The organism is Xanthomonas sp. Leaf148, assembly GCF_001423585.1.
GTDB lineage: Bacteria > Pseudomonadota > Gammaproteobacteria > Xanthomonadales > Xanthomonadaceae > Xanthomonas.
This window is the reverse complement of record NZ_LMOP01000008.1, coordinates 804,217-861,887: the sequence shown is the minus strand read 5'-3', so window position 1 is coordinate 861,887 and position 57,671 is coordinate 804,217. Positions and strand designations below refer to the sequence as shown.

The following is a 57,671-nucleotide window of genomic DNA, read 5'->3' as shown; positions in this document are numbered from 1 at the left end:
GCGTCGCGTGATTGTCAGCAGCATACGCACGGTACGCCTGCGCAAGCGTGCTGCTGCGCGCGGATGCCGCCATAGAGCCTGCACACGTACTTGCGGCGTGTCCCGTGGAGGTGGGCGGGCAAGGAGCTATCGCTCAGCAACCGACGTGTCTACATAGTTCAATCCGCTCACGGCGATAGCGATAGCGATGTTGAGTCGTGGCGTCGTTTAGATGCCGCCAAGTCGGTCGAATGCGCGGTGCCCTCGCCGCTCACGGGACACGCCGCAAGTACGTCCTTGTAGGCTCGGTGGCGGCATCCATGCCACCACACGGTCCCGCAAGCGGCGAGGACACCGCACCAGAGAGTGAGTCGGTTGCTTTGCTTGAAACCAGACGCACCGACCATCTCGACTGGTCCTTGCCCGCCCACAGTCGCGGGACCTTACGCAGCATGGATGCCGCGTAAGAGCCTACAGGGACGTACTTGCGGCGTGTCCCGCGACGGTGGGCGGGCAAGGGCCCTGCAGCAAACTCACAGCGTCGAGAGTTCTGCAATGACACCGCATCAGACAGTTTGCTAACTGTTTTATCGAAAGCTATGCACACCGATCAACTCGACTAGCCCCTGCCCGGCTACCGTCGCGGGACCTTACGCGGCATGGATGCCGCGTAAGAGCCTCCAGGGATGGATTCACGGCGTGTCCCGCGATGGTGGGTGGGCAAGGGCCCTGCAGCAAACTCACAGCGTCGAGAGTGTGGCGATGACACCGCACCAGACAGTTTGCTAACTATTTTATCGAAAGCTATGCACACCGATCAACTCGACTAGTCCCTGCCCGCCCACAGTCGCGGGACCTTACGCAGCATGGATGCCGCAGAAGAGCTCACGTGGACGTACTTGCAGCGTGTACCGCGAGGGTAGGCGGGCAAGGGCACTGCGCAGCGAAGTGGCAGATCTTGGCGTCTTGGTCGCTCACTCTCCAACCCAACAAGGCGCACCGCCTTGTCTCTGATACGCGCCCCCACTGCCGGGGCCGTACGACCGCTGCATGCGTGATCGTTGACGCGTTGCACTCGACGTGGCAACGCCCTGCGCACATCGAACCGAACACTGCAGTGCACAAAAGCCACTGCGGCTGCGGCTGCGTGACGATGCTGCGTTGACGATTCGGACGATCAGGCAAGGATGCCGGATCACCAGGCTCACGCTGACTCACCGGCCGGCGGCACAGTACATCGCATGACGCACGACACCACTACCGGGAGATACAACGCATGAGTCAGACACTTTCTCTGGACCACTATCGCCTGCTCGGCCGCTCCGGGCTGCGCGTCTCGCCGCTATCGCTGGGCACCATGACCTTCGGCGAGGAGTGGGGATGGGGCGCGGATGCAGGCGAAGCCAAGCGCATCTTCGATGCCTACGCAGATCGCGGCGGCAACTTCATCGACACCGCGGTCAATTACACCAACGGCGGCTCCGAGCGCATCGTGGGCAGCCTGATCAAGCCGCGTCGCGAGCGCTTTGTGGTCGCGACCAAATTCACCATGGCGCGCGATGCAGACAACATCAATTCTGGCGGCAATCACCGTCTCAACCTGATCCGCTCGGTGGAGACCAGCCTGCGTCAACTCGACACCGATCGCATCGACCTGTTGTATCTGCACGCGTGGGACTTCACCACCTCGCCGGACGAAGTGATGCGCGGGCTGGAGCATCTGGTGCAGTCGGGCAAGGTGCTCTACATCGGCATCTGCAACACGCCGGCATGGCGCGTGGCGCAATTGCAGACGCTGGCCGATCTGCGCGGCTGGTCGCCCTTGGTCGCGCTGCAGATCGAATACAGCCTGGTCGAACGCACCGTCGAACATGAGTTGCTACCGATGGCGCGCGAGCTGGGACTTGGCGTATTGCCGTGGTCGCCACTGGGCGGCGGCATCCTGACCGGCAAGTACAGCCGCGCGGATCTGTCCGACGACAACGCAGCGGATGTGTCCACTAGCCGCAAGGGCGTGATCGCCTCGACCGGGCATCTCACTGCGCGCTCGCTGGAGATCGCCGATGTGGTTGGCACGGTGGCCGACGAGTTGGGCGCCTCGCGCTCGCAGGTGGCGCTTGCCTGGACCTTGCGTAATCCGGCGGTCGTTTCGCCGGTGATGGGCGCACGCACGCTGCAACAGGCCGAAGACAACTTCGGTGCGCTGGAGATCGTGTTCAGCGACGACCAGCTGGCGCAGCTGGATCAGGTCAGCGGCCTGGCGCCGATCTTCCCGGAGCGTTTCATCGGCCGGCCGATGGCGCAGCAGCTGATCTACGGCACGCACGCGCTGCAACTGCGCAGCTGACGCGAAGGAGCACAACATGACCAGACCATCCGCCATCGCGGCAACACTGTTCATCGCCGCCAGCGCGTTCACCGCAGCCGGGGCAATCGCTCCGGTGCCCACAGCCGCCGCCGACAGCTGCGCCGGCACATCGCAGCAGATATGCAATACGCAACGCGTCGATGCCGCATTCGCACGCTGGCAGGCAGGCGGCACCGGATTCTTCGAAGAACTGCTGTCGCCGGACGTGGTGTGGACCATCCACGGCTCCGGCCCGAGCGCCGGCACCTTGCGGGGCCGCGACACATTGATCGACACGGCCGTGCGCCCATTGACCCAGCGCCTGGCGTCGCCGCTGCGCCCACTGCAGCGGCAGCTCTGGGCCGATGGCGAACACGTCATCGTGCAATGGCAAGGCGCCGCCGACCTGCCCAACGGCGGTCGCTATCGCAATCATTACGTGTGGATCCTGCGCATGCGCGACGGCAAGGCCGTGCAGGTCGATGCGTACCTGGATCTGGCCGCCTACGACGCGGTGCTGCAGCGTGCACCCGCCCAACTGCAACGCAGGACAGACACATGACCGATACACGTATGAGCGCCGCTATTGCCGTTGCACTCGGCGCAGGTGCCGCCGTGCTCTGCAACGCCACACCGCTTGCTGCCACTGCACGCCATGTGGCGGCGACGCCGTCCCCACTCCACAGGGATACGCCCATGCAACAGCATTCCTACGTCGGCATGTGGGTCACCCGCGATGGGCAGATCCGCCAAGCCTTGTTGGCCAACGGCCGTTACGACGAAGCACGCCATACACGGCAAAGCGCCTACCAGGGCCGTTATGAAGTGACCGGCAACACCATCCATTACTGGGACGACAGCGGATTCACTGCCGACGGCCGCTTTGTCAGCACAGACGAGTTACACCACGGCGGCATGGTGTTCTATCGCCAGCGAGCGGACTGACATGCGTCATGGACGGCACCTCGCATTTCGAGATCGCGGTGCGCCCTGCCGCGTCGATCTTCAGTCCGCGGCCTGCCCTGCTCAACCAAGAACGGCCAACACAATGACTGCGCGGCCGGTGCTCTCTGCGGCAGGCACCACTCGCACACTTCGATGATGAGGACGCCGTCCACACCCGACTGACAACTATTCGCGACGTTGTTTGCCGCTCCAAGCCCGTCAGCGATGCAGCGCCCTCAGCCCTCGCCTTCCGGCTCCAGCGCCTTGACCAGTACCGCGGCCTGCGTACGGCTGTAGCAGTCGAGCTTTTTCAGGATGGCGGTGACGTGCACCTTGACGGTATTTTCGGCCAGGCCGAGTTCGTGGGCGATCTGCTTGTTGAGCAGGCCATCGGCCAGGCTCAGCAGCACGCGGAACTGTTGCGGGGTGAGCTGGGCGAGTTTGGAGGCCAGCTGCGCGTCGGCCTCCGAACGTTCGGCGGTCATGGGCGGAAACCAGGTGCCGCCATCCAACACGCTGGCCACGGCGGTGCCGATGGATTCGGCCGGCGTGGATTTGGGAATGAAGCCGGCCGCGCCAAACTGCTGCGCACGCCGGATCACCCGCGGATGATCGTTGGAGGAGATCACCACCACCGGGATATCCGGATGCTCGCCGCGCACATGCAACAGCGCCGAGAAGCCGCGCGCGCCCGGCATGGCTAGATCCAGCAGTACCAGCTCGGCCTGCGGGTGCGAACGCAGCATCGCGCTCAGCGTGGCGGCGCTGGAGGCTTCCACGACCTGCGCCTGCGGCAGGGTCTGCTGCAGCACGTGGATCACGGCGGCACGGAACAGCGGGTGGTCGTCGGCGACGAGAATGGTGAGATCGGCCATCTGCCAAGTCTGGCACATGGGCGCGTCGGTGTGCCGCACCTGCGCCTGGCTGGCTGCCCACGGCTGGTGGCTGAGGCCCGCTGACACTGTGCGGAGCAGGCGACCACTGTATCGGCATTGCGCGACCGCCGATGATGCTGGCCGGCAACGACCACACCAGCATGACGCTCTGCGTCACCGCGAATGCCATGCCCTACCGCGGCGGCTGCGTACTCGCACGCCACGCTTCCAGGAACTGGCGGCGTTTGAGCTTGTCCAGATACACCAGCAGGCCGGGGCCGAGCGGAATCGGCCGGAACGGCGGTTGCGCCGATCCGCCACGACCACCGGCGGCCGGCAGGATCGGCATCAGCCGCGCTTCGCGCGAGAGCACCTGCTGCCCGCGTGGCGACAGCAAATAGTCGAGAAACCTGCGCGCTTCCGGAGCGTGCGGTGCGGTCTTGGGAATCACCGCAGTGCGCAGCGCCACCAGCGTGTAGTCCTGCGGCTGCACGATGCCCAGCGGCGCACCGGCATCGATGCGCGCCTGCGCGTAGGAACCGAGCACGTTGTAGGCCAGCAGCAACTCGCCACGACTGACGCGGTCGAGCAAGGTGCCGGTACGCTCTTCCAGCTTGACCTGATTTGCGCCCAACGCGGCCAGCAGCGCGCCGGCAATGCTGCCCACCTGCCCGTCCTGGGTGGCGAACAGATAGCCCACCCCGCTGCGCGCCACATCGTAGGTGCCCACCTTGCCGCGCAACGGCGCATCCGGCGCACGCAACAAGGCCAACAGCTGGCGTCGCGTGCGCGGGACGCGTGATGGGTCGAGTTTGCGCGTGTTGTAGACGATGGCCACCGGCTCGTAGCTGATGCCGAATACCTCGTGCCGCCATTGCGCCCAGGCGGGCAGCGCTTCGGTCTGCGCGGAGCGGTGGGCCAGCGCGTGCCCATCGTTCACCAGCTTGGTCTGCAGATCCATGCTGGCGCTGATCAGCATGTCCGCCATCGGCGCACCGGCACCCGGATGCAGGTAGCGCGCATAGATGTCCCAGGCAATCACATCTTCGTAGATCACCTCGGTGCCCGGATGCAGGCGCTGGTAGTCCTGAATGACCGCGCCGAACACTTCCAGATCGGTGGACCCTTGCACGCGTAGCTGCGCATGCATCGGCCCCTGTGCGGGGAAGCGCCGCACATCGCCCGGCGCTGCCCAGGCCAAACCGTGCACCAGCAGCAACACCATCGCCCACAGCCTGCGCATCACGCGGTTCCTCCGGGGAAATGCAACGAGGCGATCAATCCGCCACCGATGCGATTGGCCAGATCGATACGCCCGCCATGCGCTTCGACCACGCGCTTGACGATGGCAAGCCCCAGGCCCGCGCCGCCCGCAGGGGCATCCGGACCGCGCACGAAACGCTCGAACACACGCTCGGCTTCGGCGGCCGGAATGCCCGGCCCGTGATCGGCGATGGTCAGCACGTGCTGATTGCCATCGCTGGTCAGCGCCACCTGCAGCGGCGCGCCCGCGCCGTATTTGCAGGCGTTGTCGATCAGGTTCTTGAGCGCTTCGCGCAGCAGCAACGCGTCGCCGCGCAGCAGCGCCGGTTGCGGGTCGATAGCCAATTGCACCCGTGGCGCGCCTTCGCTGCGCGGCAGCGCTTCATGCAATGCCTGGTGCAGCACCTCGGCCAAGTCCACCGTGGCAAAGCGCTGCAGGTTGGAGCGATGGATCACGCTGGCATCGCTGAGCAATTGATTGAGCAGGCGGCTCATGTGGCTGGCGTTGCGCTCGATCGCGGCCAGGCTGCGTTGCATGTCGCGCGGATCGTCGTCGTCCATGGCCAGCTGCGCCTGCGCACGCAACGCGGCCAAGGGCGTGCGCATCTGGTGCGCGGCCTCGGCCATGAACGCCCGCAAGGTCTCGTTGCTGGACGACAGCCGCGCCATGAAACGATTGAGTGCGGTCACCATCAACTGCATTTCCTGCGGCGCCGGCACGTTGAGCGGCTTCAGATCCGATGGCTCACGGCGCGACAGGTCGCGCTCGATGCGCTGCAACGGCCGCAAGGCGCGGTACACGCCCAGCCACACCAATCCCAACGCCAGCAGCGACAACACGCCGATTGCGACCAAGGCATTGAGCACCACATCGCGCGCCACCGCATCGCGCGCGCGCCGGGTCTGTCCCACCTGCACGCGCACCTCGCCCTGCCCCGAGGCCGAGGCAACGCGATGCATGACCACCGCAAAACGCACCGGCTCGCCGCTGTACTGCGCATCGAACAACAACGGGCGCTCATCGCTGGGGGCGCGCGCCGGCAACGGTAACGTGTCTTCGCCGGTGATGGTGCGGCCCTGCGCATCGAATACGCGGTAGAACACGCGATCTTCCGGCGCCATGCCAAGTAGATCCAGCGAGGCGTAAGGCAGATCCACCTGCCAGTCGCCACCGACCAGCGCCACGCTATCGATGATGGACAGCGCCGAGGACACCAACAGGTGATCGTAAGACCGGTTAGCCGCACGCTCGCCGTAATCGCGCGCCGCAAAAAACAGCACCACCGCGCCCAGCAGCGACAGGCTGCCCAGATACAGCAGCAAGGTGCGCCGGATCGACGGCACCACCGTCAGCGGCTCAGCCATCGCTACCCGGCTCCACCGGCGCATGCGGGTCGGCTTCTTCGAGTTTGTAACCGGCACCGCGCAAAGTGACGATGTGTAACGGCGCACTGGCCAGCTTGCGGCGCAGACGGCCCACATACAGTTCGATCGCATTGGGCCCGGCATCGTCGTCGAAGCCGAATAGCCCGTTGCCGATTTCGTCCTTGCCGACCACCTGACCCAGCCGCCCGATCAGGATTTCCAGCAGGCGGTATTCGCGATTGGGCAATTCGATCGGTGCACCGTCGAGCATCACGGTGTGCGCAGCGTTGTCGAACACGAATCCGCCGATCTGCACCACCTCGCTGGCCTGCCCGCGATTGCGGCGCAGCAACACACGGCAGCGCGCTTCGAATTCGCGAAAATCGAACGGCTTGCCCAGGTAATCGTCCGCGCCCACGTCCAGCGCCTGCACGCGGTCTTCGATGCCGTCGCGCGCGGTGAGCATCAGCACCGGCGTGGTATCGCCACGCTCGCGCATCCCGGCCAGCACGCGCAGCCCATCGAGCTTGGGCAGCCCGATATCCAGCACCACCAGATCGAAGCTCTGATAGCGCAGCACGCTGGCCGCCGCCAACCCATCGGCCTGCCAATCCACCGCATGCCCGCTACGGCGCATGCGCCGCACGATGGCATCGGCGAGATCGGCATTGTCTTCGACTAGCAGCAGGCGCATTGGGCGGGGAATCGTGAATAGGGAATGGGGAATGGGGAATCGGAACAGCATGTTGTTGCGGCCGGAAGGTAACAGGCTAGGCAGACAAAAGCTCTTCCGCTTTGGCGATTGCGCTGTTGCGATTCCCCATTCCCGATTCCCCATTCCCACGCCCTGACAGGTCCATGACAGCTTTGCGGGACTAGGCTGCAGCCAACGCGCCACGGCAGTCGTCGTGGTGCATCGCTGAACGTGATTCACACATGTACCTGGGAGGGTCTGTGATCAACGACACTTTGCGTCTGCGCGCCTTCACCGCCTACGCGGCGATCTGCCTGGCACCGGCGGCGCACGCGGCCGATGACGCGGGCCCGGTCACTGCCGAGGTAGGCGGGCGCGTGCACTGGGATTTCACCGTGTTCGACAACGACGAACGCGGCACGCCCGAGCGCAACGACACCCAGTTCCGCCGCGTGTGGCTGGATGTGGCAGGCAAGTTCTATGGCTTCAATTACAAGGCCGAGGCAGAATTTGCTGGCCTGCAGTACGAATCCGGCAGCCGCGGCATCCTGGCGCGCGATGTCTATATCGCCAAGAAGTTTTCTGCCGGCACGCTGACCGTGGGCCAGTTCAAGCAGTACTTTTCGCTGGACGACCGCACCGGGTCCAACTATGGCCCGTTTCTGGAACGCGGCTATGCCTCCACCACGCTGGCGCCGATCTATCGCAAGGCCATTTCCTGGCAAGCCAATCGCCCCGATGCCACTTGGTCCACGGCGCTCTACAGCCTGGAAAGCATCGACAACTCGTCCACCAAGGGCGGTGCGCTGGGGACACGTCTGACCTTTGCGCCGGAGATGGGCGAAGCGCGTCTGCGTCACCTCGGTATTTCATTGGCGCATGAGCGCTATTCGCATCCGGGTAGCGATGGAGCGGCATCCCTGTTGATCCGCCCGCGCCCTGAAAACGATCTGGCCAACAATAGCCGCATCACCTTGGCGCGGTTTGCCGATGGCCGCGATACCGACTTCGACAAGTGGTCGCTGGAATATGCCGAAGTGCTGGGCCCGTGGTCGTGGCAGAGCGAATTCAGCGGCGGCCTGCTCGACGATGGCAGCCAGCATGCCAAGGTGTTGGCAAGCTATGGTCTGGTCAGCTGGTTCGTTACCGGCGAATCGCGTGGCTACGATCGCAAGACCGGCCGCTTCAGCCGCATCAAGACGCCCAATCGCCCCAGCGGCGCGTTCGAGCTGGCATTGCGCTACGACTACATGCGCGGCGACCAAAATCTGGATGGCCAGCCAAACTTCATTGATGCCAGCACGCAGTCGTGGACGCTGGGCGGCAACTGGTATTTCAAGCCCAACCTGCGCGTGATGCTCAACGTGATCGACAGCCGCAACCGCGACCGCACGATGAATGCGGTGGTCGATCACACACTGGCGGTGACCGGCCGGTTTCAGTACGACTTTTGATGCGCTGCTGCGACGCGCCAGGTTTTCAAGGTGTTTTGGCGTGCGTCGCAGCGATGCAGCGCGAGCGCCTTACACGCGCAAAGGCGTTCACCTTTGCTGTTCTGGCAGCCGCGCAATGACTCGCGTTTCTAGGTTTTCGCATCACCACCGCAGCGCGCCCTGCGCAGCGGTGCGCTCCACCCTCTCCCTGCTGCACGCCCCAAAGGATTTGCCCGCATGCTGACCGCGCTCGGTTTCGGAATGGTGATCACCTTCATGTACCTGATCATGAGCAAGCGGCTGTCGCCGCTGGTGGCTCTGATCACGGTGCCGATTGTGTTCGCACTGCTGGGCGGCTTCGGCACCGGCATCAACGACATGATGCTCGAGGGCATCAAGAAGATCGCGCCCACCGGCGTGATGCTGATGTTCGCCATCCTCTACTTCGGGGTGATGATCGATGCCGGGCTGTTCGATCCACTGGTCGGGCGCATCCTGCGGCTGGTCAAGGGCGACCCGCTGAAGATCGTGATGGGCACCGCGATCCTGGCGATGCTGATCTCGCTCGATGGCGACGGCTCCACCACCTACATGATCACCGTGTCGGCGATGCTGCCGCTATACCAGCGCCTGGGCATGAATGCGCTCAATCTCACCTGCGTGACCATCTTGGCCAGCGGTGTGATGAATCTCACTCCGTGGGGCGGCCCGACCGCACGCGCCGCTACTGCCCTGCACGTGGATGCGGCCGATGTGTTTGTGCCGCTGGTGCCGGCGATGTTGCTGGCGATTGCCGGCATCATCGCGCTGGCCTGGTATCTGGGCATGCGTGAGCGCCGCCGCCTGGGCGTGGTGCGCCTGCCGGCCGATGGCAGTTGGCTGGACACCAGCATTCCCGAAGACAACGACGCCTTGCCGCGCGTGGAAGACACCGAGGACATGAAGCGTCCCAAGCTGCTGTGGGTCAATCTGATCCTGACCCTGGCGCTGATGGCCGCACTGGTGGTGGGCATCCTGCCGATGCCGGTGCTGTTCATGATCGGCTTCGCGCTGGCACTGATGATCAACTACCCCAATCTGGCCGAGCAACGCCGCCGGCTGGTCAATCACGCCGGCAATGTGTTGTCGGTGGTGTCGCTGATTTTTGCCGCCGGCATCTTCACCGGCATCCTGTCCAACACCGGCATGGTGGAGGCGATGTCGCGCAGTTTTCTGGCAGTGATCCCGGATAGCTGGGGACCGTATCTGGCGGTGATCACGGCGATCGTCAGCATGCCGTTTACGTTCTTCATGTCCAACGACGCGTTCTACTTCGGCGTGCTGCCGATCCTGTCCGAAGCGGCCGGCCACTACGGCATCACTCCGGTGGAAATGGCCCGCGCCTCGCTCGCCGGCCAACCGGTGCATCTGCTCAGCCCGTTGGTGCCATCGACCTATCTGCTGGTCGGCCTGGCCAAGGTCGACTTTGCCGACCATCAACGCTTCACGCTCAAGTGGGCGGTGCTGATTTCGATGCTGATGCTTGGCGGCGGGTTGTTGTTTGGTCTGTTTCCGTTGGCGCGCTGATCGCGCGCCGGGAATGGGAAATCGGGAATCGTAAGAGCGGCGCTGTGCCGTCGTGACGGTTCCTGACTTCCACATGGAGAACGCAGGCCGCAAAGGCGGCTCCTGCTCTACCGATTCCCCACTCCCGATTCCCGATTCTCCATTCCCAACTCCAAAGGAGTTACACCAATGACGCTTCGCATTGCATACGTCACCAGCGGCATGGGCAGTGTCGGCACCGCGATCTGCCAGAAGCTGGCGCGCAGCGGGCATACCGTGGTTGCCGGTTGCGGGCCCAATTCGCCGCGTAAATCGGCCTGGTTGCGCGAGCAGCGCGAGCAGGGCTTCGACTTCGTCGCTTCCGAAGGTAATGCCGCCGATTGGGATTCCACGGTTGCCGCCTTCGCCAAGGTCAAGGCCGAAGTCGGCGAAATCGATGTGCTGGTCAACAACGCCGGCGGTAGCCGCGACACCTTGTTCCGGCAGATGACGCGCGACGACTGGAATGCAGTGATCGCCAGCAATCTGCATTCGCTGTTCAACATCTCCAAGCAGGTGGTGGATGGCATGACGTCGCGTGGTTGGGGCCGCATCGTCAACATCGGCTCGGTCAGTGCGCACAAGGGGCAGATCGGGCAAATCAACTTCGCCACCGCCAAGGCCGCGATGCATGGCTTCAGCCGTGCGCTGGCGCAGGAAGTCGCCTCGCGCGGGGTCACCGTCAACACCATTTCGCCTGGCTATATCGCCAGTGCATCGATCAGCAGTTTTCCGCCGGACGTACTCGATCGCCTGGCCACCTCTGTGCCGATGCGTCGGCTGGGCAAGCCGGCTGAAGTCGCTGGCCTGTGCGCGTGGCTGGCGTCCGACGATGCCGCTTATGTGACCGGTGCCGACTACGCGGTCAACGGCGGCCTCTACATGGGCTGACACAAACCGTGGGCCGCAAGCGCTTGTCGGAGTGCACCCCGGCACACCAGCCGCGATCACGCAACGCGACCAACCAAACGACTTCGCGACCAGCAAAAAGGAGCGGCCGATGCTCGGCATCGGGAGGTATGAGGCGTCACACTCCAGTTGCTGTGCACCGCCCACACCTGTTTGGCAGCCGCTCGCTCCGTGTTGTTGGCGGTTCCTGGGCCCGCACGTGCGGATGCACAATGACGCGCTGCCCAGCCGCAGCACCCTGCGAGCACGCGACACCCAACCGCGATCACAAAGCTAGGACCCGTGTGCGCGATGGCGTTGCGCCGTTGCGCACAAGCGGCCGCCACTACGCGAACAACCCGCCTCTAGTGCGAACTGATTACACTCTGGCTTTTCCGCAGTGCGCTGCCATGGCCAAACCCTCAGAACGCACCCCGCAGAATGCACGCCCGCAGATGGCCGACATCGCCCGCATGGCGGGCGTGTCCGAGTCCACCGTGTCACGCGCCCTTGCCGGTAGCCCGGTGGTGGCAGAGCGCACCCGCGCCTACATCAAGCAGATTGCCGCCGATGCCGGGTATCAGGTCGACCCGGTCGCACGCAGCTTGCGCGCCAAACGCTCCAACACGGTGAGCGTTGCGGTGCCGATGATGCACGCACTGGATCAACCGCTGTCCGATCCGTTTCTGATGACCATGCTGGCGTTGCTGGCCGAAGAACTCACCGGGCGCGGCTACAGCATGCTGCTGTCCAAGCTGGACCGGCACCAGGATGGTTGGGTGGAACAGCTTGCGCGCGGTAGCCGCTCCGATGGCGTGATCGTGCTCGGGCAGAGTTCCGAACATGCCGCGCTGGACGAAGCCGCGCGCGATGGTCTGCCGATGGCCGTGTGGGGCAGCCGCATCGATGGGCAGGCCTACATCAGCGTGGGCAGCGACAATTTTCAGGGCGGCGCGCTCGCCACCGAACACCTGATCGCCAGCGGCCGCAAGCGCATCGCGTTTCTGGGCGACGACCAGTTACCCGAAGTGGCGCCGCGTTTTGCCGGTTACCGTCATGCATTGGAGCAGCACGGGCTGGAATTCGACACCCGCCTGCATGCGCGCAGCCATTTCGTCAGCGAAGACGCCTACCGCCTCACCCGCGCCATGCTCAAGAAGACCGACCCGCCGGATGGGCTATTTGCGGCCTCCGACGTGATCGCCGTGGGCGCCATCCGCGCCCTGGTCGAAGCCGGCCATCGCGTGCCGCAGGACATCTCGCTGGTGGGCTTCGACGATATTCCGCTGGCCGCCTACAGCCAGCCACCGCTGACCACCGTGCGGCAGGATCTCGGTCTGGCCGCGCGCTTGCTGGTGGACCGGCTGCTGGCGCTGATCGCGGGCGAGGCGGTGCAATCGGTTGAAATGCCGGTGAAACTGGTGGTGCGCGAGTCGGCGTGAGGCTGGGAATCGGGAATCGGGAATCGGGAATCGTAAGAGCGTGCGTCCTGAGCGCGCTGTGCGGCGGCGGCCGCGCACTCATACTCGCTACTGTGCCGGCATAACAACGCAAACGCAGCGGTTACGCCGCTACAGCCTTGGGCTTGCGAATACGCACGCATAGCATTGCTACCGCTGCGGCAAGCATCAACGCACCGGCCAGACGGATCACGTTGCGCGGGTCGCCGTGCAGCAACCGCTCGTAATACAGCGGCAGGGTGACGATCTGAATCAGCATCGGCAGCACGATAAACAGATTGAACAAGCCCATGTACACGCCGGTGCGCTCGGGCGGAATGCTGTCGGCGAGCATCAGATACGGATTCCCCATCATGCTGGCCCAGGCCAGCCCGATGCCGATCATCGGCAACAACAACAACCAGCGATTTTCGATGCCAGGCAACAGCCACATACCGACGCCGGCCGCCAGCAGACAGGCTGCGTGCGTGTACTTGGGGCCGAAGCGGCGCACCACCGGCACCATCGCAAAGGCCGCCAGAAACGCGATGAAATTGTAGAACCCACCGATCTGCCCATTGACCAGACCAGCCTCGCGAAACCCGTGCGAGGTGGCGTCGGTGGTGCCGAACAAGGTGGTCGACAGCGACAGCACGATGTACTGCCAGTAGCAGAAAATCCCGTACCACTGGAACAACATCACCGGCGCCAGCTGGCGCATGGTCGGCGGCATCGCGCGCAGGGCGCTGACGATTTCGCGCACGGTCGCGCCCAGGCGGCCGGCACCGGTCTGACGCATGCGCGCAATCTCGGCCGGCGCAATCGCAGGCTCGCGCACGCTGCGCGCGGTGATCAGGATGGACGCGGCCGAAAACCCCGCGCCGATCACGAACGCAGCAATGGTGATGTACGGAATATGGTGCGCGTTGGCGGCATCCTGATTCATACCGAACCACACCAGCAACGGTGGAGTGAGATAGGCCAGCGTCTGCGCCAGGCCGGTGAACGCGCTCTGCGTGAGATACCCGAGTGGCCGCTGCGGTGGCGCGAGTACGTCGCTGACCAACGCACGGTAGGGCTCCATCGCCACGTTGTTGGCCGCATCCAGCACCCACAGCAGGCACACCGCCATCCACAACGCGGTACTGAACGGCATCGCCAGCAGACACAGGCTGCACACCAGCGCACCCAGCACCATGTAAGGCATGCGGCGGCCCCAGCGCGTCACCGAGCGATCGCTCCACGCGCCGACGAACGGCTGCAGCACCAGCCCGGTGATCGGCCCGGCCAGCCACAGGTACGGCAGGCTGGCGTGGTCGGCGCCCAGGTAGTTGTAGATCGGGCTCATGTTGCTCTGCTGCAACCCGAAGCTGTACTGCACACCGAAGAAACCGGCGTTGAGCGCCAGGATGCGCGCGAAAGAAAGCGGAGGAGCGGTCGACGACATGCAAGGCCCTGGGCATCGGTGCGGCTCCCAGTGGCCGCAGCGCACTGTACCCTGCGGCTTATGCAATCGATTGTAACGCTGCGCCGCAACACGCAGTCTTTAAGGAAATTGAGACTCGTGAATCAGATTCAAATGCTGCAACGCAAGATTGCAATCGATTGTATTCGAGCGTATTACTGCGCTCGCACTGCAGGCCGCACGGCCATTCCCTGGGAGGGGACGATGCAGGCGTCGGCATACCACCACCTGTGAGAGAGAGAATCGCGATGTCCACCTTGCACACCCTGCGCCTGCATGCCCTGGCCTGCGCGGTCGTTTCCTGCCTGTGCGCGCCCGCCGCGCTGGCCCAGGACGCCGCCGCCGCGCCCGCCACTCCGCCGGCTGCCGACAGCGCCGCGGTCAATCTGGATTCGGTGTTCGTCACCGGCACCTCCACCGCCACCACCAAGTTGAAGTCCAGCGTGTCGGTCAGCACCGTCGGCGCCGAGGCGATCGAGCAATCGGCGCCGCGCAGCACCGCCGAAATCTTCCGCAACATCCCCGGCATCCGCTCCGAATCCAGCGGTGGCGAAGGCAACGCCAACATCGCCGTGCGCGGTCTGCCGGTGGCCTCCGGTGGCGCCAAGTTCCTGCAGCTGCAGGAAGACGGCTTGCCGGTGATGGAGTTCGGCGATATCGCTTTCGGCAACGCCGATATCTTCCTGCGCTCGGATTTCACGATGGATCGCATCGAAGCCATCCGCGGCGGCTCGGCGTCGACGTTCACCAGCAATGCGCCCGGCGGCATCATCAACTTCATCAGCAAGACCGGCGACACCGAAGGCGGCAGCGTCGGCGTCAGTCGCGGTCTGGACTACGACAACACCCGCATCGACTTCAATTACGGCGCGCCGTTCGCCGAGCATTGGCAGTTCAACATCGGCGGTTTCTTCCGCCAGGGCGACGGCGTGCGCGATGCCGGCTACACCACCGACAAGGGCGGCCAACTCAAGGCCAACCTCACCCGTCTGTTCGAGAACGGCTACGTGCGTGTGTACGGCAAATACCTCAACGACCGCGCCGCCGGCTACCTGCCGGTGCCTACCTCGGTGCGTGGCCGCGACGGCTCGCCGGACCTCGGCGGCTTCCCCGGTTTCGATCCAGGCAACGACACCTTGTACAGCCGTAATTTCCGCACCGATGTCGGCCTTGATGGCAATAATCAGCCGCGCCGCACCGACCTGGGCGACGGCATGCACCCGATCTCGCGCACCATCGGCGCCGAAGCCTGGTTCGACCTGGGCAATGGCTGGAACCTGAGCGACAAGTTCCGCATCGCCGACAACAGTGGCCGCTTCGTCAGCCCGTTCCCGGCCGAAGTCACCGATGCCACCTCGCTGGCATCGTCCATCGGTGGCGCCGGCGCGCAGCTGGTGGAGGCCGGTGGCCCGAATGCCGGCCAGGCCTACACCGGCAACGCCATCCGCACGCATCTGTTCAACGTCGCCATCAACGATCTGGGCAACGTCACCAACGACCTCAGCCTCTCGCGCGAGTTCGATGGAGACGGCCGCACGCTGAATCTGCGCATGGGCTATTACAGCTCGCGCCAGACCATCGACATGGACTGGACCTGGAACTCCTACGTGCAGAGCCTGGGTCGCGACTCGCGCCTGCTCAACGTGGTCGACGCGGCAGGCGTGTCGCGCTCGCAGAACGGCCTGTATGCCTATGGCACGCCGTTCTGGGGCGATTGCTGCATCACCCGCAGCTACGACGTGCGTTACGACGTCAATGCGCCGTATGTCGCGCTCACCTTCGACAGCGGCAAGTTCAGCATCGACGGCAGCCTGCGTTACGACATGGGCGATGCGCGCGGCAGCTACAGCGGCACTGCGATTGCGCAAAACCTGGACGTCAACGGCGACGGCGTGATCCAGCCAGTGGAACAGCGCGTAGCCACCGTGGACACTGCCAACGCACGCCCGGTGGACTACGACTGGAACTACCTGTCGTATTCGTTGGGCAGCAACTATCTGATCAGCGACGATCTAGGCGCGTTCGCCCGCATCAGCCGCGGTGCGCGCGCCAATGCCGATCGCCTGTTGTTCGGCGTGGTGCGCGACGACGGCTCGGTGTCGTCCGATGAAGGCGTTAACGTGGTGCGCCAGGCCGAAGCCGGCCTGAAGTGGCGCCGCGACGGGCTGAGCCTGTTCGCCACCGCCTTCTCTGCGCGCACCCAGGAACAGAACTTCGAAGTCACCAGCCAGCGCTTCTTCAACCGCAGCTACCAAGCGCACGGCGTGGAGCTGGAAGCCAGCTACCGCTACGAGGGCTTCACCGTCAACGGCGGCCTGACCTGGACCGATGCAGAAATTTCCCGCGACCAGATCACCCCGGAAAATACCGGCAATGTGCCGCGTCGCCAAGCCGACGTGATCTGGCAGCTCACCCCGAGCTATCGCGGCGACGGCTACCAGTTCGGCGTAAATCTGATCGGCACCACCGATGCCTATACGCAGGATTCCAACCAGCTGAAGATGCCCGGCTATACGCAGGTCAACCTGTTCGGCGACTACCGCGTGACCGATTCGCTCACCGTCGCGCTCAACGTCAACAACCTGTTCAACACCTTTGGTCTGACCGAAGCCGAAGAAGCCACGATTCCGGCCAACGGCATCATCCGCGCGCGCTCGATTGCCGGCCGCACCACCAGCATCAGCCTGCGTTACGACTTCTAAGGACCCCGCGCCGGGCCCACGCCCGGCGGCTTCCAATGAGCACCTCCCCCATCGATCCCACCGCATCACGCGCGGCCTTTGCCGCGCCGCTGGATGCACGGCGCGCCGAGCCGTTGTTGGCGCGTTTTGACGAACATGCACCGCGTCTGCTGGATGCACTGCAGTCGCTGTATGGGCAACGCCCCGATTACGCAGCGTGGTTGACGCAGTGGTTGGGCGCGCTCGGCAGCAGCGCGCAACACCGCCCGCAGGCATTGCAACAGCTCGATACCACCCGCAAGCCGGGCTGGTTCGGCGCACAGCACATGCTGGGCTACAGTGCCTACGTGGACCGCTTCGCCGGCACCTTGCAGGGCGTGGCCGAGCGCGTGCCGTACCTGCAGGAACTGGGCGTGCGCTATCTGCATCTGCTGCCGTTTCTGCGCGCACGCGCCGGCGACAACGACGGCGGCTTTGCGGTCAGCGACTACGGCCAGGTAGAGCCGAGCCTGGGCAGCAACGACGACCTGATTGCGCTCACCACGCGGCTGCGCGCATCGGGCATCAGCCTGTGTGCGGACTTCGTGCTCAACCATACCGCCGACGATCACGCCTGGGCACAAGCCGCAAGCGCTGGCGATGCACGCTATCTCGATTACTACCATCACTTCGCCGACCGCAGACTGCCCGATCAATACGAAACAACGCTGGCGCAGGTGTTTCCGCATACCGCGCCGGGTAACTTCACCTGGGTGGACGACACCGCACAATGGATGTGGACCACGTTCTATCCCTATCAATGGGATTTGAACTGGAGCAACCCGGCCGTGTTCGGCGACATGGCGCTGGCAATGCTGCAGCTGGCCAACCTCGGAGTGGAAGCGTTCCGCCTGGATTCCACCGCCTATCTGTGGAAGCGCACCGGCACCGACTGCATGAACCAGCCCGAGGCGCATACCTTGCTGGTGGCGCTGCGTGCGGTTGCCGACATCGTTGCGCCGTCGGTGGCGATGAAGGCCGAAGCCATCGTGCCGATGAGTCAACTGCCGCCCTACTTCGGCAGCGGCGCCGATCAAGGCCACGAATGCCACCTGGCCTACCACAGCACGCTGATGGCAGCCGGGTGGTCGGCACTGGCGCTGCAACGCGGCGACATCCTGCATCAGGTCATTGCGCACAGCCCACCGTTGCCCACCAACTGCGCGTGGCTGAGCTACGTGCGTTGCCACGACGACATCGGCTGGAATGTGCTGCAGCACGAAGCCGCGGGCAATGCCATGCAACCGGCGTTTTCGCTGCGCGATGTCGCGCGCTTCTACGCCAATGCGCTACCGGGCAGCTACGCGCGTGGCGAAAGCTTCCAGAGCAGCGGCGATGGTGTGCACGGCACCAACGGCATGGCGGCCGCACTCGCCGGCATCCAGGCGGCGCACGATACGGGCGATGCGTCGGCATTGGCGATGTCAGTGGACCGGCTGGTGCTGCTCTACGCGGTTGCCCTGGCGATGCCGGGCGTGCCGCTGATCTACATGGGCGACGAACTCGCATTGCCCAACGACATCAGCTACCGCGTGGATACGCAGCGCAAGCACGAAGGCCGCTGGTTGCATCGCCCGGCAATGGACTGGCAGCGCGCCGCGCAGCGCCACGACAACAGCAGCGTGAGCGGGCAGGTCTATCAGCGGTTGCACGCACTGATCCAGCAACGCACGGCACTACCGGCACTTGCTGCGGATCAACCGTTGGGCAGTGTGGCGCTGGATAACGTCCACCTGTTTGCGCTGACGCGTGGCGACAGCTTTGTCGCCGTCCACAACTTCAGCGATCAACCGCTCGACGTGGCGCTTGCAGGTAGGTTGAGTGGCCGTTGGCAGGTGTTGGCCGACAAGCACGATGCAGTTGCAGAACCGCTAGGCGATGATCTGCGTCTTGCGCTGCCTGGGTATGCGGTGCGCTGGTTGCAACGTATCGACTGATCGATGCGGGTGCGGGGTGCTGGTCGATGACCTGCGCTCTGCACTGCCTGCAATACGGGGCCTAGTTGAAACATGTTGCTTGAGTAAGGCACTTGCGGTTCTTGGTCGATGACCTGCGCCTTGCGCTGCCTGCAGTGCGGGCGCTGGTTGGTACGTTTTGCTTGAGCGATGCGGATACGGGGTCTTGGCGATGCGTCAACCGTACCCTCACCCCAACCCCTCTCCCGACGGGAGAGGGGCTAGCGTTACTGCATTGGTACCACGTGTGCTTACGTCATCGCGCGGGTGTGTCTTAAGCCACTGCGCTGGAATGGTTTGAGCCGCTGCGCTGAAGTGTCTTGCGCGGGAATGGCTAGGCCTCCCAGTACTCGGCAGCACCCATGCAGAGGTGCCGATTCGCTATCACGCATGCAATAGCGTTACTTGCTCAGCCGAGGCTGAGTTTGCGGCAGCGACACGCGTCCGCGAACGCTGCTGCACAAACCACACACACCACTAATACAGCGCTTCGACAACGCTTCGACGGCTAAGAGCAGACAACAAAGCTAGCGTGTAGCCGCCAGGCAAACGCGGACGGTACCCGGAATCAACATGCACCACTCGTACACGTCGGTTCCTACGCGCCGTCCACGCTTGACGACTAGTCGCTACGCTTCTTGGCCACTCTCACTCAACCCTTCAACAGCGTCAGCAGGGTTTCTGCAGTCTTTTCCGACGACGCCGGGTTCTGGCCGGTCACCAGAGTGCCGTCGGCAATTACATGTACTGCCCAATCGGCCTTCTTTTCGTACTTTCCACCGAGTTCGGTCAGCACGTCTTCCACCAGGAACGGCACGATCTTGGTCAGACCGACGGCCTCTTCTTCGCCATTGGTGAAACCGGTGACGCGGCGACCGTTGACCAGCGGCTTGCCATCGCTGCCCTTGACGTGACGCAGTGCGCCCGGCGCATGGCAGACCAGGCCGTGCGGCTTGTCGGCTGCGGCGAAGGCTTCGATCAGCGCGATCGACTGCTTGTCTTCGGCCAGATCCCACAGCGGGCCGTGGCCGCCCGGATAGAACAGCGCATCGAAATCGTCGGCTTTGACGTCGGCAAGACGGTGCGTTGTGGCCAGCACCTTCTGCGCATCACTATCCTGCTTGAAGCGCTTGGTGGCCTCGGTCTGCGCATCGGGCTCGTCGCTTTTCGGGTCCAGCGGCGGCTGTCCGCCTTTCGGCGAGACCACGGTGATGTCGGCGCCAGCGTCCTTGAAAACGTAGTACGGCGCGGCGAATTCTTCCAGCCAGAAGCCGGTCTTCTTGCCGGTATCGCCCAGCTGGTCGTGGGACGTGAGCACCATCAAGATTTTCATCGCATTGCCTCGTGTTATGGCCCAGAACGGGCGAGGCGTGCAGTGTGCAGTCCGGTTCGTTGCAACATCGTGTAGAACGCGCGGCCTTGCATGCGCAGGTTCACCGACGCGATCAACATGTGATCGCGCACGCGCATTTCATCGAACGCTGTGTGCCATCTCAGACATTCATCGCCGGCGGTTGCAACTGATCCATGCGGATGCGATTGGCGAACAACGAAAACGCCAGCATGCCGGCCAGCCCGCTGATCCGGCTCACCCACGGCGGCAGCCAGCGCGGCGCGACCAGCACCCCGCTGTCGAACAAGGGTGCAAACCGCGCCACATCGCCCAACGCCATCTTGCCGGCGAATAGATAACGGCATAGCTGCAGTTGGTCGCGCTGCAAGGCATGCCGGAAGAAGGTGTGCACCGCGACCAGGCCGCGCAGGTAGACGGTGTCCTTGGTAAACGCACCGCCGCCTTCCGTCGGCACACCGCGGAACACGCGTTGCGCCGAGGAAAAACTTTCGGTTGCGCTCTGCCCGCTCTCGGTGAAATAGCGGAACACCTCGATGAAGTCGGCGCCCGAGCGCGCCATCGCAATCGCTTCGATGCGCAGGCTGATGCGCTTCATGCGTTCGATATCGATGCTGCCGGTGATCTGCTCCGCAAACGTCGCCAGGCCTTCCTGAGTTGCGGTGGTGCGTGGCGATGAAATGCCCAGGCTGGGCAGATGCACCTGCGCGCGGCCATTGAGCGCAGTGAGCGAATGCACCAGCGCCTCGTGATGAAACAGCTGCGCACGGTCGTAATCGCTGAAGGTGGCGCCGGTGCGCAAACGGATCCGGTGCGCGCCTGCCGCGGCCTTGGCGAGCAGATCCGGATCGAGCGTGACAGTGATGACGCGTCCTTCGAAGAACGCATCCAGGTCGTTCTGCAGCTGCATGCGCAAGGCGGTGGCTGACACCGGCACCTGCTCTTCCGGTGCCAGCAGCTCACGATCGAGTTCCTGCGCGATCTGGATGAAATGCCGCGCCGCTTCGCGCGTGGTCGGGCCGTTGCCCGGCATCGGGTCGTCGGGCACGCCGAACAACTGCGCCGAATAGTCGCTGACCGCGCTGGTGCCCAGCGATTCCAGCAGACCGGCCGCCAGGCTCCAGCTATGCGTCGAATCGATCAGATACGCGCCGATCGGGTGATGCGGGTCGGCGGCTTTCGCAATCGCGGCCAGCTCGCGCCGGGTGTCGCCAAAATCCAGCGCCGGGTAGTCCACCTGCGGCAGCTCCGGCTGCCCGCGCGCCACACTCTGCAGAAACGGCTCCTGCAGCGAGCGCGGCCAGCTCGCCAGGGCGAGCAGGCGCACCCCGCGCACGGCCTTGACCAGGCGCGCATCCAGCGCCGCGTGATGGACGATGTCCGGCGGCCCCTTGCGCGATGGCATCAGCGCCGTCCGGGACGATCGACGCTGGCCGGGCGCTTGCCCGAGCCCTTGCCGCGGTTGTTCTGCGCAACGCGGGTGGCGAGCTTTTCGGCCGCGCTGGCCACTTCCTCGCGCAGCTTCATGTAATTGGCCACACGCTCCGGATCCAGCGTATCGGCCTCGATCGCCGCGCGCACCGCGCAACCGGGCTCGGCGATATGCGCGCAATCGTTGAAGCGGCACTGCGCCGCCAACGCTTCCACATCAGAGAAACCGCCTTCGGCCAGGTCTTCTTCACCGGTTGGCTTGAGCTCGCGCATGCCGGGCGTATCGATCAGGCAGGCGCCGGTTGGCAACGGGATCAACGCACGGTACGTGGTGGTATGCCGGCCACGCGAATCGTTTTCGCGCACCGTATTGGTCTTCATCTTCTGCGTGCCGAGCAAGGTATTGGTCAGCGTCGACTTGCCCGCACCGGACGAGCCCACCAGCACCGCCGTGCGCCCGTCGCCCAACCACGGCCGCAGCGCTGCCACGCTCTCTGGATCCTTGGCATTGACCGCACGCAGCGGGATGTTCTGCGCCTCCAGCTCTTCCAATACCGCCAACGCATCCTCGGCGTACTCGGTCTGATCGGCCTTGGTCAGCACCACCACCGGCTGCGCGCCGCCGCCGCCCACAAGCAGCAGATAGCGTTCGATGCGGCGCGGATTGAAGTCCGCATCGAGCCCGCACACGATGAACACCGTATCGATATTGGCTGCGATCACCTGCTGGTGGTAATGCTCACCAGCCGCCCCGCGCTTGATCGAGGTGCGCCGCGGCAGCAGCGCCACGATGCGCTTGCCCTCCATCAGCACCCAATCGCCCACCGCCGCCCGCTCATGGCTAGGGAAGCGCGGCCGCTGCCACTCCGGCAGCGACTCGGCCTTGAGACTGGCCTCCGGCGTATCGGCCACCACATAGCCGGTACGGTGCTGCTCCACCACCCGCGCCGGCAACGCCTGCGGATGCGCGGCAAACACCGCCTGCCAGGCAGCCTCCTCAGGAGGACCGGGCCATGGCCAGCCGATGGATTGGAGGGTGGGGTAGTTGGGGGATGTGTCGCTCATCGGGGGATTCTAGCTGGCTGGACGCAGGGGCTTGTGCAATCGACCTGCAGCCGGGCTTGAAGCCCCACTTGACATCGTTGCCGATGCAAGCATGTCCGCTTGTCATATTTCCGCTACCATGCCAAGCCTCACGCCTACAACCGGCCCGTCGCATGTCCACTACCCCGCAAAAGCCGCTCGCCATCCGCGAGCGTCTGTCCGAAGTCCGCTACGAGATCCGGGGCGAGCTGGCGCGACGAGCGCGGGAGTTGGAGGCGCAGGGCCGCAAGCTGATCAAGCTCAACATCGGCAACCCAGGTGCATTCGGGTTCCGCGCGCCGGAGCATCTGCAGCGCGCGATTGCCGACGACATGGGTCGCACCGATCCCTATACCCATCAGCAGGGCCTGCCGGAAGCGCGTGAGGCGATCGCCAAAGCGTATTCGCGTCGTCAGCACCCCGATGCCCACCCTGACCGTATTTTTGTCGGTAACGGGGTCAGCGAGCTGATCGACCTGTCATTGCGCGCCCTGCTCAACCCCGGCGACGAAGTACTGGTGCCTTCGCCTGACTACCCGCTGTGGTCGGCTGCCACCATCCTCAACGATGGCCGCCCGGTGTATTACCGCTGCGCGCCGGAGAACGGCTTCCAGCCGGACCCGGTGGAGATCGAGACGCTGGTGTCCTCACGCACCCGCGCCATCGTGCTGATCAACCCCAACAATCCCAGCGGCGCGAGTTATTCGCGCGAGTTGCTGGAGCGCATCGTGGCGATTGCGACCAAGCACAACCTGCTGCTGATGGTCGACGAAATCTACGACCAAGTGCTGTACGACGGCGCGGCTTTCGTGCCGGTGGCGCCGCTGGCCGGTGCGCACCCGTGCATCACCTTCGGCGGACTGAGCAAGGTGCACCGCGCCTGCGGCTGGCGGGTGGGCTGGGCGCTGCTGTCGGGCGAGCAATCGCGCATCAACGATCTGCGTAACGCGATGGACCTGCTCGGCGCCTTGCGCCTGTGCGCCAACGTGCCGGGCCAGTACGCCATCGATGCCGCAGTCAACGGGCCAGACACCATTTCCGCGTTGTGCGCACCCGGTGGCCGTCTGTACGAAACTCGTCGTGCGGTGATCGAGGCTTGCGCGGCCAGCGAGCATTTGCAGCTGGTGGCACCGGCCGGGGCGCTGTACGCATTTCCGGCGGTGGTCGGTGCGGCCGCACGCAATTTCGACGATCACGAGTTCGCGCTGGACCTGATGAACGAAGAAGGCGTGCTGGTCGTGCCCGGCTCCAGCTTCAACGTGCCGTACCGCCATCACTTCCGCGTGACCTTGATGCCGGAAGCCAGCGTCATGCGCGATGTATTTGCGCGCATCGACCGCGCACTGGCACGCCGTGCCGAGGCCGTGACCAAAGTGGTGCCACTCAAGTCGCGCAGCGTCGCTTGATGGCGGCGCCTGGTACGCCGCTGCGCTATCTGGCGCTGGGCGATTCGTACACCATCGGCGAAGGCGTCGAGCCTGCGCAGCGCTGGCCGATGCAGTTGGTCGATGGTCTGCGTGCCCACGGTTGGAACGTGGAGCCACCGCAGATCATCGCCACCACCGGCTGGACCACCGACGAATTGCAGGCCGGTATCGACGCGGCCGCACCGCAGGGTACGTTCGATCTGGTCAGTCTGCTGATCGGCGTCAACAACCAGTACCGCGGGCGCTCGCTGGACGAATACCGCAGCCAGTTCGATACGTTGTTGCAGCATGCGATCGGGTTTGCCGGTGGTCATGCCGCGCGCGTGGTAGTGCTGTCGATTCCGGATTGGGGGCTGACACCATTCGCGCATGCGCAAGGCGGCGATGCGGGGCTGATCGCGGCGCAGATCGACGCTTTCAACAGCGTGGCGGCAGAGCGTTGCGCAGCGCGCGCCGTGCGGTTTGTCGACATCACTGCCATCAGTCGCGACGGCGGCGATGCTGTCGACATGCTGGTCGACGATGGTCTGCATCCCTCTGGTGCGATGTATGCGCGTTGGGCAGCGATGGCGCTGCCTGCAGCGCGCGATGCGCTGGGCGCTGTCGGATCTGTGGACACGCCTGCCTAAAGCGCCACGACGCGCAGCCGCGCATCGCGAAACCGCCAACCGGGCCTACCGCAATCGGGGCGACTGGCTCTAAGCTAGCTGTGCAGCACGCCTGATTGCCAAGGAACGACATTGCACAGCACCGCCACCCAACCGATGAGCCGCGCCCAAGCGCTGGCGATCGCACGCGCTTTTTTGCCCAAGCATCCGCTCGGCAACCGCTACGATTACTACTACACGCAAGCCAAGCTGCGCACTGACCCGTTGTATCCCGGCGTGCTGGCCGAGCTGCGCAGCACCACTGCGCCGGTGCTGGATCTGGGCTGCGGGCTGGGCTTGCTGGCGCATGCATTGCGTGCCGATGGCCAAGCGCTGGCGTATCACGGCGTGGATGTGGATGCTTCCAAGATCCGCCGCGCGCAGCACATCGCGCAACGCTCGCATCTGGGCAATACCAAGTTCGAAGTGGTCGATCTGAGCATCGCGTGGCCGCAGCATCAGGGCAGCGTCACCATTCTGGACGTGCTGCAATATCTGCAATCGGACATGCAGGCCAGCCTGCTGCGCAGCGTGGCGCAGATGCTCACGCCCGGTGCAAAGCTGGTGATTCGCAGTGCATTGGGCGATGCCAGCGGCCGTGGACGCACCAGCCGCGTGACCGACGTGCTGGCGCATCTGAGCGGCTGGATGCAGCGCATGCCGCGCAGCTACCCCACCCGCGACAGCCTGCAGGCCCACCTGGATGCGGCCGGCCTGCGCGCGACCTTCGCGCCGCTGTACGGCAACACGCCCTTCAACAACTGGTTGATCGTGGCCGAGCCGCGCTGAGCACTGCCGTCTTGGCGACAATGGTGCAAGCAGATGCGCCCTCTGCATGCACCGTCTATCGCTGACGTGCGCACGCGACACACGCAACGTGGTGCCTGGAACTCCCTTGGCTCCGACTTCGTAGCGGTTGCCTTCCAGCAGGGCGAGATAGCAGCCACCACGGTCGCGGTTGTTCCGTGGTTTGAAGATGCGGGTGTAGCTGACCTACAGCGCATGGCGATCGTGCAGATCGAACATCAGACCGGCGTAAGGCGTGGTGCGGCCGCGGCACTCGGACGAATTTGCCGACACAAGCTGATGGGTGTTTTTCCCGTCGGTATCGCTGTCAATACGCAGGCGCATCGCCTACCCGCCTTCGCGCGCAGCCACCCCGTCGAAAACGGCCGCGCAGGCCGTGCCTGGTAAGCCGCGCGCGATGCAGCGCATTCGACCGGGATAGCCGTCGCGTGCAGCGGCGGAAACGGCCTTGGAGGACGATCGTCGCAGGATGTCGATTGCAGGATGTCGACTGCATGGTCAGCGATGCTGACGCAGCGCATCCGCTGCGCGGTTGACACGCGACTGCCGTCTGTCCGCCATCGCTACGCCTGCGCGAACAGCCGTGGCATGATCGCGCCCTCACACGCCGGCCGTCCTACGGCACGGGATGCCGGGACAACAAGGGGATGTCTCGTATCGGTGTGGATCGGACTTTTTGCCCACCATGGGGCGCTCGCGGAAGGGGCCGCAGGCGTAGGTGTGCCGAATGGACATTGGCTGCATTCGAGCGAGGATGGCGAGGATGTTCAGGATCTGGTTGTTCGGTTCGGTTTCCGTTGCCCAGGACGAAGGACGCGCAGTTGCGGTCTCCGGACGTTGCGGCAGTCTGCTGGCCTATCTGGCCATCGGCCAGCATCGGTATTTCAGTCGTAGCGAGCTCATTGCCAGCCTGTGGCCCGAACGCGATGCCGGCGCGACGGCGGGATCGTTCAATACCGCCCTGTGGCGCCTACGCCGCATCGTCGAATCCCCGCCACTGGATCACGGCGATCTGATCGTGTGCGACCGGCGCGGCGCGATCGGCCTGGATGGCCCGATGGACGTCTGGCTCGATGTCGCCGAATTCAGCAAGGACATCGCGCCAGGCCTGAGCAAGCCACCCGAGCAGATGACCGAGGCAGAAATCGCCGGACTGCAACGCGGCGTCGCGCTGTACCGCTCCGACATCCTGATGGATGTCTCCGACGATTGGGCGCTGCGCGAACGCGAAAAACATCGCCGCAGTTATCTCAACGCGCTCTGGCGCCTGGTTCAGATCGCCACGATCCGGCGCGACTACGGCGAAGGAATCCGGCATGCACAAGCGATTCTGGACAGCGACGCGCTGCGCGAAGATGTGCACCGCGCACTGATGCAATTGTTCGTGCTCAACGGACAGCGCGCACATGCCTTATGCCAGTTCGAGCGCTGCCGCGAGCTGTTGCGGCGCGAGCTGGCGATCCAACCGATGCGCGAGACGATGACGCTCTATCACCGCATTGCCGACGGTGCCATCGGGACGAGCGTAGAAGACACGGTGCCTGCACCTGCTGCACGCCCCTTCGCGTTTGCCGACAGCGCCGGCCAGCACGCACAGATGCTGATCGAAAACGCACGTCGTGGCCTGGCCGCGGCAGATGCGCAACTGCAATTGAGCCTGCAGTTTCTGGAACCCTGAGTTCTCCAACACTGGCGCACGCCGCGCTGCCCGATGCCGAGCGCGTAGGTATCTGCGTGTTCGTTGCGGCGCCGCGCTGCTGCAACCAGCTAGGTCCATCGCGCGTAGCGGCCTTGCTGCACCACCGGCGAGCCCGGCGCATGGCGTACGAAGTGCGGCCTGCCGCATAAGGCGAATGCCGCCGTCCCGGCGTGCGACCCGGCCGAGGTGCCGCTGCTGCGCGATGCGCGCGGCCGGCCCTCTCTGTAACCGGCGTTGCCCGACTGGGACACCGGCTGGAGCCACCGTGGCGACTAGCTGGTGACGCGCCACCACTTCCGCACGCTGTCCCTTTTCCAACCCGTACGCGCCCCGGCAACCAGGCGTGTGGACCGGCGCTGCCTGCGCTGCACGTCGCAATGCATCACTGCTGCATCACACGGGAAGACGGCGCGGTGATTCACCGGTGATCTGGCGGTGATGCATCGGTGATGCAGGCGGCCTAGCGTGAATCCACCTCACCCGGAGCGCGGGCATGGCACTGCTGGAGGACCGAACCGCCGCCTTCATCGTCCGGGTTTGGGGAGAGCGTGGCGACGGCGACGACACGGTACGGGAGTGGCGCGGCTCGATCGAGCACGTGCAATCCGGTGAACGCACGTTCTTCCGTCATCTCGAGCAGGCCATGAGTTTCATGCAACCCCATCTGGAGAGTATCGGCATCGACACCCAGCAACGCTTCTGGGAACACATCGCGACCGACATCGACAGCGCTCCGAACACCGCTGCAGCTCTGCCCGCTTCTCCCGTCTCCACGCCACCGCCGCACGCCGCTCTTCCACCCCGCAAGCGCCGCTAGGAGTTCCGTATGGCCCGCATCCGCGCCACCCGCGACAGCGTCAACGACCGCTTCAATGTGCTGAGCTTCAGCGTGCGCAGCGACACCCCGCTGTTCGAGATCGGGCTGGCCACCGACCCGGAGTTGCTCAAGCCGGAAAACCGCGCCCGCCGCACGTCGCGCACGTTCTTTTCCAGTCTTGTGCAGCCCGGCACCAAGGGGCGCGATGCGATGTATCTGGTACCGCCGAGTGTGGTTGCGCGCTTTGTCGGGCAGCCGCGGTTGTACTTCGGCTTGGCGACCTACAGCGAACGCGACCGCGCGCGGCCAATCGAGGTGCAGATGCCCGATCGCGGCAATATGTACGTCTCGCTGTCCGGGCTGACCGAACGCAGCCTGCGACGTACCGCGCGTAGCGATGGCAACAACGGCTACGGCGGCGACAGCGCGTCGCTGGCATGGGGCGCCGATGCGGTGGTCGGCGCGGCGCCCGCCGCGGCGGTTGCGCCGGCCACCGATCCGGGCCGCGGCGGCTACAGCGATGGGTACTCGGATGAGCTGTGGCAAACCCCTGCCTCCGCAACGCCGCCCGCGCAAACTACTCCGGCCGCCACCGTGTCACCAGAGGCATCAACGCCTGCCGCGTCCTCATCGCCCGATGCCGCAGCAGCAACCGCAGCCGCGCAGAGCTGGCGCCCCGCATCGCAGGCGGTGCCGACGCTGCGCTCGGCGCCAGTTGTGCGCGCACCTTCCTCGACGCAGACGCCGCGTCATGGCTCGGCCCCAGTCAACGCACTGCGCGTGATCGATCAATACGACAGCCCCACAACGTTGGGCGAAGCGCTGCTGGCGCAGCTGGCGTTCTTTGCCAGCAGTGCGCGCTGGGTGTTTGGCGTCGTCAATACCACCGTTGCGCCCTACAGCGCGATCTGCCAGGTGCGACGCCTTAATGACAGCGATGAAGGAGAACCGGCGGGCACCGCATTCTTCATCGCGCCGCGTCTGCTATTGACCGCCGCCCACGTAGTAGATGGCAAGCGTGCGCTGATCATCGTGCCCGGCAAACACGATGCAGGAACAACCAGCGAAAGCGAGCCGTTCGGGCGCTTTCAGGTCACTTCGGATGCATGGGTCATCCATCCCGCATACAACGCATCCCAACGCGATTTCGATATGGCGCTGATTCGCGTGCCGGAGGCCAACGCGGTTGCCTACCCGCAGTACTTCGACATTCTGGAACAGCTGACCCAATCGCGCGAAGAACAGATCGTCGTGAGCGGCTATGCAGCGCGTTCGCTCGATAGCAGCACTGCAGGCACCGTGGTCAATGCCGTCATCGACCCGGATCGCCAGCATATGCATGGTGGGCGCATCCGCCAGCTCCCGACAGACGACACGTTTGCCTACGATGTGCAGTCGTTGGGCGGCACCAGCGGCTCGCCGGTGTACTACATCGACACCACCGAGGCACCGCGTGCCCACGTGGTCGGCGTGCATGTGGCCCAACATGACGCCACGACCAACCTGGGTTGCCGCATGACTGACGCAAAGCTGGCCTGGATCCGCCAGCAAGCACTGGACTGGAGCCAGGCGGTCAGCTTCTCGCTGGGCGTACAGGACTCGCAGAACGGCGCCACGCCGCGTCGGTCGGCCTCCGCCATGCAGACCGGGCAGGCAATGTCCCCACCGCATGCGCGACCCGCACCACCACGCAGCACAACCAACGCCCGCGCACTGATCATCGGGCCGGACGATGTGGAACGCGCCCAGCGCTACGCGCCGCAGTGGGCCGATCTGTTCAATTGGCGCGCACCGGCCGCGGTGGAACAGGCCGTCAGCGCACGCGGGATGTCGGTTCAGCGCATCGCAGATGCACAGGGCGAACTCAGCCTGGACCGTTATGAAGTGCGTTGCGAGCGTCTACCCGATGGTTGGACCGGTCCTGAGGTTCTTGAACACCTGCGACTGCATCTCAACGATTTTGTCGATACCGCCTACAGCGAATTCATCCCGTACGACAGCGGTGTGGACGACATTCAATGGGAGTCGTCCACTCCCGTCGGCACCGTCTTCAAAGTCAATATCGGTGGTCCCGACAATGCGTCGGTTGTCGTAAGCCTGGTAGAGCCGACACGTTGGCGCTTCACCACTGTGCATACCGAATGGTCCGGTGATCATCCAGTAAGCGGTCACCGCGAATTCGGAATCCGCGATGACAACGGCACCACCGTGTTCTACACCCGTGGTGCCGACCGGTGGACCGGTGGGCCGGGCGCGTTTATCGGCTTTTTTGCTGCCGACCGGCTCTGGAAAAGTTTCCAGGACAAGCTCGTTAGCTGGCTGATGGCCGGCGATGGCGGCGGCAGCGCCAGCGCACCTGCTCCCTTCAGCGAACGCTTCCATCCGGAGGTGGTGCGCATCCTCTACCCGACCACTGCGCAGTCGTTGTCCACGCGTTCGCTGAGCGATGCGCCCGTCCACGAATACGACGTGCCCTTGATCGCGCAACCGGACAAGCGCACCTGCTGGGCGGCGGCGATGGCGATGCTGTTGTCGTATCGGCGCCACGCGTCGATCGACCCGGAAACGCTGGCCAACGAGGTCGGCACCACCCTGTCGACGTCCTATAGCTTCGAGTTACTGGACGCTGTCAGACAGCGCTACGGCTTTAACGCCATCGAACAACCTTCCAACACCAGCCTGTACCACACGCCGCAACAGTGGGCGGACTGGTTGAACCGGCATGGCCCGCTATGGGTGGTCATCGTGGGTGCGCCGCATGCGGTGGTGCTCAGCGGTATCTCTGGCGATCTAGCCGATCCGTCGAGCGCAATCGTCAACATCCTCAATCCCTGGGATACGCGGCAGACCTTCGACAACGATCCGGTCGTTTTCAATCCAACCAACCAAGGCTATGCCGACTGGTTGCCGTTCCAGGAATTTGCAAGCGCATTCGGTGAAATGGCTGCCGACGACTATGGCGACTGGCGTGTGCTGTACCTACCGGCAGCGAGCACGCACGCCGCATCGCTTGGCGGTGCTCAGTTGCGCCTGGCCAGGCCGCCAGCAGCGGTGCACGCGCAGGCATTGGAGACAACGTCTGCCACCGGCGAACAGCGCGAGCCAGTGACGCCCAGCCGGGTGGCCGGTACCCGCATGAGTGTGGTGCGCGGCAGTGCGGGCGCTTGTCGCTGGACCCTCGACCAGCTGGAAGGCCGCAAGTCTGCCGTGTCCACGCTGATCGATTCCGGCAACGCCGCCATCGATGTCCGTCTTGTGCTCGACGACTGGCCGGCGCTGGAGGGTGCAGCGACTCCGCTGCCGATCACGCTGGAGTTTGTTGCCGATCACGGCAGCGTCGGCGAGGTTCGCATCACTGCCGGCACCCCGCCCCTGCTGAGCCATGGCGTCGAGGTGACGGCGCGTATCGAAGATGCAGATGCGGTGAGCGGTGTTGCGGCGCTGGCCGTCATCGTGGACTACCGCTTCAGCGGGCTCGCACAGGGCAACCCGCAGGCGCGGATCGCCTTGCGTCTGCTCGGCGATGGGCGGCATGAGCGCAGCAATACCTGGGTGGCGCAACCGGCCGACGCCGTGGTCGCGGGCTGAGCGGGTCATGAGCGCTCCAGGCCACCGCAACCTGATCTTTCCGCAGCGCCCCACTGCGGCGGCAGCGCGTGCGCTGGCCGGACCGACCGCGGCAACGCCGTCGGCTGGCGAAGCAACGGCAACGGCCACGGTCAAGCCTCAGGCGACCGAGACCATCGCGCGACGTACCGGTGCGATGGTCAATGAGGTGGATTTTCCGGGCTTCGTCGCGCAACTGGTGCACGGCACGTTCGACGCCATCGTGGATGCCTCGATCCGCCAGATGGAAAGTTATTCCAGCATGGTGGCAGCGGTGTCCAAGACGGTGGATCAGTTCACCGAGGACAACGTCTCGCTCAATCAGGCGCGCGATTGGCTGGCCACGCACTATCCCGGCGATATCGTCTTGCTGCTCCCCGATGGCGGCGCGCGCACCGTGCCGGAGCTGGTGCCACGCACGACTGGCAGCCAACCCTTATGGCTGGCCGACTATGGGCTGGCCGACGAGGAACTCACCGCCGAATTGCTCGAACAGCGCGTGCTGCCGCAGGTGCGGTTGAAGGTCGGCAGCGAACGTCAGCAACTGCTGGCAACGATGGTGCTGCTGGGCATGAACCGGGTGGTGGTGCGCGATGGCAGCATCAGCAGCAAGGTGATGTTTCGCGCCGCTGCACAAGATGTGGCCAAGGTCGGCTATGCCACCGGCAGCGATCCCGCACAGGCAGACAATTGGGGCGAGCGCGGCTCCTCCAGTTATGCCGGGCAGACCTCGACCATGGTGTCGACATTGCAGGTCAATGCACAGAACGAATCGAACGTGCGCGCCGATCTGTTCGGCGAGGTCAAGCTCAATTTCGTCAGCGAGACATTGCCGCTGGAGCGCCTGGCAGATGCCGCCAAGGTGGCGCTGGTGCAACGCAACGCACCCGCCATGCGTGCAGCCGCCGGCAACCTCGTGCCCGCCGCGGCGGCACCGGCTGCATCATCGCCCGCTGAAGGAGCGGCGTGATGTTGCGCGAACTGTCCGGATTGCTGGAAGAACTGCACGCTGGCCTGGTGGCGATCGAAGACCGCGCCGGCATGCAGTTAACGCATGTGGAAATGCGGCTGCCGCTGGAGCTGCGCCCGATCCTGCGCGACGGTGGTTGCCGCCTGCTGGCCGATGTGCCACGCAGCCTCGCCGTCAATCACTGGAACGCTGCGCCGTCGCTGCTGCATGTGGTCTGGCAGCTGGGAGATCAGTCATGAGCGCGCAACTGCCCCCGTTGCTGCAAACCCTCGGCGTTCCACTGGACCTGTTCATCCAGGCATTGACCGAGCAATTGGACAAGGCGCAGGCGGCGATGACGATCAAGGCACGTGTTGGCAAATTGCCGCTGACCTTTGCGGTGAAAGACGTGACGCTGGATTTGCGCGTGTTCGTGCAGATGCTCGACGACGATGTCTATCTGCGCCCGGCCGGTCCCGGCGAAAGCGAAGCCAGTACCGTGCGGCTGGCGTTGACCACGATCACCAAACCGATGATCGAAGAAAACGCGGCAGATTTCCGCGCCGACGAATCCGAATTCAGTCTCAAGACCGCGCTTGGCGACCAGTTCTCCGATGAGGAACAACGCCAGCTCGAACGGATCGGCGTGCGCACCGTTACCCAGCTCAACGAGCTCAAGGAAACCGCGGGCGCCGATGTCATCGCACGGCTGTCGCGAATGCCGGTCAATCGCCTGCAACAGGCGCTGCTACGTGCCGCAGCACCGCGTGTGACGCGTGTGCAGGCGAGCGATGGCGATGGCAACAGCGGCACGCGTGTGCACCTGAGCGCACCGGGACTGCGCAGCAGCAGGCTGCCGCTGGTGCGTGCGGCGGGAATCGACATTCCCATCGTCTCGGCCGACGACGGACAGCTGGTGCTGGCACCGTTGGCCAGCCAACTCGGCTGCGATGCGCAGCTGGACTTCGAGGATGGGCGCAGCGCCTGCGTGCCATTGCGCGCAGGCAGTCTTGGTCAATGGAGTGCGCAGACATGACCGCCTCACATCACGCCGCCTTGCTGCCACGCCGCCTGCTGCTGACGCTGCGACTAGGCGAAGTGCCCGAGCATCTGCCGGGGCTGCGTGCGGTGCAAGGCTACGGCACACCGATGAGCGACGCGGTGGACCACGGGCCGATCGACCGGCTGTTGCGTCACCACGGCGATGCCTTCCGCGCGGTGCGTCTGCATAGCGCGCGCCTGGGCCGCCAGCAAAGCCGCCGCAGTGGCGCACAGCGCTTCGATGCTATCGAGCAACTGAGTGGTGTCGCGCGGGTCTTGCGGGTGGAATTACGCGATGGCGCCCGGCTACCTGCGCTGTTGCGGGCGTTGGCCGAAATCCCGGTCGTGGAGCGGGTCGGTGCCGATTATCTGAGCAGCACCCCACGCACGCTTGCGGGCCCGACAGCGCACCTGGCCGCACACGAGAGCTGGGCGCAACAGGCCATTCGTTTGCCGCAGGCCTTGCAACTGGAACCGGGCGATCCGGCGGTGCTGATCGGCCTTGCCGACACCGGCGTGGCGCTGCAGCACCCCGAACTGGCCGGACACTTGCGCGCAGGATTCGACAGCGTGGATCTGGACCCGGCAACGGTCGGCGGGTTGTCGCTGGTCGGCGACTATCGCCGTGCCGGCGAACGTCCGCAGGACGAAGTAGGCCATGGCACCGGCTGTGCCGGCATCCTGGTGGCCAGCGGCCGCCAGATCGCCCCCGGTGGCGCAGGCGCATGCGGACTCACCCCGGCGCGCGTGCTGGGCGCCGCGCTGGAGGCTGGCGATCGCCGCGTCGGCGTCGGTGCGCTGGACAACATCGATGCCGGCATGAAGCGTCTGATCGATCTGGGCGTGAAAGTCATCAACATGAGCTTCGGCACGCCGGAATCGGCATTGCTGCCGGATGCGCCCGCACCGCACGAAGAGACCGTGCGCTACGCGCTGGCACGTGGCGTGGTGCTGGTGGCCGCCAGCGGCAACTCCGGGCTGCATGAGCGGTTTTATCCCGCTGCACACGACGGCGTGATCGCCGTGGGCGGTATCGATGCGCACCTGGTGCCCGCCAGCTTCAGCACGCGCGGCGCGCACGTTGCCCTGTGCGCGCCGGGACGCGACATCCGCACCTGTGCCCTGGACGGCTACCAGAGCGCCTCGGGTACCAGCTTTGCCGCCCCCTTCGTTGCGGCGGCGTGCGGCTTGCTCGCAGCGCGCGCGCAACGCCGCGCCTGGCCACTGGATGGCGCAACCGCCCGTCAGTTGCTGTGCGATAGCGCGCGCCCGTTTGGCGGTGCCGGCGTCGCCGACTGTGGTGCCGGCGTGCTCGATGCGCATGCGGCGCTCCGCGCGCTCGATGCCTATCTGGACCTGCAACTGCGCGACGAAGACAGCGCAGCCGATTCCCCCACCGTCCCGGCGTCGTCCACGCCGGTGGCGGCCTGACCTCCCACCCGCTGCCGAGGAACGTTCGATGGCGACCCAGCGCACTACCAAGAAGTCCACCCCTAAGACGGTCGCCCCGGCAGCCAAACCACGCTCCAACGGTCGCAGCAAGGCGGCCGCGGCCAGCAGCACCGCCTCCAGCAAAGCTCCTTCACCCAAACCGTCCGATCCCGGAGTGAACACCATGAATCGCATCCTGCTGGTCGATCTCGGCGAGCGCGAAACCAAGAAGCGCCAGGAACTGCGTGCACGCCGCCAGGTGCTGCAGACCATCGACAAGACTGCCGACACCAGCGGCGGGCTCAGTCCGCGGCAACTCGACGAACTGGCGCAGATCAAGACCAAGCTGTCCAGCGACGTGGTGGTCGATCCGTTCTACCAGCTGGTGACTGCGACCCAGCAACAGAAGGACTGGAACAAACTTGCCTGTGCGACGGAAAACGTCCACAAATACGGCCTGATCGGCTCGCAACGCTCGCCCAAGGAATTACGCGGCCCGCTTGGCTGCGACGAGCGCGAAATCATCGGCATCTGCGGGCTGCTGCAGCTCGATGGTTACACCGACGCCAGCCTGCGCGGATTCGTGCAACGCGTCAGCGCCGCACAAGGCGAGTACCGCGAAAACCGCGCCTTGTTCGACGCCGCCTTCGAGCTGCTGGTGCCGCGTTACCAGGTCACCATCCAGTCGCAGATCGCCTCCGGGCTGATCGATGCGGATATCGTCGGTTGCGAGTGGCCCGACGACAATCCCGAAGACCGACGCGACCGCTACAGCACCGACACCGATTTCCGACCTTCCGCAAAAGACACCGTCTGCGCGTTGAGTTCGCGCAATCTTGCCGCCACCGTGCGCCGGCTTGCCAGCAACGGCATCGGTGCCGATAACGCCTGGCTGGCCAGTCACCTTCAGAACGGGTACGAGATGCAGACCGGCGTGGTGGCCGGCGCGCCCCCGTCGGCTATGGAAATCATCCTGCCCGATCTGGAAGATTCCACCGATGTGGAAATCGTGCGTGAGAATCTCAACGCCGTGCAGGCGATCTACTTCGCCTACATGCTGGAAGAGACGCGGATGCCGCAGGTGGTGGAACGCATCGTCGAATTGTTCCGCAGCGGCATGTTGCCGCTGGGACGCGGCAAAGCCGGCGATTATCTGTTCCGTTACTACAAGACGGCCGCCGAACGCATCACCGAAGGCGAGCGCCGCGACCTGTACATGCGCTGCTTCGGCGCACCTGGTGGCGACCCGAACGGAAACGAACCCAATCGCGAGTTCAACGAGCTGTGGTTGCGCTTCCTGTCGGCGGTGTCTTCGTTCGGACGCCAACTGAGTGTGGACCGCATGCTGCGCACCAACGTACCGGTGGCGGTCTCGCAGGAGCAGGTGCGCAAGGCCGCACGCGATCTGGGCGCCAGCCTGTCGCGCAGCGGCTACGGCATCGCCTACTTCGCTGCCACCGAGTTGCAGCAGATGATCCTGGAATACCGCGACCTGCTCAGCGACCCGGAAGTGCGTGGCGCGTTCGGCGCACGCGACATGTGGCAGGTGATCGACCAGGTCAACGCCAATTACCTGGGTGGCCCGCGCAATACCAGCCGCTTCCGGACCCAGGCCCGCGCCGGTGCGGTGATCATTCGCTGGATCGCCAATACGCGACAACGCCTGGAAGGCCGCTATGGCGAAGTCATTTCGATCAGCGCACTCACCAACCCGCAGCTGCGCGGCAGCGACCAACCCACTGTCGATCCCACCGATTGGGATCTGCTGCAGGCGTGCGAACAATGGCTTGCGGTGGGCGGCGTACAGGACAACAGCGTGGAGCAGTACGCACAACCAGCCGAATCGCCGGTGATCACCAGCCGTCCGATCGAGATGCCGCAGGCCGCGCGCGATCTGCTCAACCAGGCGGGCATCAGCCTGCCCGGTCTATAAGGAGCACGCGCATGCGCACTCATGACGATCGCCCGCAGGCGGTCAAACATCTGGTCCGTCAATCGCTGCGTTCGGCGGCCAAGGCGCTGGGCACCCGCGACCCGCTGCCCTACGTCGATGGCTTGATCGACCGCACCTTCTACCTGCCCGACGACGATGTGTCGTACGCACGCAACTCGCTCACACCCGGTGCGGTGCCCTACGAACCCTCGTTTTCCGAATCCGAACCCAACCTGTTGCGCTTCACCATCGAACCGTTGGGCCCGGAGGCCTCGCCGGTGGCACGGCGCGATGAAGCCACCCGCGAAGCACGCAGGTTGATCGCGCCGATCTTCGGCCAGGATGCCTTGCGCTGGTTCGACAGGCGCAGCGAAGCATGGCGCGGCTTCGGCGGCTTGAGCTGGATGAACTACGGCGCCTGGTTCGGTAGCGCGTTCGATCAGGATGGGCTCTACGCCACCAAGATCTACTACGAGCTGCTGCCCAATCAGATCGATGCCTTGGCGCCCGCGTTGTCGCGCTTGACCAAGCTGGCCTGCGACGAACTGCCCGGACTGGTGCCGATCTTCACCTCGATCGGCTGCAAGCGCGATACCGGTAGTCAGCGGGTGACGTTCTTGCATCGCGGCGCATTGGCGGTGAATGGACTAGGCCCGTTGATGAACCGGCTTGGCATCGGCCATCAATTGCCGGGGTTGATGCGCGTGGTTGGTGTCGCCCTGGGCGGGCGCTTCGAACTGCCGGCCGGTGGCGTGCTGATCGGCCTACGCGATGCGCCCGATGGTGCGGAGTTGAAACTGGAAGTCCTGCTCGCTGCCATTCCGGACCTGCCGGCGCGTTTTCTGGATCTGCTCAAACTCGGCCTTGCCGAGCGCCCCCGGCAACTGGCTGCGCTAGCGCGCTGGCTGGATGCCTTCGGCATGGACGATGCCGAGCAACAAGGGCATTTCTCTGTGCTCAGTATCCGGGTGACGCCGAATTCGCCGGCACGCATCAGCCTGTACGTACGACCGATCGAGTTTGAAATGCGCGAAGCCATCGAAGACGCGCGCGCCCTGCAGTGAGTCGCATCACCTATCGCCTTTCCATCGCCCCCCTGTCGTGCAGGAGTTGCCATGAGTGCCATTTTTCCCGCAGCCGGATCCAGCGCGCGCACGGCCACACCGCCTGGCAACCGCGAAACACACGACGCCGCACGCCTGGCCGTACGTCAGTTGCTGGAACGCAGCGACGCGTTTCATGAGCTGCCTGCCGACAAGCGCGCAGTGTTGGCGAAGGGGCTGGTGCAGATCGGCGCCTATCTCGCCGAACCTGATGGCGTGCGCCTGAAACAGCAGAGCGCGCCCGTGCGTGCGATGGCTGGCGAAGATTCCACGCCATTGAAACAGGAAGACCAGCCAGAGTTCGGACAGGCTCTGAAGACCGGCGTACAACAGGCCGGCGCATTGATGGCAGCGGTCAATTTCCCCACTTTCGTCTCGGGACTGATCAATGGCGTGTTCCACTCCATCGTCACCTCGTCGATCGAACAGATGGAGGCATATGCCAAGTTGGTCGCCGACGTGTCCAAAAGCCTGAATCAATTTCGCGACGACAACACCACCCAGAATCAGGGCCGCGATCATCTGGTGGAACAGTTTCCGGACATCTTTCAGCTGCAGATGGGAGACGATGCATTCGGCGATTTCGGTGGCAGCAGCGACACCGGTGCGCCACCGCAACCGCGCGTGGTGATGCGTCAGGATGTCGACGAACGCGCCGCCATCGCACGCGTCAATCAATCGCTGCCGCTGGACAAACCGGTCACCACGCTCAACGACGATCTGGTCGAAGCGGTATTGGTGCCCGCTGCACGTACCCAGATCGCCACCGGTCGCCAGCAGTTGCTGGCCACGCTGGTGATGCTGGGCATCAACCGCATCGTGGTCACCGATGGGCGCATCTCGGCCAAGGTGCTGTACGACTTCCAGGCACGCGACGACAGCCGCTATCGCTACAGTGCCAGCAAGATGGATAACCAGAAGGATATGTTCGGCAACGTGCAGAAAACGCGCGGTTACGAAGGCGATTACGACTACAAGAGCGATGGCGGCACCTCTAGCCAGAGTGCCGACGGCTCCAGCGACAAGCGCGATGGCAGCTACTACGCCAAGGGCAGCTACAAGTACAACGAACAGCCCATCATCAAGATGATGAGCACCTCGCAATTACAGAGCGATTCTTCGCTGCAAGCCAAGGCAAGCCTGGCAGGACAAGTCGAGGTGAACTTCAAGAGCGATTATCTGCCGCTGGAAAAACTGGCCAATCCCGAGTCGATTGCGGCGATCCAGATGAATGCGCAACCGGGCATGGTGAAATCGTTGGCCACCAACCGCCCTGGCAGTAACACCGCTGCTGCGCCCTCCGCTCCACCTGCGGCATGACCTGGGATCACCACTGCCATGCATGCACTTGCCACAGACAGTTTCAGTGCGACCTCCGGTCATCCCGCCTGGCTCGACGACGACACCCTGGCGGCCGTGCGGCCGCAGGTGCGACGCCTGCTGGAATCCTCGCCTGGCTTCCGCCAGTTGCCAGTGGCCGAGCAGCAGGAAATGGCACGCAATATGGTGCGCGTTGCGTCCTACATGTCCAACCCCGACGGACTGGCAAAACAGGAGCTATCCACCGATGGCGGCATCCTTGCGCGCGACACGCCGCCAAGCGCGCGCGCACTCGCCGACCCCGTCGGCCAGGCCAAGAACAAGGCATCCGACAAGATCGGTACGTTTGCCGGTAGCGACTTCACTGCCGCCTCGGTGGAACAAGGCGGCGACAACTTCAAGAAGTACATCGGCTCGGTGGATTTTCCTGCATTCGTCGGCGGGTTGATCCAGAACGTGTTCCAGGCCATCGTCGATGCCTCCATCCAGCAGATGAATGCCTACGGCGAATTGCTCAAATCGGTGGCGCAGACGGTGGATCAATTCGCTACCGACAACATCAGCATGAACAATGCGCGCGACTGGCTGGTGGAACGCTTTCCGGAGGCGCTGACCATCGAGACCGATGGCGATGCCGGCCCGCGCGTGGGCGTGCGCGACGAAGATCAGGCCGGCGCGGTGCTGACGCAGATGAAAGACGACATGCAGCTGGCCCAGCCCATCACCGACCTGTCCGACCCGGAGCAGGAAACACGCCTGGTGCAAGGCGCGCGGTTGCAGATGGCACGCAGCCGCCAACAGCTGCTCTCGTCGATGGTGATCCTGGGCATCAACCGCATCGTGGTGACCGATGGCGCGATCAATGCCAAGGTGGTGTTCGACTTCCGTGCCTCCGACTCTGCGCAGCGCACCGCGGGCGCTTCGTTGTACGACACGCAATCCAGCTACAACCGCCGCAAATCCGGCGCCGGCATCAACCTCGGCTGGGGGGCTGCAGGCACCGTCAACACTAATGTGCAGCGGCACATGACCACGGTGCAATCCTCGGTCAACGAAGAGTCGTCCTCGGATCAGGAGATGAAGGCAAAACTGACCGGCGAGGTGCGGGTGAACTTCAAATCCGATTACTTCCCGATGGAAAAACTGGCCTCGCCCGGCATGATCGCCAGCATCCAGGGCAATGCCACACCGTTCAACCCGAATCCGCCGCCGGCCGCTGGTCGTCCTGCCGCTGCACCGGCCGTCTGAGGAATCGCCGCATGCGCCCGCCTTCTGCACCCCGCATCGCTGCAGCCTGGCCGCATCCCTACGCGACCTTGCTGCAGGCGCTGGCCTTGGCACAGGCAAACGTGGCGGTGCACGACGCGGCGCTGGCCCGCACATTGGCCGAACTGGGCGAGATCGACCTGCCGCCCGGCGCACCGAATGCGCAGGATCGGCCGCGCCTGCTGGCAGTTGCACCACTGTATTTTGCCGCTGCGCTGGAACAGGCTGGCGTTTTGCCCGCCGCCGAGCAAATCGCCGCGCTGTTTGCCAGCGGCGCGATCACCCAACCGCTCGGGCCTGGCACGCAATCGCTGGCCACATTCTGGCGCAGCCGCCGCGAACGACTCAGCGCGGCCGAGCGCAATGCGATCTTCCAGCGCGTTTTCGAACAACCGCATTTCGATCGTCTGATGCAGGCGTTATGCACTGCGATCGTCGCCGAGGCAGATGGCCGCGACATGCGCGAAGACGTCGCCCTGGCCGCCACCGCGCAGGCGGTGGGCGAGTTTCTGTCGCAGCGTGCCGATGCGATGGCGGCGATGGCCGCGCGCGAGATCGTGGACAATCTCAACGCTGCGTTGGGCATGCTGCGCGACCGCCAACTGCAACTGGCCTTCGGCGTGCAGTCGCTGTGGATGTTGATCGGCGTGGCCAATCCCGGCACTGCGCACTCACAGGCCTTCGCCGAGCAGGGGCGCAACGGCCAGCAGGTGCTGGCATGGCTGGCCGCACAGGACCTTGCCATGCCGCTCGGTCTGGAGGCCGCACGCGCCGAAGATGGCGCAGTGATGGCGGCGGCGCAGCGCTGGTTGCTGTCGCTTCCGCAGCCGGCGGCCTAGGCCTGGAGGCCCCGTCATGCCTGCCGCCCACATCCTGCCGCCGATCTCGCTCACCGCATCGAGCATGCCGCCAGGGCATGCGCCGCAGCCCTGGGTTCGCGCAGCCGTGCGCGAGGTGCTCGAACGCGCGCCTCACTACCAGGCACTGACACCGCACGACCGTCAGGCGCTGGCACGCTCCATGGTGACCGTGTCGGCGTTGGCAGCCGATCTGCTTGCCGAGGAACACGCCGCCGATCAACAGATCGCTCGGACCGCGCCTACGGTATTGGCGCGCGCGCAAGAGCAGCAACCCGCATTCGGCGACGCTGCGCAGCGGATTGCCGACACCACGCGCGGCGTGCTCAACGCGGTGTCGTTTCCACGCTTTGTCACCGATCTGATCAACGGCGTGTTTCGCGCGATGCTCGACTCCAACGCCCAGCAAATGCAGCAATACGTCGAACTGCTGGGCGCCGTTTCGGCCTCGGCCAGCGGTTTCGAGCGCACCCAATTCGGTCTTGCGCAGGTTCGCCAGTGGGTGGCAGAGCATTTTCCCGAAGCGATCGAGTACGACGCACCGGATCCAGCCGACATGCCCGACCCGGACGAACAGGACCAACAGCGGCTCCGCCTGCGTTCCGGCGCCAGCATGCCGGTGGCCGACGACATCCGCGCAACGCTGGGTCTGGCCGACGACGAATCGGTGGACGCCTCCAACCCGGAGCAGCTGGTTCCACTGGCACGCCGTTACCTGGCCCGCCAGCGCCAGCAGATGCTGGCCACGATGGTGGCGATGGGCATGCAGCGCATCGTGGTGGACAGCGGCCGCATCAATGCCGCGATGCGTTTTCATATCGATACGCGCAGTGCCGCCAATGAAGACCGCGGCAGCCAGTTCAGCATGCAGAACCGCGTCAAGGCCTCGGGGAAATTCGGGATGGGGGCGTGGGGCGCGAGTGCGGAGATCGAGAACAACATCGGCTATGTCTCCACCCAGCGCTCGCAGCGCACCGAAGAAATGAATACCGATCTGGATCTGAGCTCTTCGGTGGAACTGAACTTCCACAGCGATTATCTGCCGCTCAACCAGATGGCCGCGCAAGCCCAGGCGGATCGCATTCGCAGCACCACCTTGAATCCCTCTGCGGACATCCCCGACCCCAGCGCGGCGCGTACGGCGCGCCTGCAGGCGCAACTCACCGGCGAGCGCGAACGGCGCAGCGGCATGGACACCGCGATCGCCGGCAGCACCGCGCCACGCCCGGCAAACCCGTCGCCGACCAATGCCACACCCGCGCCTGCGGCGGCACGCCCGCCACCTACCGCACCGACAGCTCCGTCTGCGGCCGCCGCACGCAGCCCTGCCGCGGCTGCGCCGAGTGCAGCCGCCACCACGGCAGGCGGCAGTCGTGCACCCACCGGAGCAAGCGCAGCGAGCAGCATGCCGGCCGGTCGCCAGTCGCCCACACCCGCGTCCAGCACAACCACGCCTCCCGCAGCGGCGACGCGCCCGGCTCCAGCAGCAGCGGCACCCAGCGCCTGATCCAGCGCCATGCAGATGAGGCTACGCCATGCTTGATCCGGTTCAACGCCATCGCATCAACAGCAGCGCCCCGCAGCACACCCGCACACAGCTTGCGCGAAGGCGGGCCATCGTCACCGCCACCGCCACCGCTGAATCTGAGGATGTCGCTCAGCTAGGAACTGTGAGAGTCGTTGGAACTGCTCGACGCCCTGGCCATCGGCACGATTCCCACCAGCCCACGTAGCCGCATCGCGTCCAGCACGCCACGCAGGATGGTCAGGTTATGGCCGTGCGCGGCGCCTTCGTGCAGCAGCACGATCGCGCCGGGGCGCAGGTCGCGCACGATCCGCGCCACAGTGGCGTCCGGTTCGCAGCGCACGCCGTCGAAGCCGCGCGCGCTCCAGGCCACGCGGGTCAGCCCGTGCGCACGCAGCGGCGAGGCGACGAAGGGGTTGGTCATGCCGACCACCGAGCGGTACAGCCGCGGCGCCTGCCCGGTAATACTGGCCAGGGTGCGCTGCGCCAGGCCGATTTCCTGCGCCATACGGCGCGGCCCCAACGCCCAGAACCAGGCCTGCGGATGGGTATGGCTGTGGTTGCCGATGCCGTGCCCGCGGCGCACGATCTCGCGCACCAGCTCCGGTCGCTGCTCGGCACGCGCACCGACCACAAAGAAGGTGGCCTTGGCATCGTAGGCATCGAGCAATTCGAGAATGGCCGGGGTGTCGTCGGACGGGCCATCGTCGATGGTCAACCAGACCTGCGGCGCGTGACCGGGCAGCCGCGCCACCACCGGCGCGTACAAGCGTGCGCGCGGCAGGAATACCGGCACCACGAATACCGCATGCGACAGCAGCAGCGCAGGCAGGCCCCAGGCCCAGCCCAGATGCCACCACAGCACCGCCACCGCCACCTGCGAGAGGGCAAACAAGCCCACCCAGCGGTAGGGGTGGGAGGGGATGCGATACAGCGTTTCCGGCGTGGTCATGCCGCATGATGCCACGCGGCGTAGAATGCCCAGTCTCCACGCTCTCACCGAAGTGCTGCCATGTCCCTCGACCCCGCCCTGCGTTCCCGTATCGATACGCTGCTGCAATCCAGCCGCGTGGTGCTCTTCATGAAAGGCCAGCCCAGCATGCCGCAGTGCGGTTTTTCGGCCAAGGCAATCGGCGTGCTGGACGGACTGGGCATCGACTATGCCCACGTCAACGTGCTGGCCGACCAGGAGATCCGCGAGGGCATCAAGGCGTACGGCGACTGGCCCACCATTCCGCAGCTGTACGTGGATGGCGAGTTGATCGGCGGCAGCGACATCATTTTGCAGATGGCCGACAGCGGAGAGCTGAGCACGATGCTCGGCCTGCAGGCGCCGGATCGCAGCCCGCCGAAGATCACCATCACCCCGGCCGCGGTGGACATGCTCAAGGGCGCGCTGGCCGATGCCCCGGATGCGTCGCTGACGCTGGCCATCGATGCGAATTTCCAGCCGAACTTCCAGCTGGCGCCGACCAACCCGAACGCCATCGCGGCCGAATCCAACGGCCTGCGCGTGCAGTTCGACCTGGCCAGCGCGCGCCGCGCCGACGGCATCACCATCGACTGGGTGGACGACATCCGGGGCCGTGGCCTGGCCATCGACAATCCCAACGCGCCCAAGCCGGTGCAGGAGCTGTCGGTGCGCGATGCCGACGACCGCCTCAAGGCCGGCAGCCTGACCCTGGTGGATGTCCGTCCGGCCGACGAACGTGCACTGGCGACGGTCAATGCACCGTTCCGCACCCTGGATGCGCACGAGCGCCTGGCGATCGAGCAACTGCCCAAGGACACCCCGCTGGCGTTCCTGTGCCATCGCGGCGGGCGCAGCCTGCAGGCGGCCGAGCATTTCCGCGGCCTGGGCTTCAGCAACGTCTACAACGTCACCGGCGGCATCGACGCCTGGTCGGACGAGGTGGACAACGGCGTGGCGAAATACTGAGCGCGGCCAGGCACGCCACGCACCACTGCATACCGAAACGGGCGCTCCTTGGAGCGTCCGTTTTTTCATGGATCAACACCCACAAGGACCCCGCCGCAATGCAAACCTCTCTGATAACGCTCGCCCTGGCCGCCCTGTTGCCGCTGGCCGCGCAGGCCGCCGAACCCGCGCGCGCTGTGCTGCTGGTACAGACCTACGACAGCCAGCCGTCCGAGGATCCGCTGGAATACATTCCGGTGTGGCTGGGCAAGACCGTGGCCAAAGACTCCACCATGCCCAAGTCGCTGCTGAGTCAGCCGCTGCAGGCCTTCGATAACGGTGTCTCCACTGCCAACGTGCGGCTTGCTGCACTGACCGTGGACGACAACAGCATGTGCGGCGGCACCTCGAAACTGCGCTTGAAGGGCAACCCCGCCCTGTCGCACTCGCCGCTGTTGTCGACGGTGGATCTGAATCCGGGCAAGCGTTTTGCCGGCCGCGCCGCCACCGCTGCCGAACAGACCGAGTTGCTGCGTCAGGCCGGCGACACCGCGCAGTTGCGCAAGACCGTCAAGCCGGCGGAATTGTCCAAAGCGCTGGCGGCCTTCGCTGCGGACCGTGCGCAGGACACGGCGTCATTGCAGATCGTGACCGATGCACAGCAGCCGCAGCGGCGCGTGGCGGTGCTCACCTCCAACCACCCGACCAAGACCGGCAACCCGGACAACCCGACCGGCGTGCTCGTCGTGCTGGCGATCTTCGAACACGACGGCAACCGCTGGCAGTTCCGCCGCGGCAGCGCGGCCAGTGGCTGCGACGATTGCGAGGACCTGCCACTGCGCACGCACCTGCTGCAGTTCGGCGATATCGACGGCAATGGCACGCTCGACTTCGTACTGTCGGAAAGCGGCTACGAAAGCTACGGCTTCTATCTGCTGCTCGGCGAAGGCACCGGCTGGCGCTCGGAAGGATTGCCGGGCGGCTGCTGATCGGTTTTGCTGCCCCCCTGCGCGATGCCGGTTGCGGCATCGCGCAGGGGGCGCAGATTCGGTCTCAACGTACTTGGCGTGGACAGGCCACGCCGGTGCTCAACCGGCAAATCCACCGTCATCGAGAAATTGCTGTTCTTCGGCCGTGGTCTCGCGCCCCAGCACCGTATTGCGGTGCGGAAACCGCCCAAAGCGCTGGATGATCTGCTGATGCTCCGCCGCCCAGCGCGTGGCTTCCGCATCGTCCAGTGCAGCGGTCAGTTGCATGGCGCGCGCCTGCTCCTGCAGATCCTCTGCGTGCCCGAACGGCAGATAGAAAAACAGCCGTAATTGCGCCGAGACCTGTTGATCGAACCCCTGCTCGAGCGCCTGCTTGGCGTAACGCAACGCCAGCCCGTCGGTAGCGTAGGCGTGCGCACTGCCCCGGAACGCATTGCGCGGGAATTGATCCAGCAGAATCAACAGCGCCAGTGCGTCTTCGGCACGCGCCATCCAGTCCGCGTAGTCGCCGCGGGCGGCGGCAAAATGCTGCTCGCTGAAGTGCTGGCGAAAGTTGGCATCGAACGCATCGTTATGCGTGAACCAGCGCGCGGAGCCGGCCAGTTCCCAGAAGGCCAGCACCACATCGGCCTGTTTGTTGCGCTCTGTTTTGGCAATCATCGACGTTCCCCCTGACGAATACGGCACAGCATGCACGTGCGCATGTGATGAGGCCACCGCTCCCCGACGTCCAGCACTTGGCAAGTACGGCGCTGGCGGCTAGGTTTGCGGCCTACGCTTTCGTTTCACCGGGGAAATCCATGCGTTCCATTCTGTTCGCCGCCCTTGGCGCGGCGCTGCTGTGCGGGCCTGCGTCTGCGGCATCGCGGTTTGTGCAAGACCCCTACCCCAGCACCTACCACGCGCTCGCGTCCGGTCCGGTGCTGATCCAGCACGCCACGGTGCTGACCGGCACCGGGCAGCGGCTGGACGATGCCGACGTGCTGCTGCGCGACGGCAAGGTGGCCGCGGTGGGCCGCGCACTCGAAGCGCCCGCCGACGCGCGCCGCATCGATGGCACTGGCAAGTGGGTCACCCCCGGCATCATCGACGTGCACTCGCATCTGGGCGTGTATCCCAGCCCCGGCGTCAGCGCGCATAGCGATGGCAACGAGATGACCGCACCGGTCACCCCGAACGTGTGGGCCGAGCATTCGATCTGGCCGCAGGACCCGGGCTTCGGCACCGCGCTGGCTGGCGGCATCACCTCGCTGCAGATCCTGCCGGGCTCGGCCAATCTGATCGGCGGGCGCGGCGTCACGCTCAAGAACGTGGCTTCCACCACCTACCAGGGCATGAAGTTTCCCGGCGCGCCGTGGGGCCTGAAGATGGCCTGCGGCGAAAACCCCAAGCGCGTCTACGGCGAAAAGGGCGGCCCCGCCACGCGCATGGGCAATGTGGCCGGCTACCGCGCCGCGTTCATCGATGCGGCCGAGTATCTGCAGAAGAACGCGCCTGAAAAGACTACCAAGAAGCGCCACTGGTGGAGCAGCGGCGGCGACAACGACAGCAGCGGCGATGCCGGCGGCAAGCGCGACCTCAAACTCGACACGCTGGCCGGCGCCATCAACGGCGATATCCGCGTGCACATCCATTGCTACCGCGCCGACGAAATGGCGACCATGCTCGACCTGTCCAAGGAATTCGGCTTCCACATCGCCGCCTTCCACCACGGCGTGGAGGCCTACAAGCTGGCCGACCGGCTGGCGCAGGAAAACGTCTGCGGCGCGCTGTGGGCCGATTGGTGGGGCTTCAAGATGGAAGCCTTCGACGGCATCCAGGAAAACATCGCCATGGTCGACCGCCCGGCCAATAGCTGCGCCATCGTGCATTCGGATTCGGAAGAAGGCATCCAGCGCTTGAACCAGGAGGCCGCCAAGGTGATCGCCAACGCACGCCGCAGCGGCACCGAGATTGCGCCCGAGCGCGCCATCCGCTGGCTCACCAGCAACGCCGCCAAGGCGCTCGGCATCGAGCAACAGACCGGCGCGCTGGAGCCGGGCAAGATGGGCGATGTGGTGGTGTGGAACGGCAATCCCTTCAGCTCCTATGCGTTGGCCGAACAGGTGTATATCGACGGCGCGCAGGTCTACGACCGGCATAACCGCGCCCTGCAGCCGGTGTCGGACTTCATGCTGGGCCAGGAGGTGGCACGATGAGCCGCGCCTGGTTCGCCCGCCCGCGTCTGCGCGCGTTGACAGTGCTGGTCATGGCCGCGCTGGCACTGCCCGCCGTCGCACAGCAGGTGCTGATCCGCGATGCCACCGTGCACACCGCCACCGCACAGGGCACGCTGCAACACACCGACGTACTGGTGCAAAACGGCGTGATCCGCGCGATCGGCAGCAACCTCGCCGCGCCTGCCGATGGCCGCGTGGTCGATGCCAAGGGACGTCCGCTGACGCCGGCCTTGTTCGGCGGCATCACCGAGATCGGTATCGAAGAAGTGTCCGGCGAAGACAGCACCGTGGACAGCGGCCTCAAGCTGACCGAGCAACCGATGCGCCCCGAGTTCGACGTCACCCTGGCCTACAACCCCGACTCGGTGCTGGTGCCGGTGGCGCGTGTGGAAGGCATCGGCTTCACCGCGCTCGGCGCCACCACCAGCGGCGCCTTCATCGCCGGCCAGGGCGGCATCGTGCGACTGGACGGCAGCCCGGACCCGGTCGGCCCGCATGCGTTGTTCATCCGTATTGGCGCGGCAGCATCCGATCTCACCGGCAGCTCGCGTGCGGCGCAATGGATGCTGCTCGATCAGCTGGTGGCCGAAGCGCGCGGCCGCGTGCCGGCGGATTCGCCGCATGCCTTGCTGACCCCGATGGGCCGCAGCGTGCTGGCCAAGTATCTGGCCGGGCAAGGCCGCATTGTGGTGCAAGTGGAACGCGCCGCCGACATCCGGCAGTTGTTGCGCTGGGCGCAGCGCGAGAAGGTCCGCATCGCCATCGCCGGTGGCGCCGAAGCCTGGAAGCTGGCGCCGCAACTGGCGCAGGCCAAGGTGCCGGTGTTGGTGAACGCCTTGGCGGATCTGCCATCGACCTTCGATCAGATCGGCGCCACGCTGGAAAACGCCGCGCGTCTGCGCGCCGCCGGTGTGGAGGTCAGCTTCACCCAGAGCGGCGATGCCTCGCACAACGCGCGCAAGCTGCGCCAGCTGGCCGGCAATGCGGTGGCCAATGGCCTGCCGTGGGAATCCGGCCTGGCCGGGCTGACCCGCGTGCCCGCGGAGATCTTCGGCGTGGCCGATCGTATCGGCAGTATCGCAGTGGGCAAGCAGGCCGATCTGGTGCTGTGGGACGGCGACCCGCTGGATGTGGCGCATTACGCCGAGCAGGTGTGGCTGGGCGGGCGCGAGATGCCGATGCGCTCGCGTCAGACCGAACTGCGCGACCGCTACATGCAGCAGGCTGGACCGCTACCGCGTGCGTATTTGAAATAAGACCAGCGAACACACCAACTGGGCGGCCGCTAGGTGCGCGCGGCCGGTGCTCGGAATCGACATGGACGCCTCGTACACTGCGATTCTTCTGCGCCGGCCACGCTCAGCTGGGGATCGCTTGCTGCACATTTCACTGCCCCACGTGCGTGCCGCCTGTGTGGATGCGTGTCGTGTATCGCAATGGTTTCGCCAGCGCAGGCCCGCGCATGCGTCGGCCCGCGCATCCACCCTCGCCGGCAGCGTGCCGGCACCATTTGCAAGGACTGCCGATGCGCCTGCCGCGCCGCCTGATGCCATCCATCATCGCTGCCTCCCTGGGCTTGATGCCGCTCTCGGGCATGGCGCAATCGGGATGGATCAACGCGCAGGGCGAAGCGGTTGCAGAATCGCCCAGCCGCAAGACCGTGCAGGACATGGGCGCCAGCCTGCTACTGACCTCGGATGCGGACTGGCAACAGAAATGGAACACGCCCAGCGACACCGCTCCGCACTTCAACGAGGTCGACCACGTCGCCACCGGCGACACGCTGTTTGTGCTGATCTTCCTGTCCAACCCGGGGCTGGATGCGCAACGGCGCGCCGATGTGGTGTGCAGCATCCGCGTCATCGACCCTACCGGGCATGCCGAGCAAAACACCGTCGATGCGCCGTGTCTGCAGACGCAGATCGAGGGCGACCCGCGCCATGTTTATCTGGCGCAGGTCAGCCTGGGCGTGCGTGCGGAGGCCAGCGACCCGCCCGGCCGCTGGCAGGTGCAGGTCACCGTCAACGACCGCCAGCGCGGCATCCGCATTCCGCTCGTCAGTTCCTTCACCATGGGCCGTCAGCGGCCGGCCGCAAAAACGCCATGAGCGACCTGTCATTCCGCGCGCGTGCGGGCTACGTGTTGGTGGCCGTGGCGCTATTCCTGATCGAAGTGGCGATCGCTGCGGGATGGATCGGCGGTGCGTGGGTGCGCGGCAGCCTGGGCGATGTACTCGCCGTGGCACTGGTCTACTGCGGCCTGCGTGGCGTGTTTGGCTGCCCGCCCGGATGGGCCTGCCTCCTGGCCGTGGGCATCGGTTGCGCGATCGAAGGCTTGCAGGCCATCCATCTGGCCGACCGGCTCGGCCTGCGCCCAGGCAGTGCGGCCTACATCGCGCTCGGCAACACCGCAACGCTGCACGATGTGCTGATGTATGCCATCGGCGGCGCGATGTCCTTTGGCTGCGATGCGCTGTTGCGACCTCGACGCCGCGCAATGCCTGCAGCGCCCCTCATTGATTGATGCTGGTTGATTGATGCTGGTTGATTGATCCCGTTCGCCCTGGACTGCCATGCCTACCCCTCTGGTTTCGACCATCACCCGCTGCGCCGCCCTTGCCACCGTACTTGCGCTGGGCGCATGTGGACGCGATACAACGCCTGCACCGCCCTCGAGTGCCGGGGCGATCGCTGCTGCCGCCACGACGCCTGCCCGCACAGCACTGACGCTGCACTGCGAAGATCTGGACGATGCAGCGCAGGAAACCGCCGCCATTGCCGCAGGCGCCGGCGATCGCGTGCGGCGCGTGGGGGCGCATCGGTTGGAAGTGAAAACCGATGCGGGCACGCAGGTGTTCGACGACAGCCCACCCTACGATGAGCCGCTGGATGGCGCCGAGTACCGCTATTGCGATCGCCACGATGCCTACGTGTTGCTGCATCACCGTGATGGCGACAATTTTGGCGGCGTGTTGATCGACACCCGCAGCGGTAAGCAGCTCCCCGGCGGCACCCAGGTGGTGATTTCGCCGGACCGCAGCCGCTATCTGGCCGTTGTACAAGTCGACGGCATGGACGGCGAGCAGTGGCGTGTCCTGGATTTCAACAAGCGCACGCTGATCTCCACCACCAGCATGCTGCTCAGCCAGGATGCCACCACCGGTATCGCCGAACTGAGCGCACCGCAGTGGTTCGGCACGCAACTGCAGGCCACGGCAACCTGCCTCAGCGACGACACCCAGCACTGGCAGGTCCGCCTGGCCAACGCGCAAGGTGCATGGGATTGGCAGCCGCACCGTGCTTGCGATGCCGCCGACCCCTCCCAGTGACATGATGTTTGAAGGCGGCGGCTTGCGCTCGATCCAGCGCGTGGTATTGCGCCAGGCACCGGCCAATCTGCAGCGCGGGATCGAGGCGGTGGGCGGACGCCTGATCCTCACCGCCAACGCGCTGTTGTTCCAGCCGCACGCGCTCAATGTGCAAACGCGTTCGCTCACCGTTCCGCTGAATCAGATCGTGTCGCTGCAACCGCGCTGGACACGGCTGTTCGGGCTGCTGCCGGTGGCACCGACGTCGCTGGCGGTGCAGGTGGATAACGGCGACGAGCACCGGTTTGTGATCGGCAAACGCGACCAATGGATTGACGCCATCGCCAGCGCACGTGACGCGTTGAGCCAAGCCGAGCAGCCCTGAAACAGCTGCGACCAAACGCAGCCATCGCGGTCATGCAGCAAGGCGCCGTCTCCAGGTCGCAGTACAAGCGTGACCCGCACTTGGATTCATTGCTGAAGTTTGAACCGGGCGCACGCTCTGCATCTTCGACGGTCGCAGCCAAGGTCCAGCCCGCCTAGCATCGCGCATCGGCATCACGGCCACGTCCTCCCCTCAACTAAACGCGGCTAACACAACGTAGCGAGCAATCGTCAGGTGGGTGTGCACAGCGCACTCAGAACCGGAGCGTACGAGTGGGACATGCCGCTCCGAGCGCCGGCCGCACCTGCCTGGCGATTGCACCGTAGGTTTATTAGCTGCTCTAAGGAACTGAACATGCGCCACTCCATCCTGCGCACGCTGGCATGCGCGCTGTGTCTGTACGGCAGCGTCAGCGCGCCTGCCATGGCCGCCTTCGGATTCACCCGCAGCGGCGACCGCGTGGTGGTGGACACCGGCGCCGAGCTGGTGTTTTCGGTCAACGCCAACAACGGCGACATCGTGTCGATGCGCTACCGCGACAACGAGCTGCAGACCACCGAATCGAAGGGCTCGCATATCGCCTCGGGACTGGGCAGCGCCAACGTGGAGGCACGCGTCGTGGGCGGGGCGATCGTGGTGTCGGCCAAGGCCGGCGATTTGACCCATTACTACATCGCACGCAAGGGCCGTAATGCGATCTATATGGCCACCTATGCGCCGACGTTGCTGCCAGTGGGCGAGCTGCGCTTCATCGCGCGCTTGAACGTCGCCAAGTTGCCCACGGCGCAGCAGGAGCCCGACTCCAATGTCGGCACCGTGATCGAAGGCGAAGACGTGTTTTTGCTGCCGGACGGACGCACCAGCTCCAAGTTCTATTCGGCGCGCCGCATGATCGACGACCAGGTGCATGGCGTCAGCGGCTCGGGCGTTGCAGTGTTCATGCTGATGGGCAATCGCGAGCGCAGTGCTGGTGGCCCGTTCTTCAAGGACATCGCCACGCAGAAAACCCGCGTAACGCATGAGCTCTACAACTACATGTATTCCGACCATACCCAGACCGAAGCGTTTCGCGGCGGCCTGCAGGGTGTGTACGGCCTGTTGTTTACCGATGGCGGCGCACCGAGCAGTGCGCAGCTGAGCACCGACTTTGTCGACGCCACGCTGGGATTGAGCGGCTATCTGGCCGGCAGTGGGCGTGGTGCGGTGAACGGGCGGGTAAGCGGCGTGCTGTCCGGCCAGCCGGCCGTGATCGGCCTGCGCAACGAGCAGGCGCAATACTGGGCCACTGCAAACGGCAGCGGCGATTACCAGATTGCCGGCGTGCGGCCGGGCCGCTATCGCATGACGCTGTATCAAGGCGAATTGGAAGTGGCGCAACGCGATGTCGAAGTATTCGCCAATGCCACCGCGCAAGCGGCCTTGCAGGCAGTGACTCTGCCGGGCACGGTGAAATGGCAGATCGGTGTGCTCGACGGCACGCCGGCCGGATTTCGACATGCCGAGTTGTTGCCGCGTGCCCACCCTTCCGACACGCGCATGCGCTGGACACCGGTCACCTACACCGTCGGGTCGAGCAGCGTGGGAAGCTTTCCGGCTGTGCAGTGGCGCAGCATCAACACGCCCAGCCGCATCGACTTCACCTTGGCCTCCAATGAACTCCGCAGCTATCGCCTGCGTATTTTCGTGCCGCTGGCGCAGGTCAGCGCGCGCCCGCAGATCGCCGTCAACGCGCGCTGGAATGGCCCGCTTCCTGCCGCACCCAACCAACCCAAGACGCGCGGCATCACCCGTGGCACCACGCGCGGCAACAACACGCTGTATGAGGTGGATATCCCCGCCTCGGCGCTGCAGGCCGGCAGCAACCGCATCGAGATCGGGCTTGCATCGGGATCGCCGGACAACGGCTTCCTCAGCCCCGCGGTGGTGTTCGACAGCATCCAGTTAGTGGCGCTCTAGGAGCGGCCAACAAAACGTAGCGAGCAGTCGTCAGGTGGGTAAGGCACGCCCAGAACAGGAGTGGACGCTGAGTACATGCCGCTCCGAGCACCGGCCGCGCATGTCTGGCGCTGATCACAGTCGTTTTTAGTTGCTCTAAGACTGGCTACAAAATGCAGAGAGCAGTCGTCAGGTGGATGTGGACGGCGCGCTCATAACCGGAGTGCACGCATGGCACATGCCGCACCGAGCACCGGCCGCGCCTGCCTGGCGGTGAGCATTGTCGGTTTGTTAGCGGCTCTAAATCGCTTGCGGCCTGGAAGCACCTACATGACCACCACTGCACACACGCACGTGCAGTGGTGACCATGACTCAAGCTGTTTGTGTCATCTTTTGAGGCGCCGCATCAGGTGGCGCACACACATACGCCACGTTGCGCGACGCATGCATCGACTACGTCATCGCCACATCGCGTCGATGGAGAGTGGTCGCAGTTACTTGGCCGCAATCGAGCCGGTCAGCGAGACTGTCCCCATCCCGCCGGTCACCTCGAAACGGCCTTCCACCACCTGCAGATACAGCTCGCTGCTGTAGCGACCATCGCCACCGCGTAGCGTTTGCAACCTGGTCAAAAACGCCTTGACGTCCACATTGAGGTTGCCCTTGGCCGGAAGCGCGTTGCTGTTGCCGGCGCTGCCATGTGGGATGAAGGTGTAGACGTAGTAGCCGGCGGCCGAGTTATTGCCTTCCCACAGATCGTAGGTCACGCCGCCAGAGGTGAATGCATTGGACGCGGTCAACGTGCCCAGCGGGTACGAATTGTTGGCGCCCCAGATCATCACTTCCAGCTGCGGATTGCCCTTGCTGGTGTCCTTGCGGAAAAACAGATCGTAGGCAAAGTCGCCGGTCTGCCCGCTGCCCTTGGTGGTGAAGGCCAGCGTGCCGCTCAGGCTGCCGACCTTCGAGACCTGATGCGGGAAATAGCTGTCGGTGGCCGGGTTCATCGTGTAATGCCAACCGCGGCAGATGGCCGGATAACCGTACAACTGCCCACTGGGCAAGTTGTAGGAGACCGTCAGGCTGGGCGTGCTGCCAGACCCGAATGTCGCCTTGATGTTGTTGTTGCTGTCGTTGAAATTATTGTTGTAAGCGTATTGCGTGCCGTAGACCTTGGTCTCGCCGGTCGCGGCGCTGGCGCTGGAGGCAACCAGCACCAAGGCCAGCGTGGTGGCGTGCAGAAGTAAGCCGCGACGCAAGGGCAAACGGAAACGTTCGTGCACGTGCATGAGGTGAACTCCGATGATGGATAGGCGGGCCACGCTCGCCCGCTGGCAACACGCCAGCGGGTGGGCGATGACCGTGGATGCATCCGGCACAACGACGCCTTCGCGCCGCACCGGATGCCCGCGCACTGACGGGGCGCGGACATGGACATCCCTGCAGACCGATCACCGTGGCCTCATCCGATGCGCGACACATGCGTTGCATGCGCCGCACAGACGACCACGTCATTGTTGCGATGCGACTGAATCCAGTAGCAGTGCAGGTAGCAGCGCGCGGGCGGCGGTGCATACCGTGAACGACACACCGCTGCATGGACCGACCGCATCGCTGACGGTCCATGCGCCGCTCATCAGGGGCTGTTACTTGGCATCCATCGTGGCGCTGACCTTGGCCCAACCATTGCCGCGCACCACTTCAAAGCCAGCTTCGGCCGCATGCAGATACATGCTGTTGTTGTAGCGGCCATCCTTGGAGCGATTGTTCTGCAGCCAGGTCAAGAACGGCTTGGCATCGATGTTGAGATTGCCGCTGGTCTTGAGCGTCGGCTGGCCGGCGGTGCCGGTCGGGATGAAGGTGTAGACGTAGTAGCCGGCACCGGAGTTGAAACCTTCCCACAGATCGAACGTGCGCCCGCCTGCAGTGATCACCTTGGTGGCGGTCACCGTGCCGATCGGCCAGGAGTTATGGTCGCCCCAGATCATCACTTCCAGCTGCGGATTGCCCTTGGCGGTATCCCAGCGGAAGAAGATGTCGTAGGCAAAATCGCCTGCCAGATTGGTGCCGCCGGCGCTGTAGTTGAACTTGAAAGGCAACGAGTTGATCGAGGAAATCTGCTTGGGGAACAGCTTGTCGCTGGTCGGATTCCAGTCGTAGTGCCAGCCGCGCACGATCGCCGGATATCCATACAGGTTGTAGTCGGCGAAGTTGAAGGTGACGGTGAGCTCCGGCGTGCTACCGGTGCCGAAGGTGCCCTGGATGATGTTGTTGGGATCGTTGAAATTATTGACCCACGCATAGTGATTGCCAAAGATCTTGTACGGCCCGGCCAGTGCTGCCGGTGCCAGCGCCACCAGGCCGATCGCCAGCGCGGCCTTCCACCAGCGCGATGCGCGCCGCCGTGTGGGGGGCGCCTGCGCACCGGTCTGTGTGAGGGTGTTGGATGGGGTGGTGTGCATGTGGACTCTCCATGGTGTTCAGCGCGGCGGCGCCAGTGCGGCGCTCCCGGGACCCGCCCTGCAGCGGTTGCGGCCGACCCTAGCAGCGGCACTGCGGCAGGAGCTATAGCGATTCCGGCAGGACAGCCGTGCCAAGCGCGATAGCGGGCGCTACCTTGCACCCCGAGCGTGCCCTGGTCCTCAGTTCGCACCCAACTTCCTGTCGGTCCGGCATGTACCGCTCAGGTGCGTGGCCTGGCGCCGCACGCAAATGGTGCAGAGCCACATGCCCGTGTGGTCGTGTCGATGCCGGTGGCCGGAGACTGCGCTGGACGGACGCTGCCGTCTCTTTGTTCCTGCGTGCGAGGCGCTGTCCCTGCCAATCCACCTGGGCCGACCATGCCGTCTCCAACCTGCCCAACCACTACACGCCCAGCGCGCAGATCACCGCGGGCACCGTAAAGAACCGCCCTTCGATAGACAGGTTTGGTGCCGCTGGCCGCCTCCCGGCATGGCCGGTCCGACCGCTGGTCTACGCGCGGCGGCGGTTTTGCGATAGCGTTCGTAGTTGGAAACGACGCAATAGCCGGAGGGGGCGACGATGCGCATCGGAATCGTGGTGGACAGTGCGTGCGATTTGCCGCAGGACTTCATCCAACGCAACAACGTGATCGTGCTGCCGATCAGCGTCCGTATCGGCGAGGCCGTGCTGGCCGATCATCGCGATGAAGAAGCCACGCTGAGCTTTTTGCAGGCGCATGTGGCCGAGCGCGGCCACGAGGCAGAAACCACACCGTTTTCGGTCAATCAGATCCGCGATCTGTTTCTGCAGCGTCTGGTCATCGATTACGACCACGTGTTCTGCCTGACCATCTCCAAGCTGCGCAGCCAGATCTACGACAACGCCATGCAGGCCAGCTTCGCGATCCTCAACGACTACAAGCCGATTCGCCAGGCCGCAGGTCACAGCTCGCCATTCGCATTGCGCGTGATCGATACCTTGAACCTGTTTGCCGGCCAGGGCATCACCGCGGTGGAAGCGGTACGCCTGCGCGAGCAAGGCCAGGGTGTTGCAGCGATCCGCACGCGCCTGGAACAGTTGGCCGAGCACACCTACGGCTACATGATTCCGCGCGATCTGTATTACCTGCGCGCGCGTGCACGCACCAAGGGCGATCGCAGCGTGGGCCTGATCGGTGCGGCGCTGGGCAGCGCACTGGATATCAAGCCGGTG

Annotated in this window: 48 protein-coding genes, 4 other RNA genes and 1 pseudogene (1 of these 53 running past the window's edge); 36 read left to right on the top strand and 17 right to left on the bottom strand. The window is 65.0% G+C overall.

Going from position 1 to position 57,671, the window contains the following annotated elements:
* Positions 1–207: 207 nt before the first annotated feature.
* A pseudogene (locus tag ASF90_RS24200) lies at positions 208–437 on the bottom strand (hypothetical protein).
* A gap of 818 nt (positions 438–1,255) precedes the next feature.
* Here ASF90_RS24200 and ASF90_RS08405 point away from each other — a divergent pair.
* Genes ASF90_RS08405 through ASF90_RS08395 form a run of 3 tightly spaced genes read left to right on the top strand, consistent with a single transcriptional unit; the run spans position 1,256 to position 3,271 of the window.
* Positions 1,256–2,326 (top strand): aldo/keto reductase, encoded by a 1,071-nt coding sequence (locus ASF90_RS08405; protein ID WP_055848375.1) that lies wholly within the window; start codon positions 1,256–1,258, stop codon positions 2,324–2,326.
* Positions 2,327–2,342: 16 nt separating this feature from the next.
* Positions 2,343–2,888 (top strand): nuclear transport factor 2 family protein, encoded by a 546-nt coding sequence (locus tag ASF90_RS08400; RefSeq protein WP_055848372.1) that lies wholly within the window; start codon positions 2,343–2,345, stop codon positions 2,886–2,888.
* 11 nt (positions 2,889–2,899) lie between these two features.
* The gene (locus tag ASF90_RS08395; protein ID WP_055850275.1) at positions 2,900–3,271 is read left to right on the top strand and encodes an Atu4866 domain-containing protein; all 372 of its coding nucleotides are present in this window, start codon (positions 2,900–2,902) and stop codon (positions 3,269–3,271) included.
* Between the two features lie 236 nt (positions 3,272–3,507).
* Here ASF90_RS08395 and ASF90_RS08390 read toward each other — a convergent pair whose 3' ends face one another.
* The 4 genes from ASF90_RS08390 to ASF90_RS08375 all read right to left on the bottom strand — a co-directional run bounded on the left by ASF90_RS08390 (position 3,508) and on the right by ASF90_RS08375 (position 7,468).
* Entirely contained in the window at positions 3,508–4,146 is a 639-nt protein-coding gene (locus ASF90_RS08390) for a response regulator transcription factor (protein ID WP_055850273.1), read from the bottom strand.
* Positions 4,147–4,339: 193 nt separating this feature from the next.
* A complete protein-coding gene (locus ASF90_RS08385; RefSeq protein ID WP_055848369.1) occupies positions 4,340–5,389 on the bottom strand; it encodes an ABC transporter substrate-binding protein in 1,050 nt (349 codons plus the stop codon).
* Positions 5,389–6,774, bottom strand: a complete 1,386-nt coding sequence (locus ASF90_RS08380; protein WP_055848367.1) for a sensor histidine kinase — start codon at positions 6,772–6,774, stop codon at positions 5,389–5,391. The genes ASF90_RS08385 and ASF90_RS08380 overlap by 1 nt, the downstream gene beginning before the upstream one ends.
* Positions 6,767–7,468 carry a response regulator transcription factor gene (locus ASF90_RS08375; RefSeq protein ID WP_055848364.1) on the bottom strand — a complete coding sequence of 234 codons (702 nt, stop codon included), beginning with the start codon at positions 7,466–7,468 and terminating at the stop codon, positions 6,767–6,769. The genes ASF90_RS08380 and ASF90_RS08375 overlap by 8 nt, the downstream gene beginning before the upstream one ends.
* Before the next feature lie 260 nt (positions 7,469–7,728).
* On the opposite strand from ASF90_RS08375, the gene ASF90_RS08370 reads away from it, so the two are divergent.
* The 4 genes from ASF90_RS08370 (at position 7,729) to ASF90_RS08355 (ending at position 12,815) form a co-directional block, all read left to right on the top strand.
* The gene (locus ASF90_RS08370) at positions 7,729–8,922 is read left to right on the top strand and encodes an OprO/OprP family phosphate-selective porin (RefSeq protein WP_055848361.1); all 1,194 of its coding nucleotides are present in this window, start codon (positions 7,729–7,731) and stop codon (positions 8,920–8,922) included.
* 216 nt (positions 8,923–9,138) lie between these two features.
* Entirely contained in the window at positions 9,139–10,467 is a 1,329-nt protein-coding gene (locus ASF90_RS08365) for a CitMHS family transporter (RefSeq protein WP_055848358.1), read from the top strand.
* 168 nt (positions 10,468–10,635) lie between these two features.
* Positions 10,636–11,376 carry an acetoacetyl-CoA reductase gene (gene phbB / locus ASF90_RS08360; RefSeq protein WP_055848354.1) on the top strand — a complete coding sequence of 247 codons (741 nt, stop codon included), beginning with the start codon at positions 10,636–10,638 and terminating at the stop codon, positions 11,374–11,376.
* Positions 11,377–11,783: 407 nt separating this feature from the next.
* The gene (locus ASF90_RS08355) at positions 11,784–12,815 is read left to right on the top strand and encodes a LacI family DNA-binding transcriptional regulator (protein WP_055848351.1); all 1,032 of its coding nucleotides are present in this window, start codon (positions 11,784–11,786) and stop codon (positions 12,813–12,815) included.
* A 121-nt stretch (positions 12,816–12,936) separates the two neighbouring features.
* On the opposite strand, the gene ASF90_RS08350 is transcribed toward ASF90_RS08355, so the two are convergent.
* Positions 12,937–14,259: an MFS transporter gene (locus ASF90_RS08350; RefSeq protein WP_055848349.1), complete on the bottom strand. Its 1,323-nt coding sequence runs from the start codon at positions 14,257–14,259 to the stop codon at positions 12,937–12,939.
* Between the two features lie 266 nt (positions 14,260–14,525).
* On the opposite strand from ASF90_RS08350, the gene ASF90_RS08345 reads away from it, so the two are divergent.
* From ASF90_RS08345 to ASF90_RS21835, 3 genes are all read left to right on the top strand, one after another.
* Positions 14,526–16,979, top strand: a complete 2,454-nt coding sequence (locus tag ASF90_RS08345; RefSeq protein WP_055848346.1) for a TonB-dependent receptor — start codon at positions 14,526–14,528, stop codon at positions 16,977–16,979.
* Between the two features lie 35 nt (positions 16,980–17,014).
* Complete coding sequence (locus ASF90_RS08340; protein WP_055848344.1) at positions 17,015–18,934, top strand: amylosucrase; 1,920 nt, start codon at positions 17,015–17,017, stop codon at positions 18,932–18,934.
* 591 nt (positions 18,935–19,525) lie between these two features.
* Positions 19,526–19,596, top strand: a non-coding RNA gene (locus ASF90_RS21835) — sX9 sRNA.
* A gap of 8 nt (positions 19,597–19,604) precedes the next feature.
* Here ASF90_RS21835 and ASF90_RS08335 read toward each other — a convergent pair.
* From ASF90_RS08335 to rsgA, 3 genes are all read right to left on the bottom strand, one after another.
* Positions 19,605–20,285, bottom strand: coding sequence for a type 1 glutamine amidotransferase domain-containing protein (locus tag ASF90_RS08335; RefSeq protein ID WP_055848341.1), 681 nt, complete (start codon positions 20,283–20,285; stop codon positions 19,605–19,607).
* Between the two features lie 160 nt (positions 20,286–20,445).
* The gene (locus ASF90_RS08330; protein WP_055848338.1) at positions 20,446–21,708 is read right to left on the bottom strand and encodes a flavohemoglobin expression-modulating QEGLA motif protein; all 1,263 of its coding nucleotides are present in this window, start codon (positions 21,706–21,708) and stop codon (positions 20,446–20,448) included.
* Positions 21,708–22,799 (bottom strand): ribosome small subunit-dependent GTPase A, encoded by a 1,092-nt coding sequence (gene rsgA, locus ASF90_RS08325; protein WP_055848335.1) that lies wholly within the window; start codon positions 22,797–22,799, stop codon positions 21,708–21,710. The genes ASF90_RS08330 and rsgA overlap by 1 nt, the downstream gene beginning before the upstream one ends.
* A gap of 152 nt (positions 22,800–22,951) precedes the next feature.
* On the opposite strand from rsgA, the gene ASF90_RS08320 reads away from it, so the two are divergent.
* The 3 genes from ASF90_RS08320 to ASF90_RS08310 all read left to right on the top strand — a co-directional run bounded on the left by ASF90_RS08320 (position 22,952) and on the right by ASF90_RS08310 (position 25,680).
* Entirely contained in the window at positions 22,952–24,223 is a 1,272-nt protein-coding gene (locus tag ASF90_RS08320) for a pyridoxal phosphate-dependent aminotransferase (RefSeq protein WP_055848333.1), read from the top strand.
* Positions 24,223–24,873, top strand: a complete 651-nt coding sequence (locus tag ASF90_RS08315; protein ID WP_055848330.1) for an SGNH/GDSL hydrolase family protein — start codon at positions 24,223–24,225, stop codon at positions 24,871–24,873. The genes ASF90_RS08320 and ASF90_RS08315 overlap by 1 nt, the downstream gene beginning before the upstream one ends.
* Positions 24,874–25,008: 135 nt before the next feature.
* On the top strand, positions 25,009–25,680 hold the full coding sequence (locus ASF90_RS08310; protein ID WP_055850271.1) for a class I SAM-dependent methyltransferase: 672 nt from the start codon (positions 25,009–25,011) through the stop codon (positions 25,678–25,680).
* A gap of 204 nt (positions 25,681–25,884) precedes the next feature.
* Here the strand turns inward: ASF90_RS08310 and ASF90_RS24195 are convergent, their stop codons facing one another.
* Positions 25,885–26,022, bottom strand: coding sequence for a hypothetical protein (locus tag ASF90_RS24195; RefSeq protein ID WP_236699228.1), 138 nt, complete (start codon positions 26,020–26,022; stop codon positions 25,885–25,887).
* Positions 26,023–26,461: 439 nt separating this feature from the next.
* Between ASF90_RS24195 and ASF90_RS08305 the strand changes: the two genes are divergently transcribed.
* The 13 genes from ASF90_RS08305 to ASF90_RS08245 all read left to right on the top strand — a co-directional run bounded on the left by ASF90_RS08305 (position 26,462) and on the right by ASF90_RS08245 (position 43,227).
* Positions 26,462–27,376 carry a BTAD domain-containing putative transcriptional regulator gene (locus ASF90_RS08305; RefSeq protein ID WP_055848327.1) on the top strand — a complete coding sequence of 305 codons (915 nt, stop codon included), beginning with the start codon at positions 26,462–26,464 and terminating at the stop codon, positions 27,374–27,376.
* Between the two features lie 514 nt (positions 27,377–27,890).
* Positions 27,891–28,214, top strand: coding sequence for a hypothetical protein (locus ASF90_RS08300; protein WP_055848325.1), 324 nt, complete (start codon positions 27,891–27,893; stop codon positions 28,212–28,214).
* Positions 28,215–28,223: 9 nt separating this feature from the next.
* Complete coding sequence (locus tag ASF90_RS08295; RefSeq protein ID WP_055848323.1) at positions 28,224–31,802, top strand: papain-like cysteine protease family protein; 3,579 nt, start codon at positions 28,224–28,226, stop codon at positions 31,800–31,802.
* A gap of 7 nt (positions 31,803–31,809) precedes the next feature.
* Positions 31,810–32,790, top strand: coding sequence for a hypothetical protein (locus ASF90_RS08290; protein WP_055848320.1), 981 nt, complete (start codon positions 31,810–31,812; stop codon positions 32,788–32,790).
* Positions 32,790–33,029, top strand: coding sequence for a hypothetical protein (locus ASF90_RS08285; protein ID WP_055848317.1), 240 nt, complete (start codon positions 32,790–32,792; stop codon positions 33,027–33,029). The genes ASF90_RS08290 and ASF90_RS08285 overlap by 1 nt, the downstream gene beginning before the upstream one ends.
* Positions 33,026–33,805 (top strand): hypothetical protein, encoded by a 780-nt coding sequence (locus ASF90_RS08280; protein WP_055848313.1) that lies wholly within the window; start codon positions 33,026–33,028, stop codon positions 33,803–33,805. Before ASF90_RS08285 ends, ASF90_RS08280 begins: the two co-directional genes overlap by 4 nt.
* The gene (locus ASF90_RS08275) at positions 33,802–35,241 is read left to right on the top strand and encodes a S8 family serine peptidase (protein ID WP_055848310.1); all 1,440 of its coding nucleotides are present in this window, start codon (positions 33,802–33,804) and stop codon (positions 35,239–35,241) included. The genes ASF90_RS08280 and ASF90_RS08275 overlap by 4 nt, the downstream gene beginning before the upstream one ends.
* A 184-nt stretch (positions 35,242–35,425) precedes the next feature.
* Entirely contained in the window at positions 35,426–37,174 is a 1,749-nt protein-coding gene (locus ASF90_RS08270) for a hypothetical protein (protein ID WP_055848306.1), read from the top strand.
* A gap of 11 nt (positions 37,175–37,185) precedes the next feature.
* Complete coding sequence (locus ASF90_RS08265) at positions 37,186–38,238, top strand: hypothetical protein (RefSeq protein WP_055848303.1); 1,053 nt, start codon at positions 37,186–37,188, stop codon at positions 38,236–38,238.
* Between the two features lie 51 nt (positions 38,239–38,289).
* On the top strand, positions 38,290–39,597 hold the full coding sequence (locus ASF90_RS08260) for a hypothetical protein (protein WP_055848300.1): 1,308 nt from the start codon (positions 38,290–38,292) through the stop codon (positions 39,595–39,597).
* An 18-nt stretch (positions 39,598–39,615) separates the two neighbouring features.
* Positions 39,616–40,845: a hypothetical protein gene (locus ASF90_RS08255; protein WP_055848299.1), complete on the top strand. Its 1,230-nt coding sequence runs from the start codon at positions 39,616–39,618 to the stop codon at positions 40,843–40,845.
* Between the two features lie 11 nt (positions 40,846–40,856).
* Positions 40,857–41,702 (top strand): hypothetical protein, encoded by an 846-nt coding sequence (locus ASF90_RS08250; protein ID WP_055848296.1) that lies wholly within the window; start codon positions 40,857–40,859, stop codon positions 41,700–41,702.
* 16 nt (positions 41,703–41,718) lie between these two features.
* Positions 41,719–43,227 (top strand): hypothetical protein, encoded by a 1,509-nt coding sequence (locus ASF90_RS08245; protein ID WP_193552611.1) that lies wholly within the window; start codon positions 41,719–41,721, stop codon positions 43,225–43,227.
* 154 nt (positions 43,228–43,381) lie between these two features.
* Here ASF90_RS08245 and ASF90_RS08240 read toward each other — a convergent pair whose 3' ends face one another.
* The gene (locus ASF90_RS08240; protein ID WP_055848294.1) at positions 43,382–44,197 is read right to left on the bottom strand and encodes a polysaccharide deacetylase family protein; all 816 of its coding nucleotides are present in this window, start codon (positions 44,195–44,197) and stop codon (positions 43,382–43,384) included.
* 60 nt (positions 44,198–44,257) lie between these two features.
* Between ASF90_RS08240 and grxD the strand changes: the two genes are divergently transcribed.
* Together grxD and ASF90_RS08230 are read left to right on the top strand one after the other, a co-directional pair.
* Positions 44,258–45,184 carry a Grx4 family monothiol glutaredoxin gene (gene grxD / locus ASF90_RS08235; protein WP_055848291.1) on the top strand — a complete coding sequence of 309 codons (927 nt, stop codon included), beginning with the start codon at positions 44,258–44,260 and terminating at the stop codon, positions 45,182–45,184.
* Between the two features lie 98 nt (positions 45,185–45,282).
* The gene (locus ASF90_RS08230) at positions 45,283–46,152 is read left to right on the top strand and encodes a hypothetical protein (RefSeq protein WP_055848288.1); all 870 of its coding nucleotides are present in this window, start codon (positions 45,283–45,285) and stop codon (positions 46,150–46,152) included.
* A gap of 99 nt (positions 46,153–46,251) precedes the next feature.
* On the opposite strand, the gene ASF90_RS08225 is transcribed toward ASF90_RS08230, so the two are convergent.
* Complete coding sequence (locus tag ASF90_RS08225) at positions 46,252–46,812, bottom strand: DUF924 family protein (RefSeq protein ID WP_055848284.1); 561 nt, start codon at positions 46,810–46,812, stop codon at positions 46,252–46,254.
* Positions 46,813–46,952: 140 nt separating this feature from the next.
* Between ASF90_RS08225 and ASF90_RS08220 the strand changes: the two genes are divergently transcribed.
* The 6 genes from ASF90_RS08220 to ASF90_RS08195 all read left to right on the top strand — a co-directional run bounded on the left by ASF90_RS08220 (position 46,953) and on the right by ASF90_RS08195 (position 52,063).
* Entirely contained in the window at positions 46,953–48,350 is a 1,398-nt protein-coding gene (locus ASF90_RS08220) for an amidohydrolase (RefSeq protein ID WP_055848281.1), read from the top strand.
* Positions 48,347–49,627 carry an amidohydrolase family protein gene (locus ASF90_RS08215; protein ID WP_055848278.1) on the top strand — a complete coding sequence of 427 codons (1,281 nt, stop codon included), beginning with the start codon at positions 48,347–48,349 and terminating at the stop codon, positions 49,625–49,627. The genes ASF90_RS08220 and ASF90_RS08215 overlap by 4 nt, the downstream gene beginning before the upstream one ends.
* A 269-nt stretch (positions 49,628–49,896) precedes the next feature.
* Positions 49,897–50,478 carry a hypothetical protein gene (locus ASF90_RS08210; RefSeq protein WP_055850267.1) on the top strand — a complete coding sequence of 194 codons (582 nt, stop codon included), beginning with the start codon at positions 49,897–49,899 and terminating at the stop codon, positions 50,476–50,478.
* A complete protein-coding gene (locus ASF90_RS08205; RefSeq protein ID WP_055848274.1) occupies positions 50,475–50,894 on the top strand; it encodes a DUF2809 domain-containing protein in 420 nt (139 codons plus the stop codon). Before ASF90_RS08210 ends, ASF90_RS08205 begins: the two co-directional genes overlap by 4 nt.
* Positions 50,895–50,943: 49 nt before the next feature.
* The gene (locus ASF90_RS08200; protein ID WP_236699227.1) at positions 50,944–51,699 is read left to right on the top strand and encodes a hypothetical protein; all 756 of its coding nucleotides are present in this window, start codon (positions 50,944–50,946) and stop codon (positions 51,697–51,699) included.
* Between the two features lie 22 nt (positions 51,700–51,721).
* Positions 51,722–52,063 carry a hypothetical protein gene (locus ASF90_RS08195; protein WP_115560304.1) on the top strand — a complete coding sequence of 114 codons (342 nt, stop codon included), beginning with the start codon at positions 51,722–51,724 and terminating at the stop codon, positions 52,061–52,063.
* Between the two features lie 204 nt (positions 52,064–52,267).
* Here the strand turns inward: ASF90_RS08195 and ASF90_RS21825 are convergent.
* A non-coding RNA gene (locus tag ASF90_RS21825) (sX9 sRNA) lies at positions 52,268–52,344 on the bottom strand.
* Positions 52,345–52,417: 73 nt separating this feature from the next.
* Between ASF90_RS21825 and ASF90_RS08190 the strand changes: the two genes are divergently transcribed.
* Positions 52,418–54,019, top strand: coding sequence for a rhamnogalacturonan lyase B N-terminal domain-containing protein (locus ASF90_RS08190; RefSeq protein ID WP_055848271.1), 1,602 nt, complete (start codon positions 52,418–52,420; stop codon positions 54,017–54,019).
* Positions 54,020–54,023: 4 nt separating this feature from the next.
* On the opposite strand, the gene ASF90_RS21820 is transcribed toward ASF90_RS08190, so the two are convergent.
* The 4 genes from ASF90_RS21820 to ASF90_RS08180 form a co-directional block, all read right to left on the bottom strand.
* Positions 54,024–54,096: non-coding RNA, sX9 sRNA (locus ASF90_RS21820), on the bottom strand.
* A 66-nt stretch (positions 54,097–54,162) separates the two neighbouring features.
* Positions 54,163–54,238, bottom strand: a non-coding RNA gene (locus ASF90_RS21815) — sX9 sRNA.
* 255 nt (positions 54,239–54,493) lie between these two features.
* Positions 54,494–55,285, bottom strand: a complete 792-nt coding sequence (locus ASF90_RS08185) for a cellulase (protein ID WP_082473459.1) — start codon at positions 55,283–55,285, stop codon at positions 54,494–54,496.
* Between the two features lie 357 nt (positions 55,286–55,642).
* Complete coding sequence (locus tag ASF90_RS08180; RefSeq protein ID WP_055848265.1) at positions 55,643–56,458, bottom strand: cellulase; 816 nt, start codon at positions 56,456–56,458, stop codon at positions 55,643–55,645.
* Between the two features lie 580 nt (positions 56,459–57,038).
* On the opposite strand from ASF90_RS08180, the gene ASF90_RS08175 reads away from it, so the two are divergent.
* Positions 57,039–57,671 carry the 5' portion of a DegV family protein gene (locus tag ASF90_RS08175; RefSeq protein ID WP_055848263.1) on the top strand. 312 nt of this gene lie beyond the right edge of the window, so only the first 633 of its 945 coding nucleotides appear in the window; the start codon lies at positions 57,039–57,041; its stop codon lies off the right edge, out of view.

Bases quoted from the DNA above. Each gene is read 5' to 3' on its own strand.
- ASF90_RS08405 (WP_055848375.1), top strand. From the start codon at position 1,256: ATGAGTCAGACACTTTCTCTGGACCACTATCGCCTGCTCGGCCGCTCC.
- ASF90_RS08400 (WP_055848372.1), top strand. From the start codon at position 2,343: ATGACCAGACCATCCGCCATCGCGGCAACACTGTTCATCGCCGCCAGC.
- ASF90_RS08395 (WP_055850275.1), top strand. From the start codon at position 2,900: ATGAGCGCCGCTATTGCCGTTGCACTCGGCGCAGGTGCCGCCGTGCTC.
- ASF90_RS08390 (WP_055850273.1), bottom strand. From the start codon at position 4,146: ATGGCCGATCTCACCATTCTCGTCGCCGACGACCACCCGCTGTTCCGT.
- ASF90_RS08385 (WP_055848369.1), bottom strand. From the start codon at position 5,389: ATGCGCAGGCTGTGGGCGATGGTGTTGCTGCTGGTGCACGGTTTGGCC.
- ASF90_RS08380 (WP_055848367.1), bottom strand. From the start codon at position 6,774: ATGGCTGAGCCGCTGACGGTGGTGCCGTCGATCCGGCGCACCTTGCTG.
- ASF90_RS08375 (WP_055848364.1), bottom strand. From the start codon at position 7,468: ATGCGCCTGCTGCTAGTCGAAGACAATGCCGATCTCGCCGATGCCATC.
- ASF90_RS08365 (WP_055848358.1), top strand. From the start codon at position 9,139: ATGCTGACCGCGCTCGGTTTCGGAATGGTGATCACCTTCATGTACCTG.
- phbB (WP_055848354.1), top strand. From the start codon at position 10,636: ATGACGCTTCGCATTGCATACGTCACCAGCGGCATGGGCAGTGTCGGC.
- ASF90_RS08355 (WP_055848351.1), top strand. From the start codon at position 11,784: ATGGCCAAACCCTCAGAACGCACCCCGCAGAATGCACGCCCGCAGATG.
- ASF90_RS08350 (WP_055848349.1), bottom strand. From the start codon at position 14,259: ATGTCGTCGACCGCTCCTCCGCTTTCTTTCGCGCGCATCCTGGCGCTC.
- ASF90_RS08345 (WP_055848346.1), top strand. From the start codon at position 14,526: ATGTCCACCTTGCACACCCTGCGCCTGCATGCCCTGGCCTGCGCGGTC.
- ASF90_RS08340 (WP_055848344.1), top strand. From the start codon at position 17,015: ATGAGCACCTCCCCCATCGATCCCACCGCATCACGCGCGGCCTTTGCC.
- ASF90_RS08335 (WP_055848341.1), bottom strand. From the start codon at position 20,285: ATGAAAATCTTGATGGTGCTCACGTCCCACGACCAGCTGGGCGATACC.
- ASF90_RS08330 (WP_055848338.1), bottom strand. From the start codon at position 21,708: ATGCCATCGCGCAAGGGGCCGCCGGACATCGTCCATCACGCGGCGCTG.
- rsgA (WP_055848335.1), bottom strand. From the start codon at position 22,799: ATGAGCGACACATCCCCCAACTACCCCACCCTCCAATCCATCGGCTGG.
- ASF90_RS08320 (WP_055848333.1), top strand. From the start codon at position 22,952: ATGTCCACTACCCCGCAAAAGCCGCTCGCCATCCGCGAGCGTCTGTCC.
- ASF90_RS08315 (WP_055848330.1), top strand. From the start codon at position 24,223: ATGGCGGCGCCTGGTACGCCGCTGCGCTATCTGGCGCTGGGCGATTCG.
- ASF90_RS08310 (WP_055850271.1), top strand. From the start codon at position 25,009: ATGAGCCGCGCCCAAGCGCTGGCGATCGCACGCGCTTTTTTGCCCAAG.
- ASF90_RS24195 (WP_236699228.1), bottom strand. From the start codon at position 26,022: ATGCGCCTGCGTATTGACAGCGATACCGACGGGAAAAACACCCATCAG.
- ASF90_RS08305 (WP_055848327.1), top strand. From the start codon at position 26,462: ATGTTCAGGATCTGGTTGTTCGGTTCGGTTTCCGTTGCCCAGGACGAA.
- ASF90_RS08300 (WP_055848325.1), top strand. From the start codon at position 27,891: ATGGCACTGCTGGAGGACCGAACCGCCGCCTTCATCGTCCGGGTTTGG.
- ASF90_RS08295 (WP_055848323.1), top strand. From the start codon at position 28,224: ATGGCCCGCATCCGCGCCACCCGCGACAGCGTCAACGACCGCTTCAAT.
- ASF90_RS08290 (WP_055848320.1), top strand. From the start codon at position 31,810: ATGAGCGCTCCAGGCCACCGCAACCTGATCTTTCCGCAGCGCCCCACT.
- ASF90_RS08285 (WP_055848317.1), top strand. From the start codon at position 32,790: ATGTTGCGCGAACTGTCCGGATTGCTGGAAGAACTGCACGCTGGCCTG.
- ASF90_RS08280 (WP_055848313.1), top strand. From the start codon at position 33,026: ATGAGCGCGCAACTGCCCCCGTTGCTGCAAACCCTCGGCGTTCCACTG.
- ASF90_RS08275 (WP_055848310.1), top strand. From the start codon at position 33,802: ATGACCGCCTCACATCACGCCGCCTTGCTGCCACGCCGCCTGCTGCTG.
- ASF90_RS08270 (WP_055848306.1), top strand. From the start codon at position 35,426: ATGAATCGCATCCTGCTGGTCGATCTCGGCGAGCGCGAAACCAAGAAG.
- ASF90_RS08265 (WP_055848303.1), top strand. From the start codon at position 37,186: ATGCGCACTCATGACGATCGCCCGCAGGCGGTCAAACATCTGGTCCGT.
- ASF90_RS08260 (WP_055848300.1), top strand. From the start codon at position 38,290: ATGAGTGCCATTTTTCCCGCAGCCGGATCCAGCGCGCGCACGGCCACA.
- ASF90_RS08255 (WP_055848299.1), top strand. From the start codon at position 39,616: ATGCATGCACTTGCCACAGACAGTTTCAGTGCGACCTCCGGTCATCCC.
- ASF90_RS08250 (WP_055848296.1), top strand. From the start codon at position 40,857: ATGCGCCCGCCTTCTGCACCCCGCATCGCTGCAGCCTGGCCGCATCCC.
- ASF90_RS08245 (WP_193552611.1), top strand. From the start codon at position 41,719: ATGCCTGCCGCCCACATCCTGCCGCCGATCTCGCTCACCGCATCGAGC.
- ASF90_RS08240 (WP_055848294.1), bottom strand. From the start codon at position 44,197: ATGACCACGCCGGAAACGCTGTATCGCATCCCCTCCCACCCCTACCGC.
- grxD (WP_055848291.1), top strand. From the start codon at position 44,258: ATGTCCCTCGACCCCGCCCTGCGTTCCCGTATCGATACGCTGCTGCAA.
- ASF90_RS08230 (WP_055848288.1), top strand. From the start codon at position 45,283: ATGCAAACCTCTCTGATAACGCTCGCCCTGGCCGCCCTGTTGCCGCTG.
- ASF90_RS08225 (WP_055848284.1), bottom strand. From the start codon at position 46,812: ATGATTGCCAAAACAGAGCGCAACAAACAGGCCGATGTGGTGCTGGCC.
- ASF90_RS08220 (WP_055848281.1), top strand. From the start codon at position 46,953: ATGCGTTCCATTCTGTTCGCCGCCCTTGGCGCGGCGCTGCTGTGCGGG.
- ASF90_RS08215 (WP_055848278.1), top strand. From the start codon at position 48,347: ATGAGCCGCGCCTGGTTCGCCCGCCCGCGTCTGCGCGCGTTGACAGTG.
- ASF90_RS08210 (WP_055850267.1), top strand. From the start codon at position 49,897: ATGCGCCTGCCGCGCCGCCTGATGCCATCCATCATCGCTGCCTCCCTG.
- ASF90_RS08205 (WP_055848274.1), top strand. From the start codon at position 50,475: ATGAGCGACCTGTCATTCCGCGCGCGTGCGGGCTACGTGTTGGTGGCC.
- ASF90_RS08200 (WP_236699227.1), top strand. From the start codon at position 50,944: ATGCCTACCCCTCTGGTTTCGACCATCACCCGCTGCGCCGCCCTTGCC.
- ASF90_RS08190 (WP_055848271.1), top strand. From the start codon at position 52,418: ATGCGCCACTCCATCCTGCGCACGCTGGCATGCGCGCTGTGTCTGTAC.
- ASF90_RS08185 (WP_082473459.1), bottom strand. From the start codon at position 55,285: ATGCACGTGCACGAACGTTTCCGTTTGCCCTTGCGTCGCGGCTTACTT.
- ASF90_RS08180 (WP_055848265.1), bottom strand. From the start codon at position 56,458: ATGCACACCACCCCATCCAACACCCTCACACAGACCGGTGCGCAGGCG.